This is a genomic window from Janibacter melonis (genome assembly GCF_020567375.1).
In the GTDB taxonomy this organism is placed as follows: domain Bacteria; phylum Actinomycetota; class Actinomycetes; order Actinomycetales; family Dermatophilaceae; genus Marihabitans; species Marihabitans melonis.
The window spans coordinates 915,529-972,154 of the sequence record NZ_JAJBZM010000002.1; the positions used below are offsets into that span (position 1 = coordinate 915,529).

A 56,626-nucleotide genomic window follows, 5' to 3' on the forward strand; every position below is an offset into this window, starting at 1 on the left:
CCGGCCGCCGGGCGCCCCCCCCCCCCCCCCCGCCCCCCCCCCCCCCCCCCCCCCCCCCCCCCCCCCCCCCCCCCCCCCCCCCCCCCCCCCCCCCCGCCGGGGTGGCGGTCTCGAGGCTCAGGCCTGGGCGGCCTTCGCACCTCGACCACCGAGGGGGCCCAGGCCGTGGCGGCCTTCGCACCTCGACCACCGAGGGGGCCCAGGCCGTGGCGGCCTTCGCACCTCGACCACCAGCAGGCCGGAGCCCGTCAGAGGCCGCTGATCTCGAAGCACTCCCGCACGAGGGGCTCGATCTCGCCCTCGAAGCCGCGCTGGCCGTAGGTCCAGATGGCGGCGCGGACGGCGCCGAGGGCGGTGAAGACGGCGACGGCGGGGGCGATGTCGTCGGCCGGGTCCACCCCTTCGCGCGCGTAGGCCGCGTCCGCGAGCGCCCGGGCGGTCTGCGCGCCCGCGCCGAGCACCGCGACGGAGATCGAGGGCGACTCGCGCGCGACGACGGCCCGCATCCGCCACATCTGCGGCTCGCGGGTCGCGGTCGCCATCCGCTCGACGAGCACCGCTCGAAGGCTGTCGCGCAACGGCTCGTCCTGGGGTCGCTCCCGCAGGGCCTGCGCCAGTGCTGCCGGCAGGTCGGGATCCACGCCCGAGAGGGCGTCGTCCTTCGTCGCGAAGTAGTTGAAGAAGGTCCGGGGCGACACGCCCGCCCGCTCGGCGACCCGTTCGACGGTCGCCGCCGCCACCCCTTCGTCATGGGCGATCTCCAGGGCGGCGCGGTGCAGCGCGGCCCGGGTCACCCGCTTGCGCTCGGCCCGGCGTCCACGCTCTGGCTCGCTCATGGCGGCCATTGTGCTGGAGACGGCTGAGGGAGGGGGACCCGCCTACTTTGCAGTGACTGCAAGTTTGTTATATGCTTGCTGCATGCAAGGAACCTCGCAGGGCGCTCTCCACGACGCACTGACCCGCGCGTTCCGCCAGCTCACCGCCACCTTCACCACCCGGTCCGAGGTCGACCCGCAGGCCCTGCGGCGCCCCGACTACGCCCTCCTCGCCGCCGTCGAGCGCCACGGCTCGGTCCGGCCCAGCGATCTCGCCGCCGCCGACGGGCACGACCTGTCGACGGTCAGCCGGCGGGTCGCCTCGCTCGAAGGACGCGGCTGGGTGGTGCGAGAGCGCGACCCCGACGACGGCCGGGCCTGCCGCGTCGCCCTCACCGACGAGGGCACGACCCGGCTGACGACCGAGCGCGCGGCGCGCGCCGCGATCGTCACCGAGGTCCTCGTCTCCTGGAGCGAGGACGACGTGCGGACCCTGACCGACCTGCTCGAGCGGATGAGCGACGACGTGGCCGCCTCCCGCCCCCTGACCACCCATCTCGAAAGGAGCTCCGCGTGAGCGCGAGCGTCACCACCCCGGCCGCGGGCACCACGACGGCCACCAGCGACCCGGCGTCCGCCGGCGCCGCTCCCTACCGGCTGAGCCCCGAGCACCGACGCGTCTTCGTCGGCCTCATGCTCGGCATGCTCGTCGCCTCCGTCAGCCAGACGATCGTCGGCCCCGCGATGCCGCGCATCGTCGCCGAGCTCGGCGGCATCGACCACTACAGCTGGGTCGCGACCGCGGCCATGCTCGTCTCCGCGTGCACCGTCCCCGTCGTCGGCAAGCTCTCCGACATCTTCGGGCGCCGCGGCTTCTACCTCGCCGGCATCATCGTCTTCATCGTCGGCTCGCTCATCTGCGGCTTCTCCCAGAACTTCTGGATGCTCGTCGCCGGTCGTGCCGTCCAGGGCCTCGGCATGGGCACGCTCATGCCGCTGTCGCAGACGATCATCGGCGACATCATCCCGCCGCGTCAGCGCGGCAAGTACCAGGGCCTCATGGGTGCCGTCTTCGGCGTCACCTCGGTCGCCGGCCCCCTCGCGGGCGGTGTCATCACCGACCACCTGGGCTGGCGCTACCTCTTCTTCGTCGCCGTGCCGATCGGCCTCGTCGCCTTCTTCGTCATCGGCCGCTTCCTCCACCTCGAGCACACCGCTCGCGAGGTGACCATCGACTACGCCGGCATCGCCACCCTCACCGTCGCGCTCACCTCGCTGCTCCTCGCCACCTCCCTCGGCGGCACGAGCTGGGCCTGGGGCTCGGCGGAGTCCATCGGCCTCTACGCCCTCGGCGTCGTCGCCCTGCTCTCCTTCATCGCCATCGAGCGCCGCGCGGTCGAGCCGGTCATCCCCCTTCGCCTCTTCTCGAGCAAGGTCTTCTCGATGGCCAACATCGCGGCCTTCGGGGTCTCGATGGTGATGTTCGGCGCGATCATCTACATCCCGGTCTTCGCCCAGGGCGTCATCGGCGTCGACGCGACGAACTCCGGTCTCATCCTCATGCCGCTCATGGTCGGCTTCATCGGGCTCGGCATCATCACCGGCCAGCTCATCACCCGTACGGGGCGCTACCTGCCCTTCATGATCACCGGCGTGCTCGTCATGGCGCTCGGCATCTTCCTGCTCACCCGGCTCGACCACACCGCGACCCAGACGCAGCTCACCGTCGCGATGACGGTCCTCGGCCTCGGGCTCGGTATGGCGATGCAGCAGTACGCCCTCGTCGTGCAGAACGACGTGCCGCGCCGCGACCTCGGCGTCGCGACGGCGACCGTGCAGTTCTTCCGCAACGTCGGCTCGACCGTCGGCATCGCGGTCTTCGGCACGATCATGACCAGCGGCCTGGCCGACCGCATCGCCGGCCACCTCCCGGCGGGCGCCCAGCAGCAGATGGGCGACGGCGGGGTCTCGATCGGCTCGGTCCTCGACCCCTCGGCGCTGTCGAAGCTGCCCCCGGTCGTCGCCGACGCGGTCCGCCAGGGCCTGGCCGAGAGCCTGCACAACGTCTTCCTCATCGGTCTGCCGATCCTCGCCGTCGTGCTCGTCGCGACCGCGCTCATCCCGGCCAAGCCGCTGCGCGAGACGCTCGACCACCCCTCCGAGGCGGTCTCCGACCGCGCGGAGTGAGCGATCCGCGTCACCCGGTGCCGTCATCCCTTCGCGAAGGGGTGGCGGCACCGTCGCGTGCGGCGACCGCTCGTCGCGGAATAGTTGAACGATAAATCGTTGTTGGTAGGGTCGTCAGCGACCACCCGTCACCAGGAGAGCGCCATGCCAGCCATCACCGTCGACGACATCTTCACCCTGCCCCGCTTGACGCAGCCCGCGCCCGACGCGGTGGTCCGCCCGGTCCACACCGTCTCGACCGCCCCGAAGGGGTTCGAGGGCGAGGGCTTCCCCGTCCGGCGGGCCTTCGCCGGTGTGCCGATGGAGCGGCTCGACCCCTTCATCCACATGGACCAGATGGGTGAGGTCGAGTACGCGCCGCTCGAGCCCCGCGGCACGAGCTGGCACCCGCACCGGGGCTTCGAGACCGTCACCTACATCATCGACGGCTCCTTCGACCACGAGGACACCCACGGCGGCGGCGGCACGATCACCGACGGCGACACCCAGTGGATGACCGCCGGCTCGGGGCTGCTGCACATCGAGGCCCCGCCGGAGCAGCTCGTCATGAGCGGCGGGCTCTTCCACGGCATCCAGCTGTGGGTCAACCTGCCCGGCGCGATGAAGATGTCCGACCCTCGCTACCAGGACATCCGCTCCGGCGAGGTCGGCCTGCTCTCGAGCCAGGACGGCGGCGCGCTGCTGCGCGTCATCGCCGGTGACGTCGACGGGCACTCCGGCCCGGGCATCACGCACACCCCGATCTCGCTCGTCCACGCCACCGTGGCGCCGGGCGCGCGGGTCCAGCTGCCGTGGCAGCGCGACTTCAACGCGCTCGTCTACGTGCTCTCGGGCCGTGGTGTCGTCGGCGAGGAGCGCCGGCCGGTCCGCGAGGGACAGCTCGCGGTCTTCGGTGCGGGCGACGTCATCGAGGTCGCGGCCGACGACCGGCAGGACTCGCGCACCCCGCAGCTCGAGGTGCTCGTGCTCGGCGGTCGTCCGATCCGGGAGCCCGTCGCGGCCTACGGCCCCTTCGTCATGAACACCAAGGACGAGCTCGTCACCGCCTTCGAGGACTTCCAGGCGGGCCGGCTCGGCGTGCTGCCGAAGACCCCGCGGGTGCGCCCGGCGCTCGAGGTCGTCGCCGACCAGCCGGGTCACCACGTGCTCTGAGCCTGCCCGTGGCAGAGTCGCAGCGTGCGACTGACCCTGCTCGACCGACGCCGCACGGTGCGTGTCGTCCTCGGGCTGTGCCTGCTCGCGCTCTTCGTCCTCGGGGCCCTCGGCCAGCGGATCATGCCGGCATGGGGGAGCAGCTGCCCCGACGGCGGTGAGTGCGACCCGGCGGCGCTGCGCTCGCTCGTCGTCAGCGCCTGGGCCCTGCACGCGCTGAGCGTCGTCGGGCTCGTGGCGGGAATGCTCGCCGTCGGGCGGACCCGCCCCGAGAGCCCGCACGGCGACGGCATCCCCGACGAGCACGCGGCCCCGCCGTGGCGGCACGCGCTGCTCGCGGCGGGCTTCGTCGGGGTGACCAACGCGATCACCGCCGCGGCCCTCGGCGTCGCCGTGATCTTCGGCGGTCTCATGGTCGGGGCGGTCGTCGCCGCGTGGTGGGTCGGGCTCACCGTCTTCCTCGACGCGCTCGACCGCCTCGCCCGACCCCAGTCCGAGCGACGCGGCTCGTGGTGGCGCGCCCTCGCCGTCTCGACCCTCACCGTCGCGATGCTCTGGGTCGTGCCGGTGCTCGTCGTCGGCGTCGAGAGCAAGGGGTGGAGCGAGGCCTTCCTGCTCGCCGACCTCCTCGTCGCCGGGGTCACCGGTGTCGCGACCCTCGGCACCCGCCTCGTGCCTGGTGGGCGCCGCGAGGACGAGCACCCCCACCGGGGTCGTCTGCTCTCGGCCACGCTCGCCGGCAGCCTGCTCCTGCCGCTCGGCATGGCCCTCTACGTCGACCTCGGCGGGTCGACGTGGCACCGGGCCGGTGAGATCGTCGGCGACCTGCTCAACCCCTACCCCGCCTCGGTCGTCGCGGCCGACGACGAGGCGGCCACCCCGTCGCCGCCTCGGACCACGTCGCCGTGCACCGTCGCGGACCTCACCGTGACCGCCGTGCCGGGCGACCCCACCCTCGGGGGCCGCTCGGCGGTGCTGCGGGCGAGCAGCACCTCCGACGCGCCGTGCGTGCTCGGCGGCTACCCCGACCTGCGGCTCGCCGACGACGACGGCCCGATCCCGCTGTGGACGACGCCTGCCGACTACACGGTCACGGGGGAGCCGGCCGAGGTCGAGGCGATCACCCTCGCGCCCGGCGAGAGCGCCTCGGTCACCGTGTGGTGGCGGGCCCGCCCGCCCGGTGACGTCGAGGACGGGGCCCGGGTGCTCCGGGTCGACCTCGGCGACGACGCGTCGGTCCGCGGGGTGCAGACCGTCGAGGTCGACGGCCCGCCCGGCCTCACCGAGGGTCTGGCCGCCGGCTCCCGCGTGCGCATCGAGCCGTGGTCGACCGGCGACCAGCTCCCGCTGCCCTGAGCCGGCGACCTGGGCGGCGGGGGAGCCCGCAGACGGGCCCGACGGGGGAGCCCCGCAGACGGGCCCGACGGGGGAGCTCCCCCCGGCCGGCCCGACGCGAGTCGGCCCGCGCGTCCGCCCTACTCCGTCGCGAGCGCCTGGGCCGGCGACACCCGGGCGGCACGACGGGCCGGCAGCACCGAGGCGACGAGCGCGGCGGCGACGGCTGCCGCGGCGACCCCGCCGAGCAGGCCCCACGGGACGACGACCCGCAGGTCGATGAGCTGGCCGACGACCGAGCCCGCCCCGGCGACGCCGTAGCCGATGCCCAGGGCGGTGCCGAGCACGATGCCGACGAGCGCGAGGAGGACCGCCTCGAGGGCGAGCATCGCCCGCAGCTGGCCCCGGGTCGTCCCGAGCGCCCGGAGCAGCGCCGACTCGCGCGTGCGCTCGAGGACTGACAGCGACAGCGTGTTGGCGATGCCCACGAGTGCGATGAGCACCGACACGGCGAGCAGCGAGAGGACGACGGAGAGCACGACGTCGAGGACGCGGTCCATCTCCTCGCGCTGGATCGCCGACCCGCCGACCTCGACCCCGCGGTCGACGGTGACGGCCTGCAGGCCCTCGACGGTGCGCTGGGCGTCCTCGTCGGAGAGCCCGAGGAGCAGGGCGCGCGGGGCGGCCCCGGCGTCGACGCGCCGGAGGTCGGCCGCGGTGAGGGCCCACGGCCAGCCGAGCGAGTCGCGCACCTGGACGGTGGCGGTGAGCTGCCCGTCCGGACCGCGAAGGGTGACCCGGTCGCCGTCGACGAGCCGCAGGCCCCGGGCGGTCTCCTCCGACACCTGGACGCCCCCGTCGCGCAGCCCGGCGAAGGCTGCGGGGTCGCGCACGACCGCCGTCGCGTCGTCGTCGACGCCCGCGACGACCTGGTCGCGGCGGGCCCTCCCGCCGACGACGACGTCGAGCTCGGAGCCCGGCACGCTCGCGACGGTGGTCACGCCGTCGACCTGGGCGACCCGCTCGCTCACCCCGGCGGGCACCGCGCCGTCCGGCGCGGTGACGACCGCGTCGACGGAGTACTGCTCGTCGAGGGCGGCGGAGACGCTGGCCTGCGCGGTCCGCGCGCCGACCGCGGTCGTCGTCACGAGCGTGACCCCGACGAGCAGCGCCGCGGTCGTCGCGGCCGCCCGGCGCGGGTTGGCCACGGCGTTGCCGGCGGCCAGGCGGCCGGGGGCCCCGAGCAGGCGGGCCGGCACGGCCCCGACGACCCGGGCCACCGCCGGCACGAGCAGGCTGCCGGCCATCAGGACGCCGACGAAGGAGAGCATCCCGCCTGCCAGCCCCGCCGGCAGCGAGCCCGCGCTCCCGCCGACGACGAGCAGCGCGCCGCCGACGACGACGAGGACGGCGCCGATGCCGCAGCGCACGAGCCCCCGACGGCTGCGGGCGACGACGGCGGGCACCGGGCGCAGCGCCTCGAGCGGGGCGACCGCGCTCGCGGCGACGACCGGGCGCACCGCCGCGGCGAGCACGACGAGCACACCGGCGACGAAGGGGACGACCACGGCAGTCGGCGCGACGGAGAAGGTGAGCGCCGGCACCGAGTCGGGCAGCAGCGACGCGGCGGCGACGAGCCCCCGGCACGCGGCGATGCCCAGAGCCGTCCCGACGGCCGAGAAGACGACACCCGTGACGAGCGCCTCGAGCAGCGCGCCCCGCACGACCTGGCCGCGAGACCCGCCGACCGCCCGCAGCAGCGCCGTCTCACGGGTGCGCCGTGCCAGGAGGATGGCGAAGGTGTTGCCGATGACGAGCGCGCTGACGAAGAGCGCGACGAGAGCGAAGCCCATGAGCAGGGCGGTGAAGACGTCGGTGCCCCCGGTCAGCCGGGACGCGACCTCGTCGGCGTGCTCGGTGCCGCTGCGCACCTCGGTGCTTGCCGGGCCGCCGACCGCCTCGCGGACCCGGTCGGTCAGCTGGGTGTCGCTCACCCCCTTCGCCGCCTGCGCGACGACCTCGGTGTAGCCGCCGGCCCCGGTCCACCGGGTGACGGCGTCGTGGGTGCCGAAGACGGCGGGGGTGCCGCCCGCCCACCGCGGGTCGCGGCCGGCGTCGACGACACCGACGACGCGGGCGCTCGCCGGGCGTTGCGCGTCGGGCGGCGTCAGGCGGATCGTGTCGCCGACGTCGAGACCTCGAGCGGTGGCGACCGAGCGCGAGAGGGCGATCTCCGAGGTGCCTCGCGGGAGTCGTCCCCGCTCGACCCGCGCCTGGCTGTCGGAGGTCGGCGCGGTGCTGACGACGAGGTAGGAGCTCGCGCTCCCGCCTGCGAGCCTGGCGTACGCCGTCAGCTCGCCGGTGGCGCGCTCGACGCCCTCGGTGCCGCGGACCTCGTCGAGGACGGACGCGTCGAGGCCGTCGGCCTCGTCGGTCGACACGACCGTGTCGACGTGGGTGTAGTAGCCGGCGACGAGGCCGCGCACGGAGGCGCCCATCGTCTGGCCGAGCGCGAGGCTGGTGGCGACGAAGGCGATGCCGAGGACGACGGCGACACCGGGGGCGACGAGCCGGCGGCTCTGGGTGCGCAGCGAGGCGAGGGTCAGCTCGAGCACCGCGATCACGCCCCGAGCTGCCGCATGGCGGCGATGACGGAGTCCTCGGTGGGGGCGTCGACGTCGTCGACGAGCCGCCCGTCGGCCAGCAGCACGACCCGGTCGGCGTAGGCGGCGGCCCGCGGGTCGTGGGTCACCATGACGACGCTCTGCCCGAGCTCGCGCACCGAGGTGCGCAGGAAGGCGAGCAGCTCGGCCGAGGAGGCGGAGTCGAGGGCGCCCGTCGGCTCGTCCGCGAAGAGCACGTCGGGCCGGGTGACGAGCGCGCGCGCCGTGGCGACCCGCTGCTGCTGCCCGCCGGAGAGCTCGGCCGGCCGGTGGTGCAGCCGGTCGGTGATGCCCAGCACGCCCGTCACGTGGTCGAACCACGCCTCGTCGACGCGGGTGCCGGCGAGGCTGAGCGGCAGCAGGACGTTCTGCCGCGCGGTGAGCATCGGCAGGAGGTTGAAGGACTGGAAGACGAAGCCGATCCGCTCGCGGCGCAGGATCGTCAGCGCACGGTCGCCCAGGCTCGTCGTCTCGGTGCCGCCGATGACGACCTGCCCGCTCGTCGGGCGCTCGAGCCCCGCGAGGCAGTGCATGAGCGTCGACTTGCCCGACCCCGACGGGCCCATGATCGCCGTGAAGCGACCGGCCTCGAGGTCGACGTCGACGCCGTCGAGCGCGGTGACGGCGGAGGGGCCGCTGCCGAAGACCTTCGTCAGGGAGCGGGCCTGCGCGGCCGGCTGCCCGGAGCTCGGGTGGAGCTGCGCGGCGGGCGGCGCGAAGGGGTGACGGTCGGTGGGGAGGGGTGCTGAGGTCATGCCTCGAAGACTTCCGTCGCGACCCCCGTCACGTCGTCGGCCCGCGGGCCGACCCGACCGGCCGGACGGCTACGACCCTGGTCGTACCGCGACGAGGCCGGTGTCGTACGCGAGGAGCACCATCTGCACCCGGTCGCGCAGCGCGAGCTTGTGCAGGATGCGCCCGATGTGGGTCTTGACCGTGGCCTCGGCGACGTACAGCTCGGCGCTGATCTCGGCGTTGCTGCGCCCCTCGGCCACCGCCCGCATCACCTCCACCTCGCGAGGGGTGAGGGCCGCCAGGCGCGGGTGGTCAGCCCCGGTGGGCTCGCTCGGCTGCGCGGGCGAGGGCGCGACCGGCCCGGCCCCGTCGCGGGTGAGGTGCTCGACGAGCCGGCGGGTCGTGCTCGGCGCGATGACCGCGTCGCCGCCGTGCACCGCGTGGATCGCGGCGAGCAGGTCGGCGGGCCCGGCGTCCTTGAGCAGGAAGCCCGAGGCCCCCGCGCGCAGCGCGGCGTACGCGTACTCGTCGAGGTCGAAGGTCGTGAGCACGACGACCTTCGGCCCGTCGGGGTCGCGGCGCAGCAGCTCCTCGGTCGCGGCGACGCCGTCCATGCGCGGCATGCGGATGTCCATGAGGACGACGTCTGCGCTCACCGCGCCGAGGACCTCAAGGGCGTGCTGGCCGTCCTCGGCCTCGCCCACGACGACCATGTCGGGCTGGGCGTCGAGCACCATCCGGAAGCCGGCCCGCACGAGCGCCTGGTCGTCGACGAGGACGACGCGGATGGGGTGATGGTCGGTGCGTGAAGTCACGGCTGGTCCTCTCGGGTCGGTCCCGGGTCCTCGGGCAGGTGGGCGGTGACGAGGTAGCCGCCGCCGGCGCGCGGGCCCGCGGTGAGGTGCCCGCCGAGGGCGCTCGCCCGCTCGCGCATGCCGACGACGCCGTACCCCTGGCCGTCGTCCGTGGCCGCCGCGCCGCGCCCGTCGTCCTCGACGGTGACGCACAGGCCGTCGTCACGGCGCACCCGCACGCTCGCGATCGCGCCGGGGCCGGCGTGCTTGATGACGTTGGTCAGCGCCTCCTGGACGATCCGCAGCGCCGCGAGCCCGACGTCCCGGCTCACCCCGTCGAGGTCGTCGCTCACGAGCTCGACGGGCAGGCCGGAGGAGCGGACGCGGTGCACGAGGGCCGGCAGGTCGGCGACCGACTCGGTCGGCGCGTAGCCGTCGAGCTCGTCGGCGCGCAGCACCCCGACGAGCCGCCGGGTCTCGGCGAGGGCCTCACGAGCGGTGGCCGCGATGGTCTCGAGGGTCTGGGTGGCCTGCTCGCGGTCCCACTGCGGAGAGCTCGTCGCGGCGTAGGCGCCGCCGTCGGCCTGGACGACGACGACGGCGAGCGAGTGGGCGACGACGTCGTGCATCTCGCGGGCGATCCGCGTGCGCTCGTCCTGCGCGGCGATCCGCACCCGCTGGTCGCGGTCGCGACGCAGGGCGAGGTTCTGCTCGTGGAGCCGCTCGAGCAGCTCGCGCCGGCGCCGGGTGAGGTCACCCCACGCCCAGCACAGAGATGCGACGGCGCTGAAGAAGATCGCGTTGATGACCTGGGGCACCGCCGACAGCTCGGGGTCCCACCAGTCGGCGACCCCGAGACCGCCGGAGAACACGCAGACCACGAGCACGGCGAGACGTGCGGGGCGGCTGCCGGACCAGGCGGCCACGGCGTACGCGGCGAAGGGGGCGGCGACGTTGCTCGGCAGGGGCCCGTCGGTGAGCGGCAGCTGGGCCAGGTGGGCGAGCACGACGACCGCGGCCGCGACCTCCGGGCGGGTGCGGCGCCACCACAGGGGCACGACCTGGAGCAGGGTGACGACGAGGACGAGCCCGGCCGGCACGCCCGGTCCGTCGACCTCGGGACCGACGGCGGCGAGCGTCGCCGGCAGCACGCCGAGCAGGAGCAGCGGGCCGACGACGAGGGCGTCGACGACACGGGGGTGGCGGGCCAGCGGGCCGCCGAGAGCGGGGGTGTCCATCGCGGCGAGCCTAGGCACACCTCGTGCCCTACGCGTCAGACCACGGTCTGACCAGCGCATACGATGGCCCGGCACCCGCCGCGACGACAGGAGACACCGTGAGCGAGCCCGCACAGGACGACGCCCGAGAGCTGCTCAACGAGTTCGGCGCGCAGCCCGGCGACGGCCACGCCCGCACGATCCGCGCCCAGTGGGACCGCGACATCCTGCCCCCGATCCGGGCGGCCCTCATGGAGGACCTCCAGGCGCGTGGGATGTCCGAGGAGATCATCGACGAGGCCGAGATCGTCGTCACCGAGCTCGTCACCAACGCCCTGCGCCACGGCAGCCCGCTGCCCGACCGCTGCGTGCGCGTGCACTGGAAGGTGCGCGGCGAGGTGTGCGAGGTCGAGGTGAGCGACGGCGGCGGTCACACCGCGCCCAAGCCCGTCCCCCCGGCCCTGTGGGCGACCTCGGGACGCGGCCTGCGCATCGTGCGCAGCCTCGCCCACGAGTGGGGCGTCTCCGAGGACGAGAAGCGGATCACCGTGTGGGCATCGCTCGGCGGGCCCTCGCGCCGTCGGGTCGGGAGCTGACCCACCGCGCCCTGACCTAGGCTGCACGCCATGGGCAAGGCATCACGACGCAAGAAGACCGACGGCGGCCGGGTCAAGGTCGCCCCCGCCCCGTACGTGGCTCGACCCTTCGCGGGTCTGCCGGGCGAGACCGACTGGGTGGCGGCGCACGAGATCGTCCCCGCGGCGACGGCGACGCTGACGCTGCGCGCGGACGCCGTGCCCGAGGGTGCGCCGACGACGGCGACCCTCGCCTCGGTCCTGCCCCTCGCGTGGTCGGGCCTGCACCGCGCCGACGGCACCGTGCTCGTCGCCAGCCAGTCCGGCTCGAGCAGCGGTGACGCCAGCCGCGACCTCGCCGCCGCCCTGCTCGCCACCCTCGCAGCCGAGCCCGGCAGCCCGGTGCCGCGCGCCGAGCGCGCGACCGAGGCGACCCCGCGCCTGCAGGACCTGCTCGACCTCGACGCCCCCTTCGGGCTCGAGGTCCACGAGGGCTTCGACTTCTGGGTCGGCGAGGGCGAGCTCGACCAGGAGGGACAGGAGTCCCTCGACCGGGCCAACGAGAGCGTCGTCCCGACCGTCGCGATGAGCTCGGCCCCCTCCGCCTACTGGTGCCGCATCGGCGAGCGGACCTACGTGCGCTGGGTCCTCGGCGACGACGAGGACGCGGCGACCGACGCCCTCGCCCGTCTGTCCGCGGCCGGCCGCTCCGAGCTCGGCGAGGGCAACAAGCTGCTCGGCGCCTTCCGTGCCGGCGGGCTCCTCGTGCCGGTGTGGGAGGTCCCCGCCGACTCCGAGCCCGCGACCCACGAGGACGCCCTCGCCGCAATGCGCGAGCGCTACGAGGCCGCCCTGCGCGACGAGCCGCTGAGCGCCGACGAGCGCCGCGCCCGCTCCGGGCTGCTGTCGCGCCAGGTCACCCTGCGCTGATCATGAGCGCGCTGGCGGCGGTCGTCCCGGCCAAGGACGAGGCGGAGCGCATCGGCGCCACCGTCGCCGCGCTGCGCGCCCTGCCCGAGGTCGAGCTCGTCGTCGTCGTCGACGACGGCTCGAGCGACGACACCGCGGCGGCCGCCGCCGACGCCGGCGCGCTCGTCGTGCGCCACCCGACCAACCTCGGCAAGGCCGCGGCGATGACGACCGGCGCCGCCCGGGTCGCCGAGGAGGAGACGCGTCGGGGCGGCCCACCCTGGGTGCTGCTCTTCGCCGATGCCGACCTCGAGGGGTCGGCCGCGCACCTCGGCCCGCTCGCCGAGCCGGTCCTCGCCGGGGTCGCCGACCTCGCCGTCGCCAACATCCCGCGGGCCGCGAGCTCTCAGGGCGGGGGACGGGTCGTGCGCCTGGCCCGCGGGCAGATCGAGACGATGACCGGACGGCGGGTCGAGCAGCCGCTCAACGGCATGCGCGTGATGACGCGTGAGGCCTTCGGCTGGGCGAGCCCCCTCGCCGCCGGGTGGGGCGTCGAGGCCGCGATGCTCGTCGACGTCCTGCGCGCCGGGGGCCGGGTCGTCGAGGTGCCCGTGCCGCTCACCCACCGGGCGACCGGGACCGACCTCGCCGGTCAGGTGCACCGCGCCCGTCAGATGCGCGACGTCTCGCGAGCCCTGCTCGAGCGGCGCTTCCGTGGCGGCTGACGCACCCGACGCGCTGCCGACCGGTCCTCACCGAGCCGGGCGCGACCCCCTTCGCCTCAGTCTGCTCGCTGGCTCGCTCCTGTGCCTGCTCCTCGTCGGCCTCGCCCACCCCTCGGTCGCCGCCCCGCCGCTCGGCCCGGCGGGCTGGGTGCCGCACCTGCCCGACCTGCCGCTGGGTGGGTGGGTCGTCGTCGCGCTGCAGGTCGCGGGCTACGCGCTCGGCGCGGCCGCGCTGCTGCGCGGCCTGCGGGTCCCCTCCCGGCTCGACATCCCCTGGGCCGCCTGGGCGATCGTCGGCAGCCTCGTCCTGCTCACCGTGCCCTACGGCACCGCCGACCACACGAACTACGCCGCCTACGGGCACATCCTCGTCGAGGGGGGCGACCCGTGGGTGACGACCCCGCAGGACTTCGGGCCGGACCGGATCACCTCTGCCGTGCAGCCGCCGTGGGAGGACACCCCGAGCGTCTACGGGCCGGTCGCGACCGGGCTCATGGGGCTGTCGGCCCTCGTCGGCGGTGAGCTGCCGCGCCAGGTCGTCTGGGTGTGGCAGGTCCTCGTCGTCGCCGCCTGGCTGCTCGGCCGCGCGCTGCTCCTGCGGCTCACCGGCGACCGCGAGAGCGTCGACACGTGGTGGACCGGCAACGTCCTCGTCCTCGGCGCGGGGGTGCTCGGCGCGCACGTCGACCTCCTCGCGACGACCGCGCTCGTCGGGGCGCTGCTCGCGACCCGCGTCCGGGGGGTGCCCGGTGCCCTCCTCGCGGGGGCGCTCGCCGGCGTCGCGGCCTCGACGAAGATCACCGCCGGCGTCGTCGTGCTCGTCCTCGCCTGGCTCTACCTCCGCCGAGATATGGAGATCAGCTCTGCGGAGAAGCTCCGGGCAGCGGATCCCCATACCTCGGCGAAGGGGGTGAGGGCCGTGGCGAAGGGGGTGGGGGGCTCGGCGAAGGGGGCGGCGGCGCGGGTCGTCGCGGTCGTCCTCGCCGGCCTGGCGGTCGCCGTGCCCCTCCACCTGTGGGCGGGGCCCAACGTCTTCGGGCAGCTGCTCACCGCGAGCGACGGGGTGAGCTACGCGAGCCCGTGGCGCGCCGTCTACACGGTCCTCGACCTCGGTGTCGCCGAGCCGAGCGCGCGGGCCTGGGCCGCTCGGGCGTCGGCCGTGCTGTGCGTCGTGCTCGCCGTCGTCCTGTGGCGCCGGCTGCCCGGCACGGACAGCGGTCCCCAACGGCTGCTCGTCGTGCTCGTCACGGCCTACGCGCTCGGCGCGGCCTACGTGCTGCCCTGGTACGCCCTGCCGATGTGGGCGGCCCTCGCGTGGTGGGTCGCCGACGGCGGGCGGGCCCCGCGGCTGCTCACGGCCCTCGTCGTGCAGGGCGCGGTCGTCGCGATCGGCTACGTGCCGGGGCGGGTGCGCATCCCCGAGGACATGGCGACCGTGACACTCGCGTGGCGGATGGTCGTCGTGCCGCTCGTCACGGCGATCGTGTGGCTGCTCGTCCTGCGGCCGGCTCGGCGGCCAGGGCGAGGACGACGAGGCTCGGCACGAGGATGATCGAGGCGACGGCCGGGATCCCCGTGCCCGAGTCGTTGAGCAGGAAGCCGGCGGTGAGCGCGACGACGAGCGCGACGAGGCCCGGGCGCAGGGCCGGGTGCTCCTCGAGCGGGCCGGCGAGCGGACGCGCGAGACGGCTGCCCGGACGGGCGAGCGCCCAGATGACGAGGACGAGGCCGACCGGCACGAGCAGGGCCGCGCGCTCGGGGCCGAGGAGCATCTCGAGATTCATCACGAGCTTGCGCTCGACGACCTCCCACGCGTCACCGGTGAGCACGCGCCCGAAGAAGCGTCCGAGGTGGCTGCGCTCGTCCTCGGGCCGCAGGTAGTCCAGGCCCGCGACGGCGAGGAAGCCGCCGACCGTCACGACACCGATGAGCAGCAGGCGCAGCAGCGTGACGCGGGCGCCGGAGACGGCGAGGACGAGGTAGCCGACCGCGGGCACGACCGCGAGGGTGCCGCCGCCGTCGGCCCCGACGAAGGGGGCCGCCACGAGGACGAGCAGGACGAGCCCGAGCACGGCGGCCAGGGCGGTCGCGGCCCGGCGTCGGCCGGCGCGCAGGAGCGGGTCGAGCAGCGCGGTCACCGCGAGCAGGGCGCCCGTGACGAAGAGGGCGAAGGGGACGTTGCCGAAGCCGTAGAAGCGGCCGCCGTCCCAGGGGTGGAGGCCGAGGACGCCGAGGAGGATCGACGCGCCGTCGCGCAGCAGGAGGTCGGCGGTGAGCAGGAGCGCGGTGACGCCGCCGACGACGCCGACGGCGGTGAGGCCACGGCGGGTGCTGCCGGCCGTGACCGCGAGGGCCAGGGCGGTGAGCAGGCCGGCGCCCAGCGCCGTCCAGCCGGCGAGGGCGAGGACGGGGTGGTCGCCCGACCACCACGGGGCGAGCGTCGCCGCGTAGGTCGCGGCCGGCACGCTCGCGAGGACGAGGGCGGCGGTGCGCAGGACGTGCACGAGCGGGCGGCGGGCCGGGCGGCGACGCAGCAGCGTCCAGGCCAGGGCGCCGAGGACGCTCGCCACGACGACGACGGCGGCCAGGCCGCGGAAGAAGGGCGGGATGCTCGCGTCGGCCACCTCGAGCTGGCCGGCGACGTCGGCCTGGTCTGCGAGGCGCTCGGCGGCACCGCCGCGGTCGTCGCGGACGAGGGAGAGGGGGCGACCTGCGAGCGGGGCGACGGGCTCGGCGCCGACGCGCTCGAGGAGGTCGGCGGTGAGGTCGGGCAGCTGGACGACGCCGGTGCGCCGGGTGGTGGGCGAGCTGAGCGCGCCGGGCTCGACGCCCGCCGCGCTGCGGGGGTCGCCGCCGCCGGAGTAGACGAGGGCCCGCAGCGCGGGCCCGGTGCCCGAGTCGCCGAGACCGGCGACGACGACGAGGGTCTCCTCGGGCAGGCCCGAGACCGCCTCCTGCACCGCCTTGTCGACGTCGCGCACCTGGGCCTGCCGCGCCGCGTCGCGCTCGCCGTCGACCTGGCCGACGTCGACGAGACGCACCGCGCACCCGCCGGAGCCGTCACCGACCTCGCCGCGGCCGTCCGCCGCGGCGATGCTCGCGCCCGCCCCGCCGGAGGCCTCCACGCACGTGCCCGCGGCGCGCAGCGAGTCCGCGAGGACGCCGAGGGTGGCGTCGGTCTTGCGCTCGCGGACGAGGTCGACGGCGTCGCCCCAGCCCTCGACCGCGCCCGTGCCGGTCAGCCCCACCTCGGGGCAGACGGGCGCGGCCTCCGGGTCGGTGAGGTCCGGGCTGCCCGGGCGGGGGAAGGCCACCCGGCCGCCGGCGCCGAGGCTGAGCCAGCCGTCGACGCCGCACGTCTGCAGGTACCCGCCACGCACGACGAGGTCGGCGGTGGCCCCCTTCGTCGCGAGCGACCACAGGGTCGGCGTCTCCTGCGGCGAGAGGTCGCGCAGGCTCAGCCCCGGGGCGCCGAGGACGACGACCGCCGGCTGGTTCGGGTCGGGGGCCGTGAGCGCCGTGGTACCCGTCGCCGATGCCGCCGGGACCGCGCCGAGGACAGCGGCGCACGCGGCGACGAGGGCGAGGAGGAGTCGGGTCACCGGGCCATTGTGGCGGGCCGAGCCTGGACGTCCTCTGAGGCCACGGGCGGCAGGAGAGCACCCACCCACGTCTGCGACCATGACCCGGTGACCCGACGGACCCCGACGACGACCCACTGGGTGCTCGCGGCTCTCGTCTTCGTCGCGCTCGCCGCCTGGCCGATCACGAAGTTCATGTTCCTCTTCCCGCAGGACCAGTGGCAGGTCGACATCCAGGTCTACCGCGAGGCGGGCATCTCCGTGCTCCAGGGCCGGCCGATCTACGAGCAGATGACCGACCCGCCGCAGCTGCTGCCCTTCACCTACCCGCCGGTCGCGGCGCTGCTCTCGGTACCGCTGGCCTTCGTCCCCTTCGCCGTCGCCGCCTGGTCGTGGACGATCCTGCAGCTCGCCGCCGACCTCGCCATCGCGTGGGTCGCCTGGTACCACCTGCGCGACCGGGCCGGGGCGTGGGCGCCGGTGCTCGTCGCCGCGGTGGCCGGGGCCTTCTTGTGGACCCAGCCGGTCGGCGACGGCATCCGCTTCGCGCAGATCAACGCCTTCCTCGTCCTCGCGATCCTGCTCGACCTCAAGCGGCCCAGGACGCGCCTGCTGCGCGCGGTCCCGCCCGGGGTGCTCGTCGGGCTCGCCATGGCGATCAAGCTGACGCCCGGCGTCTTCGTCATCCACTACCTCGTGTGCCGCCGCTGGCGCGAGGCCGCGACCGCGATCATCACCGCGACGCTCGTCTCCGTCGGGGCATGGATGATCCTGCCGCCGGCCTCCTTCGCCTTCTGGGGCGGGGCGCTGTCCGACCCCACGCGGCTCGGCCCCAACGACGGCTCGGCCAACCAGGCCTTCCGGGCGCTGCTGCTGCGCCGCGGCCTCGACGGCAGCGAGCTGCTCCTCGCCTGGGCGCCGTACCTCCTCGTCGTCGGCGTCGTCGTCTTCTGGCTTGGCCGTCGCGCCTACCAGCAGGGCGACTGGCTCATGGAGGCCGCGGTCATCGGGCTCGCAGGCTTCCTGCTCTCGCCGGTCTCGTGGGTGCACCACCTGCACTGGCTCATGGTGATCGTGCCGGCGATCCTCGGCGCCGCGGCCTGGCGCGACCGCCCGCGCGTCGTCGCGGCCGCGATCCCCTTCGCGTGGTTCGTGTGCACGATGCCCTTCTGGGGCGTGCTGTGGAAGCGGGAGGGGCGCGAGCCGGCCGTCGTCGGCGACGTCCTCGTCGAGGGCAACGTCATCGGCTCGCTCGTGATCCTCGGGCTCCTCGCCTGGGCGATCCACCGCACCGACGCCCTCGAGCCCCGCTCGCAGTCCGCGACGCCCGGTCGTCGCGGGCCCGCGACGACCGGGGCTCGCGGACCACGAGCGGGCGTCGGCGCAGACCGGGCCGAGGGCTAGGGTCGCAGCCGTGCTCCTCTCCGTCGTCGCGCTCGTCGTCGCGGTCCTCGCCGTGCTGCTCGCGCTCGGCCTGGCCCGTCAGCTCGGCGTCCTGCGCCGACGCCTCGCCAACGTCGAGCGCAGCTCCCCGATCGGCGACGCCGACGCCCGTCGTCTGCGCGCCGAGGTCGACGCCGCGCTGAGCCGGGTCGCGGTCGTGCGCTACGACGCCTTCGGCGACATGGGCGGGCGGCTCTCCTTCTCCGCCGCGCTCCTCGACGGGCAGGGCGACGGCCTCGTCCTCACCTCGATCCACGGCCGCGGCGAGTCGCGGACCTACGCGAAGGGGGTCACCGGCGGCGAGTCCGAGACGACCCTCACCCCCGAGGAGCGCCAGGCCGTCGCCGCTGCGCGGGCCGGGTCGCCGACCGCCTGAGCGGCGCCGTCGTCCACCGTCATGCCGAGGAGCGGGACCGCGTGGCCGCCGCCGGCGCCTCTGGGCGAGACTGGCGCTGACCGGCAGGACCGCTAGGAGGACACGTGACGCGCTTCGGCTACCTCGGGCCCGAGGGCACCTTCACCCAGATGGCGCTGCTGTCGTGGCGACCCGCGACGAGCGCCGAGCACGTCCCCTTCGGGTCCGTCGACGCCGCCCTCACCGCGGTGCGCGAGCGCGAGATCGACGCGGCCGTCGTGCCCATCGAGAACTCCGTCGAAGGGGGAGTGAGCGCCACCCTCGACGCGCTCGCCTCGGGTGCGCCGCTGAGCGTCACCGGCGAGGTCCTCGTGCCGATCACCTTCGTCATCGCCGCCCGTGAGGGCGTCGAGCTCGCCGACGTGCGCGCCATCGGCACGCACTCGCACGCGTGGGCTCAGGTGCGCGGGTGGGCCCAGCAGCACGCCCCCGAGGCGGGCTACGTCGCGACCCTGTCGACCGCGTCGGCCGCCGCCGACCTCGCGGCGGGGGGCGCCCCCTTCGACGCCGCCGTGTGCGCCCCCGTGGCCGCTCACAACCACGGCCTGCAGGTGCTCGCCCACGACATCGGCGACCTGTCCTCGGCGGTGACGCGCTTCGTCGTCGTCTCGCGTCCCGAGTGGCTGCCGACGCCGACCGGCTTCGACAAGACGACGGTCGTGCTCTACCAGCGCAGCGACCGCGCGGGTGGTCTGCTCGAGCTGCTCGAGCAGCTCGCCGCCCGCGGGATCAACATGACCCGGCTCGAGTCGCGCCCGACGAAGGAGTCGATGGGGTCGTACTGCTTCTCCATCGACCTCGAGGGGCACGTCGCGGACGCCCGTGTCGGCGAGGCGCTCATGAGCCTGCACCGCGTGTGCGCCGAGGTCCGCTTCGTCGGCTCCTACCCGGCGGCGAACGGCCAGGCGGTCTCCGTCGACCCGCTGACCTCCGACACCGCCTTCGCCGAGGCGTCGAGCTGGCTGGAGTCGCTGCGCCACCCCGGTCGGTGAGGCGGGCCTGGGCGCTCGTCGCCCTCGTGGCGGCAGGGCTCGCGGTGCTCACGCTGCTCGCGGCGGCGGCCGCCGACCTGCTCGACGGGCACCCAGCCGCCCGGGTGGTCCTCGTGCTCGCCAACGCCGGGTCGGTGTGGGCCGGTCAGGCGGTGCTCGCCGGCTGGCTCGTGCGGCGCCCGTGGGCTGCCGCCCTGGCGGGCCCGCTCGTCGGGCTGCTCTCGCTGGTGACCTACTACGTGCTCGGGGCGCTCACGGGGCTCACCCCGTGGTCCGGCCTCGCCGACAACCTCGGGTGGCTCGTCGCCGCGGCGCTCGCCGGGGTGCCGCTCGGGCTCGTCGGCGCGCTCGCCCGGCGCCGTGACGGCCTCGGCGCGCTCGCCCGGCTCGTCGTGCCCGCCGGGGTGGTCCTCGAGCCGCTCGCGCGGGGGTGGCTCGGCCACGGTGAGCTCGGGGGCGGGCCCCGCGGCGTGGCAGGCCTGGTGCTGGTCGTCGCCGGTCTCGCCGGCGGCGCCCTCGTGGTTCGAAGAAGGATCGTCACCTCGAGGTGACGATCCTTCTTCGACCGGACCTGCGCCGGACGGCGGGGGATCGGCGACGATGACGCCATGACCGCTGCCCACCGCCCGCTCGACGGCGTCCGTGTCGTCTCCCTCGCCGTCAACCTCCCCGGCCCGCTCGCCGCTGCCCGGCTGACCTCGATGGGCGCCGCGGTGACGAAGGTCGAGCCCCCGACGGGCGACCCCCTCGGCCTCGTCGCGCCCACCTGGTACACCGAGCTCGTCGGTGGCCAGGAGGTCGTCCGGCTCGACCTCAAGGACCCTGCTGACCGGGCGGCCCTCGAGGACCGGCTCGCCGGTGTCGACGTCCTGCTCACCTCGATGCGCCCCTCGGCGCTGGAGCGGCTCGGCCTGCCCGAGAGCGTCGAGCGCCACGGCCTGCTCCTCGTCGAGGTCGTCGGCTACGACGGGGACCGCGCCGAGGAGGCCGGGCACGACCTCACCTACCAGGCCTCGCGCGGCATGGTCGCGCCGCCCACGATGCCCCTCGTGCCGATGGTCGACGTGCTGGGCTCCGAGCGAGCGGTGTCGGCGACGCTCGCCGGGCTGCGGGTGCGCGCGAGCCTCGGCGGGGCCGTGCGCGAGCGGGTCGTGCTCGACGAGGTCGCCGACGCCGCCGCGGCCTCGCTGCGCCACGGGCTCACCGGCCCGGGCGCCGTCCTCGGCGGCGCGCTGCCGGGGTACGCGATCTACGCGACCTCGGACGGGCACGTCGCGGTGGGGGCGATCGAGCCCCACTTCGCCGCCCGTCTCGCCGAGCACGTCGGCTCGACGAGGGCGGAGCTCGAGACGGCCTTCGCGTCGCGGCCGAGCGCCCACTGGGAGCAGCTCGGCCGCGAGCACGACGTACCGGTCGTCGTCGTGCGCGACCCTGGCTCGGCCTAGAGCGTCGCGAGCCGCACGTTCGGGATGTCGCTGTAGTGCCGGCGCACGCTCACCTTGCGCTCGAGGTCCTCGATGACCCGCGGCACGAAGTCGATGCCGTAGAGCTGCTCGCACGAGCCGAAGCCCCCGGGGCTGAAGACGTTGACCTCCATGAGCTTGTCGCCGACGATGTCGAGCCCGACGAGCGTCATGCCGTCGGCGATGAGCTTGGGCCGCACGGCCTCGACCATCTCGAGCATGTCGTCGGTGATCTTCACCTTCTGCGCCTTGCCGCCGGTCGACATGTTCGAGCGCAGGTCGTCGCTCTGGCTCACCCGACGGAAGGCAGCGACCTGTCCGTCGACCTCGAGCGGACGGCCGTTCATGACGAACATCCGGATGTCGCCGTCCTTGGCCTCGGGCAGGTACTCCTGGGTGACGACGTAGCCGTCGCGCGAGATCGCCTCGATGATCTGGCTGAGGTTCGGCGACTCCTTGCTGTTGACGAGGAAGACCCCGCTGCCGCCGGAGCCCTGCAGCGGCTTGAGCACCGCGCGCCCCCCGAGGTCGGCGACGAACTGCTCGATCATCTCCTCGTCGCGGCAGATGAGGGTGCGCGGTCGCACGATCTCGGGGAAGTGCTGGAAGTAGGCCTTGCTCAGCGCGTTGGCCAGCGACGTCGGGTCGTTGACGACGAGCACGCCGGCGGCGGCGAAGAGCTGCCCGAAGGCGACGCCCGCGTTGCCGGCCCACGGGTTCTCCTCCGCGTCGTCGGCGGGGTCGAAGCGCAGCATGACGACGTCGAACTCGTCGACCCGCAGGCGCTGCTCGACGTCGGGCTTCTGCACGTCGGCGAGGTAGCGCTCGAGCGACTTGTAGCTCTTGGAGGACGCGGTGCGCGCCCGCGCGGACAGCGAGCCGTCCGCCTCGTAGGCGAAGTCCCCGATCCCCATGTGGTACGCCTCGTGGCCCATCCGGTGGGCGGTCATCGCGAGGCGGGTCGTCGTGTAGACGGACTTCTCGGTCGCGACGTCGTTGACGACGAAGCCGATCTTCATGGGGTCTCCTTCGACGGGGGGTCGGTCGGGTCCGCGGACGGGGGTGGGCCCGCGGGCGTGCAGATGGCGGCGACGTCGTCGGCCTGGTCGGCGGCGTCGGTCAGACGGTCCGCGGCGGCGGGGTCGGCGAGCCACCGCGGCATGATGCGCGGCGGCCCGAGGACGCCGTCCTCGGCCAGTGAGCGCACGAGCGGCAGGTCGTCGAGCGAGAACTTGCCGAGCCACAGGTGCTCGAGCGACCCGCCGTCGCGCAGGTGCGCGAGCAGGTCGACGAGACCGCGCAGGTAGATCGCGTCCTTCGTCAGCCCGCCGCAGCGGTAGGCACGCATCGTCGTCGTGAAGGCGCTGGCCTCCGGGAAGCCCTCGTCGACGAGCCCGCGCCAGGCGTCGACGAAGCTCGCGCCGCTGCTCATCCGGTGCACGGTGACGACGCGGGCGGCGAGCTGGCGCAGCCGGAAGGGGGTGAGCCCGCCGCAGCCGATCTCGGCGAGCACGGCCAGCCCCTCCTGGGTCTCGTCATACCCGGCGAGACCGGTGCCGAGCACCTGGACCGGCTGCGCCGAGCCGTTGACCTGGGTGACGAGGTGCGTGCCCACCTCGTGCTGGATGAGCGCGTCGGCGCGGGCGCGCTGCACCGCCGAGTCCGGGTCGACGAGCAGGGTGTTGCCGCTCACCATGATCCCGTTGACCTCGTCACGGATCTCGGCGTGCATGTCGACCTCGGGGTCGAGCTGCGCGTAGTGGTCGATCTCGGCCTGGGCGAGCTCGAGGAACTCCTGCGCGGTGAGGGACTCCCCCTTCGCCTCGGGCCGCGGGACGGCCTCGAGGACGTGCTCGGCCTGGGCACGAAGGGAGGGCGAGGCCGACCCGTAGAGCTCGGTGCTCAGGGCGCGGAAGTCCTCGCTGTCACGGGCCCGCAGCATGTCGAGCTGGAGCCCCAGCTCGCGCTGCTTGGCGCGCAGCAGGGTCGCCAGGGTCGGGTCCTCGACGGAGGAGACGACGACGTTGTCGACGACCTGGCGCAGCACCTCGGGGTCGGCCTCGAGCTCGCGGTAGACGAAGACCGGGTCGTGCACGCGACCGGCGACGAAGTCGGCCTTGATCTCGTCGGAGTTCACCGGGGTGATGTCGAGCAGGAAGCGCATCGAGCCCGACATCTGCGCCAGGGCGTGGTCGACGGCGAGGTCGGCGACCGAGACCCGGCGCAGCGCGGGCGCGTCCTCGCTCACAGCTCGGTGCCCCGCCCGGTGATCCGGTCGAGCGCGGCGAGCACCGGCTCGTAGGTGTCGGCGAGCGCCGCGGCGATGCGGCTCACGGCCTCGTCGTCGGGCTGGCCGCTCCACTCGTCCATGTAGGTCTTCTTCATCTCGATGGCCAGGACGATGCCGGTGTCGGGGTAGCGCGAGTGGACCCACTGGGCCAGGCCGCGGCCGACGAACTTGACGTTCTCGCGCACGTCGCGCTGCTCGCGCGGGCCGTGGATGGTCGTCCACGACGTCGAGAAGGAGTCGATGAAGGCGTCGACGACCCGCCCCCAGCGCTCGCGGTCCAGCGAGCCGGTCCCGACGTTGACCTCGGGGTTGTCGTCGGGGTCGGCCGGCGGTGCGCCGGAGCCGTCCCGGCGGTGGTTGTAGGAGTGCACGTCGTAGACGACGAAGGGGCCGCGGGCGGAGATCTCGTCGAGGTGGGTGGCCAGGGTGGAGTAGAAGTCGTCGTAGACCTCGAGCGAGCGCTGCGCGATCGCGTCGTCGAGCGGGTGCTCGCGCCAGACCTCGAGGCCCCAGCAGTCGTCCGGCTCACGGTAGACGGCCTCCTCGCGCACGCGGTTGAGGTCGACCTCGAAGCGGGAGCGGTGGGCGACGACCCGCGCGGGCAGGTGGGCGATGAAGCGGTCCGTGCACGGGTCCTCCTCGCGCAGACGCACCTCCTCGTCGAGGACCATCTCCTGCGCGACCTCGGGCCGCAGGTCGTGCCCGGCGTGGACCGCCGTCGCGACGAGCTGACCACCGAGGTCACCGAGGACGCTGAAGGCGGGCGTGTGCTCTGCCTGATCCGTCATGCCCCTGGTCTACCGGACATGGCCCGCTCAGCCCGCGTCGTCGTCCAGTCAATCCGAGCCGGTTCGAGGCGTCAGTCGCGAAGACGCAGGACTCGCCGCCCGAAGGCTGCCGTCTCGGCGAGGCACTCGCGGGCCTCGGGCGAGGCGGTGTCGTTCTGGAAGGCGTGCCACATGCCCTCCCACAGCGCGAGCTCGACGTCGCCGCCGCTCGCGCGCAGGCTGCGCTGCAGCCGCACCGCGTCGGAGAGGAAGAGGTCCCGCGTGCCGGACGTGAGCAGCGTCGGCGGCACGGGCGGCTCGCCCCACACCTGGTGCACCGGCGAGACGAAGGGGTCGTCGGCGCCGGTCCGCCCGCGGTAGGCGCGCGCGAAGCGCTCCTGCTGGCCCGACCACCGCACGTAGGCGTCGCGCCCCTCGTTGCCGCTGTAGGAGTCGCCGTGACCGGCGAGATCGGCGAAGGGGGTCGCGGCGAGCACCCCGACCGGTTGCGGGCTGCCGGCGGCGCGCAGCCGGGCCAGGACGCCGAGGGCGAGGTTGGCCCCGGCGGACAGCCCGGCGAGCAGGACCCGCGGGCCCCACTGCGCGACGTGGGCCTCGTAGGCGGCGACGCACGCGTCGAGCCCGGCGGGGAAGGGGTGCTCCGGGGCGAGCGGGTACTCGACGGAGACGACGGGCACCTCGAGGTCGTGCGCGAGCTGCACCGCCGAGCCGTCGAGCGCCGAGCCCCAGCAGAAGCCCCCGCCGTGGACCCAGAAGACCCACGGCTCGTCCTCACCGGCGTCCCGGGCCCGCTCCGGGCCGGCTGGGGTCATGACGAGCGAGCGGACAGTGGAGCCCCCGCTCGGCACGGCGACCTGCGAGGCGGTGACGTCGACCCCGAGCCGACGCGCGATCGCCGTCACCGCCTCCTGGCGCTCGCGGGCGCCGCGGCGGCGCAGCACGGCGGTGACGCGCGGGGTGAGCGGCCACCGGTGCGGGGTGCTGTCGGCGCGGTGCGCCACCTCGGCGGCCTCCGGCGAGATCGTCATCGGCAGCGGCAGGTCGCGGCGGCGCAGCATGCTCACGATCCTCGCAGCCCGGGCCGGCGGTGGCTCTCCACCCAGGCGTCGACCTCGGTCCAGCGCTCGTCGAGCCAGGTGGCGACCTCGTCGGGGTCGCGCGGCACGTCGCCCGCCGGGTAGGTCGTCGTGCGCACGACGAGACCCTCGGTGGGGCCGAAGGGGATGCCCCGCCAGATGTCGCCCGGCGAGTCGAAGAGCTCGAGCCCGGTGTGCGCGACGACGACGACGTCCGCGTCGGGTCGGGCCTCGAGGATGGCCTGCACCCCGCGCTGGCGGGGCGGGAGCACCCAGCGCCAGCGGGCCGCCTGCTCGGCGCGCTCGTGCTCGCCCTCGGCGCGCAGCGCCTCGACCCCGGCCTGCTGACGGTGCATCGTCCAGTTGCGTCCCTCGGGGAAGATGAGCAGGGCGTCCCGGGGGGCCAGGCCGCGGGCGAGGTCGGCCACCCCCTTCGTCCGGTCGTCGCCGGCCCCGGAGCGCGACGGCACGAAGTACGCGCGCAGCCGGCGCAGGACGAGCGCCAGGCCCGGGTCCCACAGCAGGCCCGCGGCGAGGACGACACGGGGCACCCGGCGGGCCTTCGCCGCGATGATCCACGCGAGGGCGAGGGAGTCGGCGGGGCCGGCGTGCCGCGAGAGGACGACCGCCGGGCGGGTGGGGTCGCCGAGGTCGATCTCGCCGTCGGCGACGACGTGGAAGGAGACGACGCGCTGCGCGGTGCGGAAGAAGTTCTCCAGCGCGTGCGCGACGAGCTGCTCGTGATGGGCGATCCAGTCCTCGCCCCGGTCGACGGGAGAGCGCACCCGCAGCCACATGCACTGCACGAGGATGCTCACGTCCTCCCACATGAAGTACACGGCGAGGAAGACGACGCGCGCCAGACGCATGCGACGGTCGAGCGGCCACAGCAGCACGCCGAGGGCGATGAGCGGCAGCGCGGCCACCGTGACGAGGACGGCGAGCGGAGGGTAGACGAAGCGCAGGACGACCTGCAGCCAGTACGGCGGGGGACCGATCTTCATGCGTGCAGGGCGAGGTGGTCGGCCGTCGCCTCGTAGGCGGCGGTGATGCGGTCGGACACCCGCTCGCCACGTCCGACGCTCAGGGTCGCCAGGGCGGGGGAGCGCTCGACCCCGCTGGGCAGCACGTGCAGCTCGACGTCCTCGGGGACCGTCGCGATCTCCTCGACGAAGCGGTGCCGGCGGGCGATCTCGAAGGCGACCATGCCGACGTCCCACGGGGTCGCCGGCACGCTGAGGGGCTGCTCGACCCGGCCGACGTGGAGCACGAAGATCCGGTCCGCGCCGAGCTCGAGCGCCCGGCCGACGGGGATCGAGTGGACGAGGCCGCCGTCGAGGTAGTGCAGCCCGCCGATCTCGACCGGCGCGAAGAGCCCGGGCACCGCGCAGCTCGCGGCGACCGCGGGGGCGATCTCGCCGGCGGTGAACCAGTGCGAGCGGGCCGACTCGATCTCGGCGGCGACGCACTGGAAGGGCACGGGCAGGTCCTCGATGAGCTCGGTCTCGAGGTACTGCGTGACGAGACGCGGGATCGTGCCCGGCGACATGACGTGGGTGCCGCTGCGGGCCAGGCGGGCGGCCTGGCGCACGGGCGACTCGCGCAGCGCGCCCGAGCGCACGACGTCGACCCACAGCTCCTCGAGCCGGGCGACGGTCGCGCTGCTGGGGTCGGCGGCGACGAAGGCGCCGTTGATCGAGCCGATGCTCGACCCGACGACGAGATCGGGGGTGATGCCGTGCTCGAGCAGCGCGCGCAGCATGCCGACCTCGGTCGCGCCGAGCACGCCGCCACCTCCGAGGACGAAGGCGGTGGTCATCGGGCCTCCTGGGGACGGGGCGGACGGGGGTGGACGCGGGGGTCGGGGCGGTCCTGACGGATGACGTCGACGGCGACGTCGAGCGTGCTGCCGCGGCCCTCGGTGAAGATCACGCCCTTGAGCGGCGAGACGTCGCGGAAGTCGCGGCCCCACCCGGTGACGACGTACCGGCTGTCGGCGAAGTGGTCGTTCGTCGGGTCGAGGTCGACCCAGCCGCCGTCGGGGGTCATCGCCGAGACCCACGCGTGGGTGGCGTCCGAGCCGGCGAGCTTGGTCTTGCCCGGCGGGGGCATCGTCTCGATGTAGCCCGAGACGTACCGCGCGGGGATGCCGACGACCCGCAGGCAGCCGACGGCGAGGTGGGCGAAGTCCTGGCACACCCCTTCGCGCTGGGCGAGGAGCTCGGGCAGGGTCGTCTTGACGCTCGTCGTCCCCTTCGCGTACCGGAAGTCGCGGTAGATCTGCGAGTACAGCGCGACGAGGGCCTGGCCGAGCGGGCGGTCCTCGGGCAGGACCTGCCGGGCGTAGGTCTCCACCTCGTCGGTGAGGTCGACGAGCTGGCTGGGCAGGACGTACTGGGTCGCCTCGACGAGGTCGAGGGTCGGGGGCGAAGGGGGATCCCCCACCCCCTCCTCGGTCGTGTGCTCCCGGATCCCGCCCGCGGCGATGATCTCGGCCGCCTCGCCGACGCTCCACCCGTCGAGCCGGGCGAGGTCCGGGGCGGGCCACTCGACCTCGACGACCGAGCGCTTGAGCACCGACAGCGTCGTGTGGGGGGTGCGCACCTCGTAGAAGTGGCTGAGGTTGCCGAAGTGGTCGACGTGCTCGGAGAGGACGTGGGGCTCGGGGGTGATCTCGACGGTGTGCTCGAGGACGCGCTGGTGCGCGGTCTCGCGCGGGGCGAGCATGGCCCGGCCGAAGGAGTCGGTGACGTACTCGGCGTACTGGTACTCCGTGCGGTGGGTCACCTCGTAGGGCCGGCGCGAGTGGTGCTCGGGGTCCGGCACGGGGTGGGGGACGGTGCTCACCAGGCCACCCCGTCGGTCCACGAGACGGTCTGGACGGTGTGCTGCGTGGCCTTGCGCACGAAGTAGCGCTCGACGACGCGGTCGTGCTCGGCGCGTAGCGCCGCGTCGAGGCGGTCGAGCTCGGAGACGAGTCCCGCCCGGTCGTCGCGCATGAGCTGGGGCAGGTCGAGACCGGCGATGTGCTCGGCGAGGGCTCGGGTGGCCTCGACGACGGCGTCGTCGCCGACGAGGTCGAGGGCCTCGGTGAGCCGCTCGACCTGGAAGACGACGGAGCGCGGGTTGATGCGGTCGCGCAGGAGCAGGTCGAGCGCGGACTCGGTCGCCGACAGCGGCCCCAGCCCGGCGGCGAGGCGGCGGCGGTAGGTGATGACGGACTCGGCGGCGGTGAGGGCGGACTCGCTGACCGCGCCCTCGACGAGCGGGGTGCGCACGACGGCGAGGGTGCGGCGCAGCAGACGGATCGTCTGCTGGGCGCGCTCCATCCGCTTGCCGGCCTCGGTGAAGGCCCAGGCCGGGTCGCGCACGGTGGACTCGACGGAGATCCCGGAGAGCGCGAGGAAGGCCTCGATGCTCTCCATGAGGATCTCCTGCAGGTCGTCCTCGGGCCGGACGTGCGCGAGCGTGTGCTCGAGGCGGCTCATGACGAGCCAGGTGTCCTGCGAGAGCTGCTCGCGCACGGCCTGGGCGGCGACGACCGCGCGCCGCGCGCTGCAGCTCACCGAGCCCGACAGGCGGGGGTCGAGGACGAGGTCGCGCAGGTGGGGCAGGGGGTCGACGAGGCGCTCGTCGCTGCCCGCGCCGACGAAGCCGGGGCGGGTCGAGGTGATCTCGGTGACCGCCCGGAGCACGGCGACCATCGCCGCGTGACCGGTCGTGCCGGGACGCTGGGCGTGGTCGTCGACGAGGTTGTCGGCGACCCGCAGCACGCGGGCCGCGCACTCGGCGCGCTCGGCGTAGCGGCCGAGCCAGTAGAGGTCGGAGGCGACGCGCGGCGCCGGGGCGACGAAGGCCTCGGCGTGGTCGACGGCCGGGCTGGGCACGAGCTCGGGCAGCACCCCGTCGTCGCGGGTGACGGAGGGGATGTCGCCGGCGAGCACCCACACGTCCTTGCTCGGCGCGCCGCGGCCCGAGGAGACGTCGGCGGAGTCGCGCTCGACGCTCAGCCGGCCCAGGCCGCCGGGCATGACGAGGTAGTCCTCGTCGTCGGCGACGGCGAAGGTCCGCAGCACGACGTTGCGCGGGTCGAGCCCCTGCGGCGTGACGACCGGCGCGCTCGACATCGACACCGGGTCCTGCGCGGTCCAGCGCCAGGGCTCGTCCTCGATGCGCGCGGCGAGGGCCTCGCGCTGGGCCTGGTCGAGGTCCCACCCGCGGATCGCGTCGCTGCCGGCGAAGCGGTGGATGGGGCGGATGACGAGGCTCGAGAGATGGGCGAGCACGTGCTGGCGGTGCGTGTCCTCGCCGGCCCACCAGGTGCGCGGCGAGTGCAGGATCTGCTCCTCGCCGAGGACACGTCGGCACACCGTCGGCAGGTAGGGGATGAGCGCGGGGTTCTCGAGCAGGCCCGCGCTCAGCGGGTTGACGACGGAGACGTTGCCGAGCCGGGCGGCCTCGACCATGCCGGGCAGGCCGAGCCGGGACTCGGGGCGCAGCTCGAGCTGGTCGCACCAGTCCGCGTCGACGCGGCGGATGACGACGTCGACCGGGGCCAGCCCGCTCGTCGTGCGCATCCAGATCCGGCCGTCGCGCGAGACGAGGTCCTCGGACTCGACGAGGGGGAAGCCGAGGAGCATGGCCTGGAAGGCCTGGTCGAAGGCGGTCTCGGACAGGGTGCCCGGGCTGAGGATGACGACGCGGGGGCTGTCCTGCGTGCGCGGCGCCACCTGGCGGACCGCGCGCTGGACGCCGTAGAAGAAGCCGCGCAGCCGCGACAGGTCGCTCGCCCGGTGCAGGTCGGGCATGACGCGGGCGACGATGCGTCGGTTGGCCATCGCGTACCCGGCGCCGCTCGGGGCCTGCGCGCGGTCGGCGAAGACGCGCCACGTGCCCTCGCGGTCCCGGGCGAGGTCGGTCGCCGGCAGCACGAGCTGGTGCGACCCGGGCAGCGTGATGCCCTCGGCCTGCGGCAGCCAGCCCCCGTGCCCGTAGACCACCTGGCCGGGGATCGTGCCGTCGCGCACGAGCCGCTGCTCGCCGGTGAGGTCGGTGAGCACGGCGTCGAGCAGATGGGCACGCTGGCGCACGCCGCGCTCGAGCTGGGCCCACTCCTCGGTGCCGATGACGAGCGGCAGCGGGTCGACGGTCCACGGGGCCCCGGTCTGCGGCGTCCCCGACGGTGGTGGTGCGGCTCCCTGCTCCTGGCCCCGGGTGCCGTAGGTGATGCCGTCGTCGGCGACGAAGCGCTCGGTCTCGCGCTGCCGGGCGAGCAGGCCGGGCAGCCCGAGCCGCTCGATCGTCGCGACGAGCGCGTCGGTGTGGGGTCGGGTGCCGTCGACCGTGAGGGTCTCGTCGACGCCGTCGAGATGCTCCTCGACCCGCCGACGGTAGGCGTCGAGGACCTGGGTGCCGTCGGCCGTGGGGCCAGGATCGGCGACGGCGGTCATGCGGCGACCTTACGCGGACGGCGCGGTGAGGTGACGCTCAGCGGTGGGACCCCCCCTTCGGCACCCGGACGTCGAGCCAGACGAGGCGGTGGTCGCAGGTAGGAAGGGGTAGGCACCTTCGCCCGGGGACTCGAGCCCGACGACCCTCGAGGACCACGTGGCGCCCCCCGTCCCCCCGGTGGGACGCCACGTGGCCGGCTTCGGGGTCAGCGCAGGGAGACCGTCACGCCGTCCGAGAACATCGAGTCGTGCAGCTCGATCGAGGCGGGCGTCGCGCCCTCGGGCATGTCGAAGACCATCGTCCCGGTGGCGGTGTTGCCCGGGTTGACGTCGGTGAGCCACACGTCGGAGTTGCCCTCGATCGAGATCGCGGCCGAGCTGTTGGCCTCGAAGGTGCGCCCCTGGGTGTCGATGATCTTCTGCTCGGAGTCGAACATCGTCTGGGCCTCCTCGCCGATGTTCGTCACCGAGATCTCGACGAGGACGAACTGGCCCTGCGCCTTCTCCTGGAGGAAGTCGTCGCCGACCGAGGCGACACCGGGCTCGACGCTCTTGACGACGAACTCGAACTTCCCGTCCCGGGCGGCGTCGCCGATGCCGGGGCCGGAGGCCTTCGTCGCCGCGGCCTTCTTCTTCGAGCCCTTCGTCGGGGTCGTCGAGCGGCCGTCGGTCGGTCGTGAGGTGCTCGACCCCGCCTCGGTGGTCGGGGAGGTCGAGCCGCCCTCGGCGAGGACCGCGGCGCCGCCGCCGCAGCAGGCGAGCAGGAGGGCGCCGCTGGCGAGGACGGCGGTCAGGCCCTTGTGGCGCGAGACCCAGCCGCGCTGCGGCGGCGGGGCCGGGGCGTAGGTCGGCTGCCACTGCGGTTGCGAGGGGTCGTGGGGCTGGGTCATGGGGTGCCTCCTGGCGGTCCGGGGTGATGGCCTCATCGGATCGCGAAGGGGGAGCCCGCCACCTCCACCGAGCGGCTCGACAGGGGTCCGCCGATCGGGGGAGGGCGGCTGTCGCCGGGGCGCCCTACTCTCACGCCATGACCGTCGCCGCCGCCCCGGACCGCCGCGCTCGCGCGTGGTGGTCGGCGTCGGCGCGCTCCGCAGCAGCTCTCGCCGGGTGGTGGCTGCTGGGGATCCTCACGCTGGCGATGGCCCTGCTCACCACCGACGCACGTCGCGCGCCCGGTCTCCCGACGACGCACGACACGCCGGCGACCCCGCTGGGCATGCTGAGCTTCTTCGTCGGTCTGGCGCTGCTCGTGCTCCTCGTGTGGCGGGTGCGCCTGGCCCTGCCGCTCGCGGTGGGAGGGTCGCTCTTCGCGGCGATCGCCCCCTTCGACCCGTTGGTGGCGCTCGTCGCCGGTCTGCATGTCGTGCGCCGTCAGCGGACCGCCGTCGCGGTGCCGGTGGCGGCTCTCGTCACCGTCTGCACCGTCGTGGTCACGTGGCGTGACCTGCAGGGCCGCAACAGCTATGAGTCGGCCTGGCGGGGGCTCGTCGTCGACACGACGACGGCCGAGGCCGCGGTGGACCGAGGTGCGGCGCCGTGGTGGGTCCCGGTGACGATCGGGCTCGTCGTGAGCGCGATCTTCCTCGGGGCCGGTGCCGTGCGCCGGGTGCTCGAGCGTAGCGCCGGCGAGGTGACGCATCAGCGCGCCGTCGCCGCGGACCTCGGCGACCGGCTCGCCGCGCAGGACGAGCGCGAGCGGATCGCCCGCGAGGTCCACGACGTCATCGGCCACCGGCTCTCCGTCGTGTCCCTGCACGCGGCCGCCCTCGAGGCCCACGCGCCCGACGGCGAGCTCGGGCGCTCGGCGAGCCTCGTGCGCGAGGCTGCCGGCCGCACCGCGGAGGACCTGCGCTCGCTCGTGTCGGTGCTGCGCGACGGCACATCCGACATCACCTCGCAGGTGCCGGGCATCGCCGACGTGGAGGGACTCGTCGACGACGCCGTCGCGCACGGCATGACCGTCGTCGCGACGATCAGCCTGCACGACGGCGACCACCTCGACGTGCAGACCAGCCAGACCTCCTACCGCGTCGTGCAGGAGATGCTCACCAACGCCCGGCGGCACGCCCCGACCCACGGGGTGCGTCTCGTCGTGCGGGCCCGCAGCGCCGACGGCGTGCTGCTCGAGGCGGCCAACCACGTCCCGCAGGGGCGCGAGGTGCACCCCGGCGCCGGGCTCACCGGCATGCGCGAGCGGGTCGAGCTGCTGGGCGGCGAGCTGCGGCTGCTCGTCGAGGAGGACGTCCTGCGCGTCGTCGTGCACCTGCCGTGGCGGTGGCAGTCATGACGGTGCCGGTCAGCCCGGTCCGGGTGCTCCTGTGCGACGACGACCCCCTCGTGCGCTCCGGCCTGCGCCTCATCCTCGCCGCAGCCCCCGACATCGACGTCGTCGCCGAGGCGGGGTCGGGCGAGGAGGCCGTCGAGCTGTCCCTGGCGCACTACCCCGACGTCGTCCTCATGGACCTGCGGATGCCGGGCATCGGCGGCATCGAGGCGACCCGGCGCCTGCGCGCCCTCGCCCGGCCCCCTCGGGTGCTCGTCCTGACCACCTTCGACGTCGACGAGGTGCCGGTGCGGGCGCTCGTCGCCGGGGCCGACGGCTTCCTGCTCAAGACCGCGTCCGAGCAGATCGCCGGCGCCATCCGCGCCGTCGCATCGGGCGACGGCGCCTTCTCGCCCGAGACCTCGCGGCGGCTCACAGCCCACATCCGGGCCGGCGGCGCACCGCGCCAGGCCGAGGCCCGCCGGCTCGTCGCCGAGCTGAGCCCGCGAGAGCGCGAGGTCGTCCGTCTCGTCGGCGACGGCCGCTCCAACCCCGAGATCGCGCGAGCGCTCTTCATCGGCGAGGCGACGGTCAAGACCCACCTCGCCGCCGCGCAGGTCAAGCTCGGCGTCACCGGGCGGACCCAGGTCGCCGTGCTCGCGGAGCGGGCGGGTCTGCTCCCGCCCTGATGCCCGAATCCGCCGACCGCTCTGCCGACGTGGTGGCTGGCGGAGGGCTGGGCGGCAGCACGATTGCAAAGATATGTTTGCAGAGATGTCTATGTGGTTGTACCGTCGTCCTGTGCCCAGCTCGACGACCCCGGACCCGACCCAGCTCAAGGCCCTGACCCACCCCCTTCGCCTGCGGCTCCTCGCCCTGCTGCGCTCGGACGGCCCGGCGACCGCGACCAGCCTCGCGACCCGGCTGGGCATCAACACCGGCGCGACGAGCTATCACCTGCGCCAGCTCGCCGAGCACGGCTTCATCGCCGAGGACGAGCAGCGGGGGAGCGGGCGCGACCGCTGGTGGCGGGCCGCGGCGGCGTGGACGAGCGTGCAGGAGAGCCCCGAGGCCGACGAGGCCGAGCGCGACACCCACGACGCCTTCTGGCAGGCCGCGCTCACCCAGCAGGTCCGGGTCCTCCAGGACGCGATCGCCGCGCGGTCGGCGCTGTCGCCGCAGTGGCGGCAGCTGACGACGAGCAGCGACGTCGCCGTCTGGGCGACGCCGGAGCAGGCGCAGGAGGTCTCGCGGCGCGTGCACGAGCTCTTCGAGCACCTCGCGACCCTCCCGCTCGTCGGCGACGAGCGCCCCCCGGGCACCCGTCCGCTCGGCGTCCAGGTGCACAGCTACGTCGTGCCCGACCACGACCACCCCGCGCCGGAGGACGTCGAGCCCGACGGGGAGCAGGACCTGCGATGAGCCCCACCCGCGTCTACTACGTGCTGACCTTCACCCGGTGGTTCCCCACCGGCTTCGTCGTCGGGCTCTTCGTCCTCTGGGCGCTCGACCTCGGTCTCGGCACGGCGCAGGCGATGAGCGCGCTGGCGGCCATCGGGCTCGTCGTCGCCCTCCTCGAGCTGCCGACGAGCGGCTTCACCGACGTCTTCGGGCGTCGCCCCGTCTACGTCGCCGCCGCGGTCGTGCAGATCGCCGCCGCCGCGGCCTACCTCACGGCGAGCTCGTGGGGCACCTACCTCCTTGCCGGCGCCCTCATGGGCGTCTTCCGCGCGCTGGAGTCGGGCCCGCTCGAGGCGTGGTTCGTCGACGCCGTCCACGAGCGCACGCCCGGTGCCGACGTCGACCAGCCGCTCGCCCGTGCGGGCTCGATCATCGGCGCGAGCATGGCGGCGAGCTCGCTGCTGTCCGGCGGCCTCGTCGCGTGGCACCCGATGGAGGGCCGGTCCGCGCTCGAGCTGCCGATGGCGCTCTTCGCGGTCCTCACCGTCGGGCACCTCGTCGCCGTCCTCGCCCTCATGCGCGAGGTCCCGCACCTGCACACCGACGCCGCCACCCCGGATCTGGCCGAGGCCGTCGAGCAGACCTCCGCCGGGCCGCTCGGTCGGGCCCTGGCCTCGGCGAAGGCCGCTCCGGCCGTCGTCGTCAGCGGTCTGCGCCTCGTCGCGACGAGCGCGGTGCTGCGCGGTCTCGTCCTCGCGAGCGGTCTCACCTCGGTCGTCATGGTGGTGCAGGAGACCTTCATGCCGATCCGGCTCGCGGAGCTCGTCGGCGGCCTCGACACGGCAGGCGCGCTCATGGGCCCGGTCGCGGCCGTCGGGTGGGGTGCCTTCTCGCTGGGTGCCGTCGCTGCGGGGCGGGTCTCGCGCCGCATCGGCGTCGCCCGCACGGCGCTGCTCGGCCGGGCTGCCCACTGCGTCGGCGCTCTCGTCATGGGCGTCGTCCTCGGACCGGTCGCCCTCGTCGCCGCCTACCTGCTCACCTACGGCGTCTTCGGCAGCGGCGTCATGCACCGTGCCCTGCTGCACCGCGAGGCGAGCGCCAGCAACCGGGCGACCGTCCTGTCGATCGACTCGATGGTCTCCTTCTTCGCCTTCGCCGTCGTCTCCCCGTCGCTGGGGCTGCTCGCCGAGCGCACCTCGACCCAGGCCGCGGTCGTCACCGCTGCCCTCGTCGGGCTCGCCGCCCTCGTCGGCTACCTGCCCGCCCTCCGGGCGGAGCGCGTCCGGGGCGATTCGTCACCGGCCGCCGCGGCCGCATAGACTGGTTGCAACGGCCCGCCCAGTTCTGCTGCGGACCACCGCACCTGATCGCTCATCTGACGCCGATCGGTGCCGGCACCACGACGGTGCCCCGGAGAGACCTCCTGGACCTGCCTCGCAGGGCCGACGTCTGTTCGCCGATGCGCCGCGGCACCCTGCCGCGCCGGGCAGGACGACCACCACCACAGATGTGGAGCACCACCCGTATGACTCAGCCTGCACAGGCCCAGGGCTTCGCCGACCTCGGCGTGCCCACCCCCTTCGTCACCGTCCTCGCCGACCGCGGGATCACGGTGCCGACCCCCATCCAGGCCGCGACGCTGCCCGACTCGCTCGCGGGTCGCGACGTCCTCGGCCGTGGCCGGACCGGCTCCGGCAAGACCTTCGCCTTCCTCCTGCCGCTCGTCACCCGGCTCACCGAGGAGCCGCGCCGCCCGGCCTCGCGCCGCCCCCGCGCGCTGATCCTCGCCCCCACCCGTGAGCTCGTCTCGCAGATCGAGGAGTCCTTCCTCGACCTGACGAAGGGGACGAAGCTCACCAGCCGCACCGTCTTCGGCGGCGTCGGCCAGGGCCCGCAGGTCGAGGCCATGCGTCGCGGCGTCGACGTCGTCATCGCCTGCCCCGGTCGTCTCGAGGACCTCATGGGCCAGGGTCACGTCAGCCTCGACGACATCGAGGTGACGATCCTCGACGAGGCCGACCACATGGCCGACCTCGGCTTCCTGCCCGGCGTGAAGCGGATCCTCGACAAGACCCCGCGCGACGGCCAGCGCATGCTCTTCAGCGCCACCCTCGACGCGGGCGTCGACGTCCTCGTCAAGCGCTACCTCCAGCAGCCGGTCACGCACGAGGCCGACTCGGCGCAGTCGCCGGTCCTCACGATGGAGCACCACGTGCTCGCTGTGAGCCCCGACACCCACCTGCCCGTGCTCGTCGACCTCGTCGCCGCACCCGGCCGCACGGTCGTCTTCACCCGCACCAAGCACCGGGCGAAGAAGATCGCCCGCCAGCTCAACGCCGAGGGCGTGCCCGCGGTCGAGCTCCACGGCAACCTCAGCCAGGGCGCCCGCACGCGGACGATGACGGCCTTCCACTCCGGCACGGCGAGCACCCTCGTCGCGACCGACATCGCCGCCCGCGGCATTCACGTCGACGACGTCTCGCTCGTCGTGCACGCCGACCCGCCGGTCGAGCACAAGGCGTACCTGCACCGCTCGGGCCGCACCGCCCGCGCCGGCAGCAAGGGCACCGTCATCACGCTCATGACCCCCGACCAGCGCCGCGACGTCCGCGACCTCATGCGCAAGGCCGGCATCACCGCGACGACCCACCAGGTCTCCGCCGGGCACCCCGTCCTGTCCGAGCTCGCCCCCGGCGAGCGCAGCTACCCCGGCGGCTTCGTCGCCGAGGTGCCCGCCTCGGGCGGCGCGAAGGGGGGCCGCTCCGGTGGTCGCTCCACGGGCTCGGCCTCGGGTGGTGGCCGCTCCGGCGGTCGTCCCGCCGGCGGTCGCTCCGGTGGTGGCCGCGGTGGCCAGACCTCGGGTCGCTCCGGTGGCCAGGGCTCCGGCCGCTCAGGCGGTCAGGGTGGCGGTCGCCCCGGCGGCAGCCGTGGCCCGCGCTCGGCGTCCTCCGCCGGCGGCAGCGTCACCCGATTCTCGACGAGCACCCGCGCCGGCAGCCGCTGACGCACCCGCTCCTGACGAAGGCCCCCGCACCGATCCGGTGCCGGGGCCTTCGTCGTGCGGTGCGGCGCCCAAGGATCCGAGGGCCCGAGCCTGAGCGCGAATCGCCGCTACGCCGATGACGCAGCGGCGATCCGCGCTCACCGACGTGGAGCTCTTCGGCGCTGAGGCGGGGTTAGCTGTCGCCTTACCTTCACCTAGACGTGTGATCACGTGCATACGACTCCTGGCTTCACTAGCGTGACGACCAGGCCGGCAGATCGGCACGCGTGAACGATCAGGGTGGAGGAACTGTGGCGACGAACGGCATCTACTGCCTCGAAGGTGAGTGGGACGCTGACCTGCGCAAGAGACAGAGTGTCCAGCCTGTGCTCCAGATGCTCGAGAGCCTGGGGATGATCAAGTTCATCCACCGTGACGTCGCGACGAGAGAGGAGCTCGAGCACTACCTCGCGCGATGGGAGCGCAGCACCTACGACGACTACCAGGTGCTGTACCTCGCGACTCACGGAGACCGGTCGACCATCTCGTGGTCGTCGCACAACTCGATGACGTTGGACGGGCTCGCTGACGCCCTCGGCGACACAGCCCAGGGGTGCTACGTCTACCTCGGTGGTTGCAGCGTGCTGGCGTCCGAGGAGGACGCCTCGCGGTTCGTCCGCAAGACCGGTGCGGCCGCACTCTGCGGGTACCGCAAGGACGTGGACTGGATCGAGGGCGCGGCATTCGAGCTCATCATGCTCGACGCGCTGGCCAACCACACGGGTCGTCCCAAGACGCTCTTCATATCACTGATGAAGCGCCATTCCCAGCTCGCTGCCCTGTACGAATTTGTGCTCGTCACGAAGGCAGAGGTCTTCTCCAGCAAGAAGTGAGCGCGAATCGCCGCTACGCCGATGACGTAGCGGCGATCCGCGCTCACCGACTGGTCGGGAACCGGGGCGAAGGGGGGTCAGGGGGCCCAGGGCCTCAGCAGCTGCGCCATCGGGTCGCCGAGCGCCATCTGGAGCAGCGGCCCGAAGGTGATGCGCTGCACGCCGGCGGCCTTGAGCTCCTCGAAGGAGCCCGACATCGACCCGTCGACGGGGTGGGCCGTGACGTTGAGCGGGGTGCTCACGGCGTCGAGCATCGCGCGCAGCGCGGCGACGTCGGGCAGGCGTACGGGGTAGAGGCTGCGCGCCCCGGCCTGCTCGCAGGCCTGCATGCGGGTGATCGCCTCGGCGAGCGGGTCGGCGAACTTCTCGGTGCCGTGCACGAGAGCGTCGGTGCGCGCGTTGATGACGAGCTCGACCCCGGCGGCGTCGGCAGCCTGGCGCAGCGCGCCGATGTAGTCCGCGTGCTCCGCGACCTCGCGGACCCGTCCCCCTTCGCCGTGCACCGTGTCCTCGACGTTGATGCCGACGGCGCCCGCCTCGAGGACCCGTTCGACGAGCTCTGCCGCGGGGGTGCCGTACCCGGACTCGACGTCGGCGGTCACGGGCAGGTCGACGCTCGCGCAGATCCGCGAGATGCCGTCGAGCGCGTCGTCGAGGGTCATGCCCTCCCCGTCCTGCTGCCCACGGCTGTCGGCGAGCGGGTGGCTGCCGATGCTCAGCCCGAGGAAGCCGGCGTCAGCGGCCGCACGGGCGCTCCACGCGTCCCACACGGTCGGCAGGACGAGGGTCTCGCCCGTGTGGTGGAGTCGGAGCAGCTCGCTGGCCTTGGTCTGGATGTCGCTCATGCCACGACGATGGCAGACCGGACGGGCGAAGGGGGCGCGTCGGCGCCCCCTTCGTCCAGGGTTCACCCGCCCGTCGGCCGGCCCTAGAAGATCGGCTTGCCGCCGGTGACGCCGAGGACCGTGCCTGAGACGTAGGACGCCTCGTCGGAGGCGAGGAAGACGTAGGCCGCGGCGACCTCGACGGGATGACCGGCACGGCCGAGCGGGGTGTCGGCGCCAAAGCCCTCGACCTTGTCCGCAGCCATCGTCGCAGGGATGAGCGGGGTCCAGATGGGCCCGGGCGCGACGGCGTTGACGCGGGTGCCGGCGGGGCCCAGCTCGGCGGCGAGGTTGACGACGAGGTTGTTGAGGGCGGCCTTCGTCGCCGCGTAGTCGAGCAGGTGGCTCGAGGGCTCCATCGCCTGGATCGACGTCGTGACGATGACCGACCCGCCGGCGAGCTCTTCGGCGAGCTCGCGCACGAGCCAGAAGGGTCCGAAGACGTTGGTCTCGAAGGTGCGCACCACCTGGTCCGCGGGGAAGTCCGCCAGCTCGTCGTGGGTCATCTGGTACGCGGCGTTGCACACGAGCACGTCGACGCCCCCGAGCTGCTCGACGGCGTCGCGGGCGACCTGCACGTTGGCCTCGTGCGTGCGCAGGTCGGCGGGCAGGAGCACGCAGCGGCGCCCCTCGGCCTCGACGAGCGCCTTCGTCTGCTCGGCGTCGGCCTGCTCCTGGGGCAGGTGCGCGACGGCGACGTCGGCGCCCTCCTTGGCGAAGGTCACGGCGACCGCCCGGCCGATCCCGGAGTCGCCCCCGGTGATCAGGGCGCGGCGCCCGGTGAGGCGCTCGCGGCCGGTCCACGTGCTCTCGCCGTGGTCGGCCGGCGGGTCGAGCTCGGCCGTGGTGCCCGGCCAGTCCTGGGTCTGCGGGGGGATGGCGGACAGGTCTGCTCGATCGGGGCTCATCGACCCTGTCTACCGGCGCCGCCCGGGGCGGGTCGTCACCCGAGGGGGTGCGATCTCCCGCTGGGCCCTCCCCGCGCGGCTAGCGTCGGGAGGACCCGTGACGAAGGAGGAACCCCATGGCCAAGGACTCGAGCGCGAAGGGCGACCCCGGCCCATCCGTGAAGGACCCGGAGGTCTACGAGGCCCTGCGCGACGACGGCGCGAGCAAGGAGAAGGCAGCCCGGATCGCCAACGCCGCGGCCAAGAGCTCTCGCTCGCAGGTCGGGCGCAAGGGCGGTCACGGCGAGGACTACGACGAGCGCACGAAGGACGAGCTCATGGAGCGCGCCCGTGAGCTCGACATCGAGGGTCGCTCGTCGATGACGAAGGACGAGCTGATCGACGCGCTGCGCAACCACTGAGCGCCGGGGTGGCCCGAGCGCCTCAGCCGAAGACGGTCACCGTCTGCCGGCTGATGGCGACGAGCGTGCCGTCGGGCCGCCACACGTGCGCGTGGGTGTGCCCGTAGCCGTGCCCGGCGTGGTCGGTGCGCACCTCGTAGGCCCAGTAGGCGTCGGGCTCGGCGGTGACGTCCTCGACGAGCTCGAGGGTCCACGTGAGGCTGCTCGCCGGGCGCGGCTGCGCGAGCATCTGGATGACGGCCGGCGGCCACGCGTCGACGAGCGAGACGAAGTGCTCCTCGCCGAAGGTCGGGGTCGGCTCGCGGAAGCGCATCCAGCCGAGCATGTGAGAGGTCGACGCCGTCGTGTACGGCATGCCGCCGTCGGCCAGGCGCAGGTCGACATGGGCGAAGAAGTCCGGGGTCACCCCCGGGACGTGGGGCAGCGCGGTCGTCTCGTCCGGCGATGGCAGGACCGGGTAGGCGGCAGAGGGGGCGACGGAGACCGTCGAGGCCCGCTCCGCGCCGAGGCTCGCGAGCAGGACGGCGACGACCGCGCCGTCCTGGCGCATCGTCACCTGCCCCTGCGTGACGCTCGAGCCGGCCCGCAGGACGCTGACGTCGAGGTCGGCTGGGCCGGCCGTCGCCGGAGCGACGAAGGAGACGGTCAGGGAGCGAAGGGGGAGCCCCTGCGAGGCCCCCTCGAGGCGGCCGCGCAGCGCCGCGAGCATCACCCCGGCGACGACCCCGCCGTAGGTCGCCCGACCCTGTCCCCAGCCGGCCGCGAGGCGACCGGACCCGGCTCTCGCGGAGTCGAGCATCGACTGCAGATCACCATCGTGCGTCATGCGGCAGATCCTGCCATCAGGCGCAGGTCCGCCTCTCCACGAGGGGGTGGACAGGCAGATCCCCGAAGATCCAGGAGGAAAACCGACCAAGATCCCCTGACCTGCACCGACGTGACAAACCTTTGTCCAGGGTTGGGCTTGCCAACCTTCCTACACTGGTCGTGTGACTCAAGGAATTCGCATCGGAGAGCTGGCCCGCAGGACGGGTCTGTCCCCTGATGTCCTGCGCGTGTGGGAGCGCCGCTTCAAGCTCTTCACCCCCGATCGGACCCCTGGCGGGTACCGCCTGTACACGCCCACCGACGAACGCCTTGCCCGCGACGTCATCGCGCTCAAGGAGCAGGGCATCGGTCTGGCGGCCGCCGTCAAGCAGGCCCGGTCGGCCTTCGAGCCCGGGGCGCCCATCCCGACGAACGAAGAGCTGGCCAAGGACATCGACGACGCGGTGTGCGCCCTCGACCAGGTCGCCGTCGTCGCCGCCGTGCGCCGCGCGACCCACCTGCTCGGGGTCGAGGCCGCCATCGTCGACGTCTTCCTGCCCTACCTCGTCGTCCTCGGGCACCAGTGGGAGACGGGTCAGGTCTCCGTGGCGCACGAGCACTTCGCGAGCCACACGATCCGCAAGCACGTCGGAGCCCTCGGTCTCGACCTCGCCTCGGCCGGTCGGCGCGTCGGCATCGTCGCCTGCCCGCCCGGTGAGCGCCACGACATCGCGGCGCTCATGACCGCCGTCGTGCTCTCCCGCCGGGGCTGGTCGGTGCGCTTCCTCGGCGCCGACACCCCGCTCGCCGCGATCGACACCGTCGCCACCCGGGTGCGGGCCGACGCGGTCGTGCTCGGCGGGACCCGGCGCGAGGTCTTCGAGCCCCTCACCCCGCTCGTGCGCCGGCTGTCCGGCTCGACCCAGGTCGCGATCGGCGGCTCGGGCGCGTCCGAGGAGCTCGCCGCGAGCATCGGCGCGACCCTGCTGCCCTCGGACCCCGTGCAGGCCGTCCTGCACCTCGACGCGCTCGTCGTCGAGCCCTCGCGCTCGGCCTGACCGCTCCTCGGCGCAGGCCCCTGGCACGCCCCGGCGGGGAGTCCTCCCCGACCGGATCCTGGGCCGGCACGGCTCGTCGCCTGGCCCCTCGGGCATGCCGGATGGTTGGCTGACGGCCATGACGACCCCTCCGCCCCCCGGCACCCCTCCGCACGACCCCTCTGGCAGCACCGGCCCCGGCTACGGCCCGCCGAGCGGGCCCCCGTCGGGCCCCGGCTACGGCGGCCCCGCGGGCCCGGGCTACAGCAGCCCCAGCCCCTACCCCGGTGGGCCCGGTGGCGGGGGCTACGGCCCCCCGAGCGGCCCGGGCGGGTACATGTCCGCCCCGCCGCCCACCGGCGGCTACCGCACGAGCCAGCTCGAGCCGGTCGAGGCGATCAAGTACGGCTGGGCCGCCTTCACCCGCAACATCGGACCGTTCTTGCTGATGACCGTCGTGGTCCTCCTGCTCGGGGGCGGCTTCAGCATCCTCGGGTCCTACCTCGACGGCAGCTTCGACCTCGACGCCTCGAGCACCAACGCGAACGCCGCCTTCGAGCTCCAGCCGTGGGGGATGCTCCTCAGCCTCGTCGGCAGCATCCTCGCCTCGATCCTGTCGCTCGGCATGCTGCGCATGGCCTTCGACGTCCTCGACGGTCGCAAGGCCGAGCTCGGTCGCATGTTCACCGGGTACAACGTCGGCGTCGGTGTCCTCACCGGCATCGTCGTCAGCCTCGTGACATCCGTCGGCCTGCTCTTCTGCATCCTGCCCGGGCTGGCCTTCTCGTTCTTCATGCTCTTCGCCAGCTCGCGGGTCGTCGACAGCGGCGCCGGCGTCGGCCAGGCGATCTCCGGCAGCTTCACCCTCGTCAAGGACAACGCCGGCCCGGTCTTCCTGTGGTTCCTGCTGCTGATCCTGCTCGTCATCGCGTCCGTGTGCACCTGCGGCCTGGGCTTCTTCGTCACCGTGCCGCTCTTCACCATCAGCACGGCGTACGTCTACCGCGTCATCACCGGCGGGCAGGTCGCCCAGCCGGTCTGACCCGCTACTGCGCCAGCCCTGCGGCCCCGGCGACCCAGTCCCACATCCGGGCTCGGTCGGCCGGGGTCGTGGCATGTCGGCCGAGGTAGGCCGTCGGCCGCGGGCGCCGGTCGTGCCACAGACCGCCGCCGACCCGCCGGGGTCGGGTCGCGACGAGCCACACGCTCGTGTCGGCCCCCTCCTGCGCCGAGCGCAGCACCGGGCGCGTCACCCGCTCGAAGCGGGGCAGCGAGGCGGTGATGCCCGGCGTCGACGCCCAGCCCGGGTGGGTCGCGTAGACCGCGACGCCGTGGGCGCCCCACCGCTCCTGCAGCGCGCCGAGGATCTCGACCTGGGTGCGCTTGGAGCGCGCGTAGGCCGTGGCCCCGGCGTACTCGCCCCGCAGGTACTCCGGGTCGTCGACGGGCAGGTCCTGGGTGTACATGCCGCCCGACGTCACGAGGACGACGCGCGCGTCGTCGGTGAGCGCCGGCAGCAGCAGGTCCGTGAGCAGCACGGGCCCGAGCACGTGCAGCGCCATCGTCTGCTCGTGCCCCTGCTCGCTCTCGGTGCGCTCGGGCGGCAGGGCCCCCGCGTTGTGCACGAGCCCGCGCAGCGCGACCCCCGCCTCGAGCAGCCGCCCGGCGAGGTCGCGGACGTCGTCGAGGTCGGAGAGGTCGCACCGCCAGGTCGTCAGCCGGGCGAGCCCGGCGTCGACGCCGCGGGCGACGTCCTCCCCCTTCGCCTCGTCGCGGACGACGAGATGCACGTGCGCGCCGAGGTCGTGGAGCATCTGCACGCACGCCTCGCCCAGGCCCGACGAGGCTCCGGTGACGACGACGTGCGTCCCGACGAGCGCGCCGGACGGGCTGTCCGGCGGCCACCCCGGCAGCCGCCGACGGGCCGCGAGGCCCAGGCGGGTGTACCCGCCCACGACCGAGAGGTCGAGGGCCGAGTCGATCGCTGCCGAGACGGGGTGCGTCATGCGCTGGCCTCCTGGAGGTCGTCGGTCGAGACGCGCTGGTCGACGCGCTCGATGCTCAGCTGGTGCACGTCGAGATAGCTCGCCTCGAAGCCCGCGCGGCTGTAGCACAGGTAGAAGTGCCACATCCGACGGAAGGTCTCGTCAAGGCCGAGGTCGAGCGACGGCCATGCCCGCTCGAAGCGGTCGTCCCACATCCGCAGGGTCTGCGCGTACGACGGGCCCATCGCGAGGTCCTCGGCGACCCGCAGGCCCGACGGGGCCATCGCGCGGTCCATCGCCTCGAGCGAGGGGATGAGCCCGCCCGGGAAGATGTACTTGTGCACCCACGTGTACGTGTCTCGCGTCGCGAGCATGCGGTGGTCGGGCATGGTGATCGCCTGGATCGCGGCGCGACCGCCGGGGCGCAGCACGCGCTCGATCGTCGCGAAGTACTCGCCGAGGTAGTCCAGGCCGACCGCCTCGATCATCTCCACCGAGACGACGGCGTCGTAGGTGCCCTCGACGAGGCGGTAGTCGCGCACGAGGATCTCGACCTGGTCGGACAGCCCGGCCTCGGCGACCCGCCGGGTGGCGAGGTCGGCCTGCTCGGTCGACAGGGTCACCGTCGTCACGTGGGCGCCACGGCGAGCCGCCCGCAGGGCCAGCTCGCCCCAGCCGGTGCCGATCTCGAGCAGCTGGGTGCCCGGGCCGACGCGGGCCTCGTCGAGCAGCCGGTCGAACTTCGCCGCCTGGGCGTCGGCGAGCTCAGCCTCGCCCGGGTCCGGGGTCGTGAAGAGGGCCGACGAGTACGCCATCGACGGGTCGAGGAAGGAGGCGAAGAGGTCGTTGGACAGGTCGTAGTGGCGCGAGATGTTCGACTGCGTGTTCTCGACGCTGTTGACCTCGGTGCTCGGGTGGCGGGCGACGTAGGCGGCCCGCAGCCGCTGCCAGCTCGCCGGCACGATGTCCTCGACGCGCTCGGCGAAGGCGGTGAGCACGGCCGTGAGGTCGTCGGCCTCCCAGTCGCCGGCCATGTAGGCCTCCCCGAAGCCGATGAGCCCGTGGGTCCCCACCCGGCGGGCGAGGTCGTCGAGACGGCGCACCTGCAGCAGCGGCAGGTCGGTGCGCCCGGCCTTGCCGCCGAGCACGGTGCCGTCGGGCAGCGCGACCCGCACGTCGAGCGAGCGGGCGACCGAGCGGATGAGGCCGGTGGTGACGCGGGCCGCGACCGCCGCGCGGGGGCCGGTCGGCACCGTGGCGACGTCGGGCCAGCGCACGGGGTCGACCCCGCCGCGTCCGAGGACGCCGGGCTGCGCCGGGTGCTCCGGGCGCTGCTGGACCGGCAGGCGGCGGGCCCACAGCGCGATGCCCTGCTGGCGGATCCGGGCCGCCACGGCGAGCGGCTCGGCCGGCTGACGCCGGGCGATGCGGCGCACGGTGGCCAGCGTCGCGGGCGTGCCGCGGCCGCGCATCGTGGCGACGAAGGGGGCCTCGTCGTCGCGGTCGAGGCGCACGGCGACGTGCACCTCGTCGCCGGGCTCGGGGACGTGGAGCCGGTAGGTGCCCGAGACGTCGTTGAAGGGAGACACGTAGAGCTCCTTGTCGACGGTGGCGTCACCGCGCTCGTCGGGGTGGACGACGTAGGCGTGGCGGTCGCCGTAGGTGTTGTGCACCTCGACGACGACGCAGGCCAGCTCGCGGTCCGCGCGGTAGCACCAATAGACGGTGATGGGGTTGAAGACGTAGCCGAGGACCCGGGCGCTCGTCAGCATGAGCACCTGCCCGCCGTCGAGGTCGATGCCGTGCTCGGCGAGGAGGTGGTCGAGGTTCTCGCGGATCGAGCGCTCCGGGTCGCCGATGTGGTCGCGGGCCTCGAAGCGGGCGAGCGCCCCGTGGTCGGGCAGGTGGTCGAGGTCGACGAGCCACGAGTAGGAGCGGGTCGAGAAGCGATGGCGAAGGGGGGAGCGCCGCGAGTGCTCGACCGTCGTGCGGTAGATCAGCGGGAGCACCGGGTGCGCCGGCGCGGGCTCCGTCCGCGGCGTCTCGTCCCACGTGGCGCCGAGACGCTCGGCGGCCCGCAGGCCGGACAGCGCACCGTCCTCGTGGAAGCCCCACCCGTGGTACGCGCCGGCGAAGACCACCCGGTCGGTGCCGATGGTGCCCAGCCGCTGCTGCGCGTCGACCGATGCGGCGGTGTAGAGCGGGTGCTCGTAGTCCATCGTCGCGATGACCTTGTCGGGGTCGACGAGGTCGGCGCCGCCGAGGGTGCACAGCAGCCGCGTGTCGCCGGTGCGCAGGCGCTGCAGCCGGGTGAGGTCGTAGGTGACGACGACCTCGCCGGGGCGCTCGGAGTCCGGGACGAGGTAGTTCCAGGACGCCCGCGCCCGCGGGGTGCGGGGCAGCACCGACTCGTCGGTGTGCAGCTGGGCGAGGTTGCGCGAGTAGGGGATCGCGCCGAGGACCTCGCGCTGGGCGTCGGTCGGCTCGGCGAGGAGCGACAGCGCGGCCGGCGCGTGGGTCGCCACGACGACGGCGTCGACGTGGTCGGTGCGGCCGTCGGCGAGGGTGATCGTCACCCCGTCCTCGCCCTCGCGCACGGAGGCGACCGGGCTGGAGAGGTGGACCTCGTCGAGCCGCGCCGCGACGCGCTCGACGTAGGTGCGCGAGCCGCCGGAGACGGTGCGCCAGGCGGGGCTGCCGAGGACGCCGAGCATCCCGTGGTGGGAGAGGAAGGTGAAGAGGGAGCGCGCCGGGTAGGCCTCGGCGTCGGCCGGGTCGCAGGACCACACGGCGGCGACGAGCGGGGTGAGGAACCAGCGCCGCAGGTCGGCCGAGAAGCCCTGCGCCGCGACGAACTCGCCCAGGCTCGGGCCGGTGCCGCCGTCCTCCGGTGCGTCGAGGAGCTCGCGGGCGGCTGCGTGGAAGCGGGGGATCTCGGCGAGCATCCGCAGGTAGCGCGGTCGGGCGAGCATCCGCGCGGAGGGGACGATGCCGCTCGCACCCTGGCCGCCGGCGTACTCGATGCCGTCGGAGTCGGCGCGCACGGACATGCTCATGTCGGACTGCTGCGCCTCGACGCCGAGCTCGTCGAAGAGGCGCAGCAGGGTCGGGTAGGTGCGGTCGTTGTGCACGATGAAGCCGGTGTCGACCGGCACGGTGCGACCGTCGACCTCGACGTCCTGGGTGTGCGCGTGACCGCCGAGACGGTCGTCGGCCTCGTAGAGGACGACGGAGTCGGTGCGCGACAGGACGTGTGCGGCGACGAGCCCGGAGACCCCGCTGCCGACGACCGCGACGCGACGGCGTGCGCTCACAGGGAGCCCACCGCATCGGAGAGGGTGCGCTCGGTCTGGTCGGCGAGACGGCCGAAGAGCGCGGACATCACCGGGGTCGCGATCTTCAGCGGGCCCGACAAGGTGAGCTCGGCGTCGTAGACGACCGTGCTGCCCGCACCGTGCTCGCGCACGTCGATGCGGTCGTGCAGGGTCGTCGAGCCGTTGCGCCCGGTGAGCTCGACGTGCGGGAAGTCGGCCCGCTCGAGGGTGTACATCACCTCGACCTCGCGCCCGCCGAAGCGGGAGACGTTGCGGTAGACCGAGCCGGGGCTCCCGTCGCCCTCGACGAGCTCGCACGACACGGTGCCGTGGTCCCACTCGGTGGCGTTGGTGAAGTCGGCCAGGTACGCGTGCACCCGGTGGGTCGGGGTGTCGGTGTGGATCTCGCGATGTGCACGAGGCATGGGGATGCTCCCTTCGATCGACGGACAGAGGACCAACTGACGGTCGGTCGTGTCCATGCCGTGTCCAACCTGTCGACCCGGGTGCGATGACGCTCCGTCGAGCAGGAAGGTACCCCCACCCGACGGATCCCGCCGGGAGATGCCCGTGTCGACCTGCATACCCCCGGTTCGGAGCGCTGCCCGGTGCGGTTTGGTCGTGCCCGCCAGGGGTGCGAAGGGGGCAGCACGCCGCACGCCCCCGTCGGGCGACGGGGGCGTGCGGGACGTGCAGGTGGGTGGCGCTAGCCGAAGAGGACGACGGCCGCGATCGTCGAGACGACGAGGCCGGCCATCACGGGCAGGAAGCACATCCGGGCCAGCTCGAGGACGTTGACCCGGGCGAAGCCGGCGACCGCGATGAGCGAGGACCACGCGACGAGCGTGCCGCCGCCGGACCAGATGTTGCCCATCTGGCCGACCGCCGCGAGGGTCTCGGGCGAGACCCCGACGACGGGACCGAGGCTGCCGGCGAAGGCGCCGGTGAGGGGCAGCCCGGAGAAGCCCGAGCCGTCGAGGCCGGCGATGAGACCGATGAGCAGGATGCCGAAGGCGGTGACGAAGCCGTTCTCGGGGATGTGCTGCTGGAGGTTGAGCACGACGTCGAAGAGCAGGTTCGGCCCGGTGACGCTCCCGTCGGCGGCCGGAGCCACCCCGAGGATGGTCCCGGAGAAGTCGCCGTTGCCGATGAAGAAGAAGCCGGCGATCGGCAGGACGACACCCATCGCCTTGAAGGCGAAGACGAGGCCGTCGGTGACGTGCTCGGCCGAGCGCTCGAGGAAGGTCGAGCGCCCCTCGGCGAAGGTCGCGAAGAAGATCGTCATCGCCGCGATGCCGCCGACGAGGGCAGCCGCGTCGCCACCCTTGAGGCTGTCCTCGCTGCCGCCCTGCGACAGGCTGTAGACGAGGTAGGCGATGAGCGCGGCGTAGGCCACCGGCACGAAGACGGCGAAGAAGACCGAGGTGCGGCGCTTGACGCCGGGCACCCCCGCGACCTCCTCGTCGGGCTCGACGGGCGCGTCGAGCACCCCGACCGAGCCGACCCCTTCGGGTCGACCTCCGCCGAGCTCGGTCTCGCGCAGCGCGACGCCGTGACCGGTCGTCGGCGCGTCGACGACCTCGGTGTTCTTCGCGATCGCCTCGCTGTCGGTGAGCTCCCACTCGGTGAGCAGCTCCTGGCTCGCCGGGCGCATCTTGCGGATCTCGAGCAGGTAGCCCATGACGAGAGCGATCCCGCCGGTGATGAGCGAGAGCACGAGCGCGCGGTTGGCGATGACGTCGGCGTTCGCGTTGGCCGCCGTCGCCGACAGGCCCGGCGCGACGCGGATGACGTAGTCGCTCGACAGGGCCATGCCCTGACCGGCGACCGCGATGGCGAAGCCGGCGGCGAGGGGCCGCAGGCCCGCACGGATGGCGACCGGCACGAGGACTGCGCCGATGAGCGGGACCGCCGGCGTCGGCCAGAAGAAGAGCGAGATGAGGTAGGTCGCGACCGCGATCGTCCAGAAGGACAGGTGCGCGTTGCGCATGACCGGGCGGAAGGGCGTGACCATGAGCTTGTCGGACCCGAGCGACTGCAGCGCCCCGAGCATCGCGGTGACGAGCGCGATGATGAGGAAGATGTTGAAGAGCTCCTTCGCCGCCACGAGGCTGGCGTTGAAGATCGCGGCGAGCGCGTCGGGCAGCGAGCCGGTGAAGGCGAGCGCCGTGAGCATCGTGAAGAAGACGGCGGGGACGATGATGTTCTTGCGGGCCAGCATCGTCGCGAGGATGGCGACGATGCCGACGACGTACACCCAGTGGGCGAGGGTTATGTCGATCATGCGGGGAGTGCTCCTGACCAGGGAGGGGCGGTGCTGCTAATAGCCGGCAAGCCTGCCGAGACGTCGTCCGGGTGGTCTACGTCAGGGATGCACAGGCAAGCGCGTGAATTACTGTGCAGGTGTCCTCTTACGGCGATGTTTCGGCGAGAGGATCGTGAGCGTGAACTCCGCTGACGCGGGTCCGCAGGGGAGCGAAGGGAGCACCGTGCCGAGCAGTGACGTGCCGGGCCGCCGGTCGGCCCTCCTCGCCGTCGGCGCCCTCCTCCTCGTGACGATCATCGGCACGATGTCGAACAACATCGTCAACGTCCCCCTCCGTCAGGTCGCGGCGGACTTCGACGAGCCCGTCGCCTACGCGGTGCTGTGCGTCAGCGCCTTCAGCCTCATGCTGGCCATCACCCTGCCCCTCACCGGCTGGCTCGGTGACCGCTTCGGGCGCAAGCGGGTGCTCGTCGCCTTCCTCGCCCTCATGTGCGCCTCGCAGCTGGCCGCCGCGCTCGCGCCGAACCTGCCCTTCCTCATCGGCACCCGGGCGCTGCAGGGGCTGGGCTGCTCCGCGATCCCGCCGCTCGTCATGGGCATCCTCATCGTCGTCTACCCCCAGCAGCGCGGCCGCCTCATGGGGGCCTGGGCCGCCGCGAACGGCGTCGGCCAGGCGCTCGGACCGCCGGTCGGGGGGATCGTCGCGGACGCCTTCGGGTGGCGGGCGATCTTCGTGCTCGTCGCCGTGCTCACCGGCATCGCCCTGGCGGTCATCTCCGCCGCCGTGCCGCGGGTCGAGCCGCGCGAGGCGCCCTTCCACGTCCCCGGGGCCGTGCTGCTCACCGGCGGTGCCGGCCTCGTCCTGCTCGGGGCGACGCTGCTCAGCCAGCCCGTCGTCGACCGCCGCGTCGACGTCGCGCTCGTCGTCCTCGGCGTCCTCCTCCTCGCAGGCTTCGTCAGGGTCTCCTACGGCAATCCGCGGGCGCTCATCCCCCTTCGCCTCATCGGGGAGGTGCGCTTCTTCCGCAGCTGCTTCGCCGCCTTCGCCCAGATGTTCATGCTCGGTACGAGCCTCGTCGCCGCACCGCTCGTGCTCACCGGTCCGATGGGGCTCAGCCTGAGCCAGGCGGGGGTCATCTTCTTCGCGCTGCCCGTGATGATGGCCGTCTCGGCGCCGCTCGTCGGACGGGTCGCCGAGCGGTGGTCGCCACGCGGCGTGCTGCGCCTGGGGCTGCTCGGGGTCGTCCTCGTCGCGCTCGCCAGCGCCGTCGTCGTGAGCGCCGAGGTGCCGCCGCTCGTGCCGCTCGTGCTCTGCCTGCTCCTCGCGGGCGTCGCGATGGCGATGGTCCAGACGCCGGCGGCCACCGGGGCGACGCGCTCGCCCGCGGGAGCGATCGGATCCGGGCTGGGTCTTTTCAACCTCACCCGCTTCGCGGGCTCGACGGCCGGCGCGGCCTGGGTGGCGATGATCGCGCCGTCGGGGCGGATGGGCGTGATCTTCGTCGGGGCCGCGGTCGTCGGGCTCGTCGCGCTGGGCGTGACCTTCGCCGGGCGCACCCCGGCGCACGAGCCCGACGTCGTCGCCGTCGCGGCCTGAGTCAGCCCGACTCGACGGAGTCGCCGACGGCGTCAGCGGTGCGCGCGAGCAGGTCGAGCTTGAGGGCGAGCCACACGGCGAACTGCGTCTCGGGGTCGCGCAGGTCCTGGGCGACGGCCTTCGAGGCCCGCTCGAGCTTGTAGAGCATCGTGTTGCGGTGGACCTGGAGGTCGCGGGCGGCCTGGGTGAGGTTGCCGCCGGCCTCGATGTAGGTCTCCACGGCCTCGTCGAGGTCCCCGCTCGCCTCACGAAGGGGGGAGACGAGCTCGTGCGCGTAGGCCCGGCCGCGCGGGTCGAGGGCGAGGTCGAGCAGGGTGGCGTAGACCCTCATGTCGGTGAAGCCGGCCGGCTCGCCGACCCCGAGCTGGGCGGCGAGGGCGAGGGCGATGCGCGCCTCGCGATAGCTCTCGTTGATGCGCATCGCCCCGTCGACGGGGCGGCCGTAGGTGACGAGGATGGCCCGGTCGGTCTCGGGCTGGAGACGCCGGTGCAGGGCGGTGGCGTAGCCCGCGAGCTCGCTCGTGCCGTTGTCGTGTCCGGAGCGCCGGGCGGGGGCCACCTCGCGCACGACGGCGATGACGTCGCCGACGACGGCGGACAGGGCGGCCCGCTCCTCGGCGCCGCGCAGGCGCAGGGCCTCACGGGCCATGTTGGCCAGGCGCTGGGGCGAGTCGTTGTCGGCGATGAGGCCGCGGGCCTGGAGCACGACGACGCCGTAGCGGCGGTCGACGGGGAAGCGGCGGTGCGCCGCTCGGGCGGAGAGGTCGGCGGAGTTCGAGAAGCGGCCGTGGAGCAGGGCGTGGACGAAGTTGCCGCGGGCGCGCTCCTCGGCGCGCTCGACGCTGCGGGTGCGCAGCATCTCGGTGGCGACGATGCCGACGGCCTGCTGGAGAGCGATGGTGCGCGTCGCGACGTCGTGCCCGGCGGGCTGCGGGTCGTCGTCGACGAGGACCAGCCAGCCCTCCGAGCGCTCGGCGACGCTCACCTCGGCGCTGAGGACGTGCACGGGGATCCCCTTCGCCTCGGCCTGCTGCTCGTGGACGAGGTGGTGGTCACTGCTCAGGGGGGCGGGCCGCCCCGGGTGCGCCGTGACCTGCCGGGCGATCGAGCCCGCGGTCGTCGAGTCGAGCCAGGGCTCCTGGTCGCGGGCTACGGCGTGCAGCGAGCTCGTCGCGTCGAGGAAGGCGACGGCGCAGCCCGTGAGGCGCTCGAGCTGCTGGCAGATCGCCTCGACGCCGCTGCCGCGGTGCAGGTGCACGGCGAGGGTCTCGTGGACGCGGGTGGCGTAGCGCAGGACGTGGCTCTCGTGGGCGAGCGCGAGCTGGGCGACGAGCCGCACGACGGCGTCGACCGACGCGCCGGCGCGGAAGCCGACGACCGGCAGCGGCGAGCCGGGGCCGGCGGCTCGCCAGCGCTCCTCGTCGGGCTCGCGGACGAGGACGGCGACCGCGCCGCGACGGGCCAGCGGGTCGAGGTGCGCGGGGGAGAGGTCGCGGTCGTCGCCGACGACGACGGTGCGGTGCAGGTCGCTCTCGTTGGCGAGCACCTCGAGCGCGGGCCGGGCCCAGTCGACGACCGCGTCGTCCGGCCCGTCGAGGATCGGGCAGGCCGAGCGCAGCAGCGGCTCGGCGAGGACGGAGCGCAGCGTGACCTGCTCGGCGGCGCCGTCGACGGGGGTCTCCCTCATCTGTGCAGTGTAGCCAGGCAGACCCGGCGAAGGTCATGCATTGTGACCATTGAGGACGGCTCGCGAGTAGGCCAGGCTCGAGGGGTCAGACCCCCCCCATCGCAGCGAAGGACTCTCATGCACCGCATCTACCGGATCACCCTCGACGACGCGTTGCCCGTGCTCGAGGCGGCCCGCGCCAAGGCGGACGAGATCGGGGTCAAGCAGACGCTGTGCGTCGTCGACGAGAGCGCGAACGTCATCGCCCTGCACCGCATCCCCGGCGCCCGGCTCACCGGCGTCGACATCTCCATCGCCAAGGCCTTCACCGCCGCCGGCCACGAGCGCCCGACGCACAAGTTCAACGAGGGCCCCGACGGCCCCGCCCTGCCCGGCAACGAGGCCTTCGGCATCAGCCACATGCTCCCGGGCAAGTTCGCCATCTTCGTCGGCGGCTTCCCGCTCGAGTTCGACGGCCAGATCGTCGGCGCCATCGGCGTCTCCGGCGGCAACGGCGAGCAGGACAAGGCCGTCGGCGCAGCGGCGATCGAGGCCTTCGCGCGGCACATGGAGCAGAATCCTCCGGCGTGAGCGCGACCACCGGTGACCGACCCGCCCCTGCCCCCGCCCACCGAGCGAGCCCCCGTCCGCTCGGCGAGTGGAAGCAGGAGATCCTGCGGGTCTACAACCAGGTGAACAAGGAGGTGGCCGGCCTCGGCGTGACCCGTCAGCGGGTGCACGTCGAGGACGACCACCTCCTCGTCGTCGCGACGCACCACCGCCTGCCGGCGCTGGCGACGATCACGGCCGCCGACCCCTCGCTCGGCCGTCGCGCCGACGTCGCCGTCATCGACGCGGGCAAGGCCCTGCTGCGGGCCCGGCTCGTCGACGAGCTCGGCATCGGGGTCCTGTCCGTCCTCAAGGACTACGACCCCGTGGCCGAGGTCGCCGCCACCGTCGTCCTGCTCGCCGCCCCGCTGCCGGTGACCGGCCGCGGCGCCTCCCGGGGGCCCGACGACACCGTTGTCGGCACGCCCCCCATGTGCTAGACATCGCCTACCTCGCCCCGTGACCGCCGTCAGGCCGGCCACCGGGCTGGTCGGAGCATCACCACGAACGGCCGGAAGACCTTCGCCCGAAGACGCTTCCCCGCCCTCGCCGGTGGCGGGCCCCACGGGTCCGCGTGCTGCCGCGTGCACCCGCACGTGACGCTCACCCGCGCAGGAAGGCCGAGATCGTGGACCACCACCGCACCCCCGCCCCGTCGCCCCGAGGCGGCCCCCGATGACCGAGCACGCCCACTGGGTCTACGTCGCAGGCGTCGTCCTGCTCCTCGTCCTCATGGCCGCCCGGCGCTCCGTCGTCGTGCCCGCCGTCCTCGCGACCGCGCTGACGGCGTGGGCCTTCACCGGGTCCCCCTTCGCCGCCGTCGCCGCGCCCTTCAACGCCCTCACCGTCGCGACGACCGAGCTGCTCAACATCTTCCTCGTCCTCGCGGTCGTCGGCGCGATGACCGGCGCGCTGCGGGGGATGCACGTCGACACCCTCATGCTCGAGCCGCTCACACGGGTCATGCGCAACGGGCACCTCGCCTTCGCCGTGCTCTTCGTCGCCTCGTACGTCATGTCGCTCGTCCTGTGGCCGACGCCCACCCTGGCCATCCTCGCCGCCGTGCTCGTGCCGGCTGCCATCGCCGCCGGTCTCACGCGGCTCGGCGCGGCGATCGCCGTCGCGCTCTCGGGGCAGGGCATGGCCCTCGCCTCCGACTACGTGATGGGGGTCGCGCCGGACATCACGGCGAGCGGGGCGGACCTCGACGCCGGGGTCATCGCCGACCGGGCCCTCCTGCTCTCCTGGGTGGTCGGGGCCGTGGCGGTCGCGCTCGCCTACCTCGTCACCGAGCGTGGCCGGCTCGTCGCCCCCGCGACGACGCGTCGGCTCAGCGAGCCCGCTGAGATCGCCGGCGCGGTCTCCGCGGGTCTCACCCGGCGCGAGACGCACCCGGAGACCGCCCTGCCGCAGCTCGGCGGCAGCGCCGAGGACGCCCCGGAGGTCCGCGAGACGTCACCGCGCCGGCGCCGCGCGGTCGCCGTGCTCGTGCCCCTCGCCTTCGCGGCGATGGTCCTCGTCCTCGTGCTCTCGCGCTTCACCGACCTCTTCCCGGCGGTCCCCGACCTGTCCGGCGCGGCGCTCGTCGCCGGGGTCGGCCTGGGCGTCCTCGTCCTCGTCTGCGCCGTGAGCGCCCACTCGCCGCTCGAGGCGGTCTCCGAGCACCTCGTCGACGGCCTCGTCTTCGCCTTCCGGGCGATGGGCGCGATCCTGCCGGTCGCGGGCTTCGTCCTCATGGGCGTCGGGGACTTCTCCGGCCGGGTGATGTCCCTGCCCGACGGGGTCGAGACCCCGGCCTTCCTCTTCGACGTCATCCGCTCGATGCAGGAGCACGTGCCCTCCGTCGGCGTCGCCACCTGCCTGGCGCTCATGGTCGCGGGGATGCTCATCGGCCTCGACGGCTCGGGGTGGGCGGGTCTGCCGCTCATCGGGTCGCTGTCGGCCGCGCTCGGGCCGGAGTCGGGCATGGACCCCGAGACCCTCGCCGCGATCGGTCAGAACGCCGCGTCGTGGACAGGCGGCGGCACGCTCGTCGTGTGGTCCTCGCTCGTCGCCGTGGCCGGGGTGACGGGTGTGCCCGTCGCCGAGCTCGTGCGCCGTCTCTTCGTCCCTGTCGTCTCCGGTCTCGTGTGCGCCACCCTGCTCGCGTCCGTCGTCCTGTGAGGAGCACCATGACCACCCCTTCCGTGACCACGACCACCACGACCGAGCCGCTCGCGCTCGTCGTCGTCGACATGCAGCGGGCCTTCCTCGACGCGTCGGTCGGCTTCCGCTTCGCCCCCGCCGCGCTCGACGTCGTCGAGCCGGTCAACGCGCTGGCCCGCCGGGTGCGCGCGGCGGGCCTGCCCGTCGTCTGGGTCCTCACCACGAGTCGGCCGGGCACCGAGGACTGGCCGAGCCTGCGCCGGCTGCTCGGCGACGAGGCGATGGACCGTCGCACCGGCGTGCTCGAGGAGGGCTCGTACGGGCATGCGTTGTGGCCGCAGATGGACGTCGCGCCACAGGACGCCGTCGTACGCAAGTACCGCTACAGCGCGATGGCCGAGCCGGGCGGCGAGCTCGAGGGCTTCCTGCGCGCCCGGGGCATCCGTCGGGTCGCGGTCGTCGGCACCCAGACCGACGTGTGCTGCGACGCGACGGCGCGCGACGCGATGATGGCCGGGATCGACGTCGTCCTCGTCGAGGACTGCCTGGCCGCCGAGACGCCCGAGCGGCACGAGGCAGCGCTCGTCAGCCTGGCGGCAGCCTTCGCCGAGGTCGTCACCTCCGACGAGCTCGGCGAGCAGCTGGCCCGGTCGGCTGCGCCCGGAGCAGAGCGGTGAGCTCGACCTCGACCGGGGCGTCGCCGGGCAGGCTCGCGACGCCGACGGCGGAGCGGGCGCACAGCCCCCGCTCGCCGAGGTGCTCGACGATCGCGTCCGTCGCGGCGTCGGCGACGGCGCTGTGCTCGGTATACCCGGGCACGGCGTTGACGTAGACCGTCATCCGCAGCAGGCCGGCGACCGCG

At 74.1% G+C, this 56,626-nt stretch carries 51 protein-coding genes (1 of these 51 cut by a window edge); 27 read left to right on the plus strand and 24 right to left on the minus strand.

Features of this window, described 5'->3' with window-relative positions; genetic code table 11:
• Nucleotides 1-248 precede the first annotated feature (248 nt).
• Nucleotides 249-836: a TetR/AcrR family transcriptional regulator gene (locus LIV55_RS10600; RefSeq protein WP_068272405.1), complete on the minus strand. Its 588-nt coding sequence runs from the start codon at nt 834-836 to the stop codon at nt 249-251.
• Nucleotides 837-918: 82 nt separating this feature from the next.
• Here LIV55_RS10600 and LIV55_RS10605 point away from each other — a divergent pair, with 82 nt between their 5' ends.
• From LIV55_RS10605 to LIV55_RS10620, 4 genes are all read left to right on the plus strand, one after another.
• Nucleotides 919-1,392: a MarR family winged helix-turn-helix transcriptional regulator gene (locus LIV55_RS10605; protein ID WP_163562455.1), complete on the plus strand. Its 474-nt coding sequence runs from the start codon at nt 919-921 to the stop codon at nt 1,390-1,392.
• Entirely contained in the window at nt 1,389-3,002 is a 1,614-nt protein-coding gene (locus LIV55_RS10610; protein WP_308012907.1) for an MDR family MFS transporter, read from the plus strand. The genes LIV55_RS10605 and LIV55_RS10610 overlap by 4 nt, the downstream gene beginning before the upstream one ends.
• Nucleotides 3,003-3,146: 144 nt before the next feature.
• Entirely contained in the window at nt 3,147-4,154 is a 1,008-nt protein-coding gene (locus tag LIV55_RS10615; RefSeq protein WP_229300162.1) for a pirin family protein, read from the plus strand.
• Nucleotides 4,155-4,178: 24 nt separating this feature from the next.
• Complete coding sequence (locus LIV55_RS10620) at nt 4,179-5,510, plus strand: DUF4232 domain-containing protein (protein ID WP_123092634.1); 1,332 nt, start codon at nt 4,179-4,181, stop codon at nt 5,508-5,510.
• Between the two features lie 119 nt (nt 5,511-5,629).
• Here LIV55_RS10620 and LIV55_RS10625 read toward each other — a convergent pair whose 3' ends face one another.
• From LIV55_RS10625 to LIV55_RS10640, 4 genes are all read right to left on the minus strand, one after another.
• On the minus strand, nt 5,630-8,113 hold the full coding sequence (locus tag LIV55_RS10625; protein WP_229300163.1) for an FtsX-like permease family protein: 2,484 nt from the start codon (nt 8,111-8,113) through the stop codon (nt 5,630-5,632).
• The gene (locus LIV55_RS10630; protein ID WP_191564401.1) at nt 8,110-8,907 is read right to left on the minus strand and encodes an ABC transporter ATP-binding protein; all 798 of its coding nucleotides are present in this window, start codon (nt 8,905-8,907) and stop codon (nt 8,110-8,112) included. The genes LIV55_RS10625 and LIV55_RS10630 overlap by 4 nt, the downstream gene beginning before the upstream one ends.
• Nucleotides 8,908-8,976: 69 nt before the next feature.
• A complete protein-coding gene (locus LIV55_RS10635) occupies nt 8,977-9,624 on the minus strand; it encodes a response regulator (RefSeq protein WP_229300374.1) in 648 nt (215 codons plus the stop codon).
• Nucleotides 9,625-9,698: 74 nt separating this feature from the next.
• Nucleotides 9,699-10,919, minus strand: coding sequence for a sensor histidine kinase (locus LIV55_RS10640; RefSeq protein WP_229300164.1), 1,221 nt, complete (start codon nt 10,917-10,919; stop codon nt 9,699-9,701).
• A gap of 98 nt (nt 10,920-11,017) precedes the next feature.
• Between LIV55_RS10640 and LIV55_RS10645 the strand changes: the two genes are divergently transcribed.
• Genes LIV55_RS10645 through LIV55_RS10660 form a run of 4 tightly spaced genes read left to right on the plus strand, consistent with a single transcriptional unit; the run spans nt 11,018 to nt 14,659 of the window.
• The gene (locus LIV55_RS10645; RefSeq protein ID WP_083968346.1) at nt 11,018-11,494 is read left to right on the plus strand and encodes an ATP-binding protein; all 477 of its coding nucleotides are present in this window, start codon (nt 11,018-11,020) and stop codon (nt 11,492-11,494) included.
• A 30-nt stretch (nt 11,495-11,524) separates the two neighbouring features.
• Nucleotides 11,525-12,403, plus strand: coding sequence for a DUF5926 family protein (locus LIV55_RS10650; protein ID WP_229300165.1), 879 nt, complete (start codon nt 11,525-11,527; stop codon nt 12,401-12,403).
• A 2-nt stretch (nt 12,404-12,405) separates the two neighbouring features.
• Nucleotides 12,406-13,107 (plus strand): glycosyltransferase, encoded by a 702-nt coding sequence (locus tag LIV55_RS10655; RefSeq protein ID WP_123092629.1) that lies wholly within the window; start codon nt 12,406-12,408, stop codon nt 13,105-13,107.
• Complete coding sequence (locus tag LIV55_RS10660; RefSeq protein WP_229300166.1) at nt 13,097-14,659, plus strand: MptA/MptB family glycosyltransferase; 1,563 nt, start codon at nt 13,097-13,099, stop codon at nt 14,657-14,659. Before LIV55_RS10655 ends, LIV55_RS10660 begins: the two co-directional genes overlap by 11 nt.
• Here the strand turns inward: LIV55_RS10660 and LIV55_RS10665 are convergent.
• On the minus strand, nt 14,580-16,709 hold the full coding sequence (locus tag LIV55_RS10665; RefSeq protein WP_229300167.1) for a hypothetical protein: 2,130 nt from the start codon (nt 16,707-16,709) through the stop codon (nt 14,580-14,582). The two genes, LIV55_RS10660 and LIV55_RS10665, sit on opposite strands and share 80 nt — an antisense overlap.
• Before the next feature lie 87 nt (nt 16,710-16,796).
• On the opposite strand from LIV55_RS10665, the gene LIV55_RS10670 reads away from it, so the two are divergent.
• From LIV55_RS10670 to LIV55_RS10690, 5 genes are all read left to right on the plus strand, one after another.
• A complete protein-coding gene (locus LIV55_RS10670) occupies nt 16,797-18,092 on the plus strand; it encodes a glycosyltransferase 87 family protein (protein ID WP_229300168.1) in 1,296 nt (431 codons plus the stop codon).
• A gap of 10 nt (nt 18,093-18,102) precedes the next feature.
• Nucleotides 18,103-18,507, plus strand: coding sequence for a DUF4446 family protein (locus LIV55_RS10675; protein WP_229300169.1), 405 nt, complete (start codon nt 18,103-18,105; stop codon nt 18,505-18,507).
• Nucleotides 18,508-18,611: 104 nt separating this feature from the next.
• Nucleotides 18,612-19,538 (plus strand): prephenate dehydratase, encoded by a 927-nt coding sequence (gene pheA / locus LIV55_RS10680; RefSeq protein ID WP_123092625.1) that lies wholly within the window; start codon nt 18,612-18,614, stop codon nt 19,536-19,538.
• Nucleotides 19,535-20,089, plus strand: a complete 555-nt coding sequence (locus tag LIV55_RS10685; protein WP_229300170.1) for a DUF6518 family protein — start codon at nt 19,535-19,537, stop codon at nt 20,087-20,089. The genes pheA and LIV55_RS10685 overlap by 4 nt, the downstream gene beginning before the upstream one ends.
• A 57-nt stretch (nt 20,090-20,146) precedes the next feature.
• Nucleotides 20,147-20,983 (plus strand): CoA transferase, encoded by an 837-nt coding sequence (locus tag LIV55_RS10690; RefSeq protein WP_229300171.1) that lies wholly within the window; start codon nt 20,147-20,149, stop codon nt 20,981-20,983.
• Here LIV55_RS10690 and LIV55_RS10695 read toward each other — a convergent pair.
• From LIV55_RS10695 to LIV55_RS10735, 9 genes are all read right to left on the minus strand, one after another.
• Nucleotides 20,980-22,020: a glutathione synthetase gene (locus LIV55_RS10695; RefSeq protein WP_068271498.1), complete on the minus strand. Its 1,041-nt coding sequence runs from the start codon at nt 22,018-22,020 to the stop codon at nt 20,980-20,982. The genes LIV55_RS10690 and LIV55_RS10695 overlap by 4 nt on opposite strands.
• Complete coding sequence (locus tag LIV55_RS10700; RefSeq protein WP_229300172.1) at nt 22,017-23,249, minus strand: peptidase MATCAP family protein; 1,233 nt, start codon at nt 23,247-23,249, stop codon at nt 22,017-22,019. The genes LIV55_RS10695 and LIV55_RS10700 overlap by 4 nt, the downstream gene beginning before the upstream one ends.
• Nucleotides 23,246-24,079 carry an N-formylglutamate amidohydrolase gene (locus LIV55_RS10705; protein ID WP_123092622.1) on the minus strand — a complete coding sequence of 278 codons (834 nt, stop codon included), beginning with the start codon at nt 24,077-24,079 and terminating at the stop codon, nt 23,246-23,248. Before LIV55_RS10705 ends, LIV55_RS10700 begins: the two co-directional genes overlap by 4 nt.
• A 71-nt stretch (nt 24,080-24,150) precedes the next feature.
• The gene (locus tag LIV55_RS10710; protein WP_229300375.1) at nt 24,151-25,137 is read right to left on the minus strand and encodes an alpha/beta hydrolase; all 987 of its coding nucleotides are present in this window, start codon (nt 25,135-25,137) and stop codon (nt 24,151-24,153) included.
• 2 nt (nt 25,138-25,139) lie between these two features.
• On the minus strand, nt 25,140-26,159 hold the full coding sequence (locus tag LIV55_RS10715; RefSeq protein WP_068271505.1) for a 1-acyl-sn-glycerol-3-phosphate acyltransferase: 1,020 nt from the start codon (nt 26,157-26,159) through the stop codon (nt 25,140-25,142).
• The gene (locus LIV55_RS10720; protein WP_229300173.1) at nt 26,156-26,974 is read right to left on the minus strand and encodes a patatin-like phospholipase family protein; all 819 of its coding nucleotides are present in this window, start codon (nt 26,972-26,974) and stop codon (nt 26,156-26,158) included. Before LIV55_RS10720 ends, LIV55_RS10715 begins: the two co-directional genes overlap by 4 nt.
• Nucleotides 26,971-28,002 carry a transglutaminase family protein gene (locus LIV55_RS10725; RefSeq protein WP_229300174.1) on the minus strand — a complete coding sequence of 344 codons (1,032 nt, stop codon included), beginning with the start codon at nt 28,000-28,002 and terminating at the stop codon, nt 26,971-26,973. Before LIV55_RS10725 ends, LIV55_RS10720 begins: the two co-directional genes overlap by 4 nt.
• Nucleotides 27,999-30,605, minus strand: a complete 2,607-nt coding sequence (locus LIV55_RS10730; RefSeq protein WP_229300175.1) for a circularly permuted type 2 ATP-grasp protein — start codon at nt 30,603-30,605, stop codon at nt 27,999-28,001. The genes LIV55_RS10725 and LIV55_RS10730 overlap by 4 nt, the downstream gene beginning before the upstream one ends.
• Before the next feature lie 206 nt (nt 30,606-30,811).
• Nucleotides 30,812-31,495: a DUF4352 domain-containing protein gene (locus tag LIV55_RS10735; RefSeq protein WP_229300176.1), complete on the minus strand. Its 684-nt coding sequence runs from the start codon at nt 31,493-31,495 to the stop codon at nt 30,812-30,814.
• 137 nt (nt 31,496-31,632) lie between these two features.
• On the opposite strand from LIV55_RS10735, the gene LIV55_RS10740 reads away from it, so the two are divergent.
• The 6 genes from LIV55_RS10740 (at nt 31,633) to LIV55_RS10765 (ending at nt 38,145) form a co-directional block, all read left to right on the plus strand.
• The gene (locus LIV55_RS10740) at nt 31,633-32,892 is read left to right on the plus strand and encodes a sensor histidine kinase (protein WP_123092617.1); all 1,260 of its coding nucleotides are present in this window, start codon (nt 31,633-31,635) and stop codon (nt 32,890-32,892) included.
• On the plus strand, nt 32,889-33,557 hold the full coding sequence (locus tag LIV55_RS10745) for a response regulator (RefSeq protein WP_229300177.1): 669 nt from the start codon (nt 32,889-32,891) through the stop codon (nt 33,555-33,557). Before LIV55_RS10740 ends, LIV55_RS10745 begins: the two co-directional genes overlap by 4 nt.
• A gap of 112 nt (nt 33,558-33,669) precedes the next feature.
• Nucleotides 33,670-34,290 carry a winged helix-turn-helix domain-containing protein gene (locus LIV55_RS10750; RefSeq protein WP_224767027.1) on the plus strand — a complete coding sequence of 207 codons (621 nt, stop codon included), beginning with the start codon at nt 33,670-33,672 and terminating at the stop codon, nt 34,288-34,290.
• Nucleotides 34,287-35,588, plus strand: a complete 1,302-nt coding sequence (locus tag LIV55_RS10755) for an MFS transporter (RefSeq protein ID WP_229300178.1) — start codon at nt 34,287-34,289, stop codon at nt 35,586-35,588. The genes LIV55_RS10750 and LIV55_RS10755 overlap by 4 nt, the downstream gene beginning before the upstream one ends.
• A 206-nt stretch (nt 35,589-35,794) precedes the next feature.
• Nucleotides 35,795-37,273, plus strand: a complete 1,479-nt coding sequence (locus LIV55_RS10760) for a DEAD/DEAH box helicase (protein ID WP_229300179.1) — start codon at nt 35,795-35,797, stop codon at nt 37,271-37,273.
• 290 nt (nt 37,274-37,563) lie between these two features.
• The gene (locus LIV55_RS10765) at nt 37,564-38,145 is read left to right on the plus strand and encodes a DUF6642 family protein (protein WP_123092613.1); all 582 of its coding nucleotides are present in this window, start codon (nt 37,564-37,566) and stop codon (nt 38,143-38,145) included.
• Between the two features lie 77 nt (nt 38,146-38,222).
• On the opposite strand, the gene LIV55_RS10770 is transcribed toward LIV55_RS10765, so the two are convergent.
• Together LIV55_RS10770 and LIV55_RS10775 are read right to left on the minus strand one after the other, a co-directional pair.
• Nucleotides 38,223-38,990 (minus strand): isocitrate lyase/PEP mutase family protein, encoded by a 768-nt coding sequence (locus tag LIV55_RS10770; protein WP_229300181.1) that lies wholly within the window; start codon nt 38,988-38,990, stop codon nt 38,223-38,225.
• A gap of 83 nt (nt 38,991-39,073) precedes the next feature.
• Nucleotides 39,074-39,937, minus strand: a complete 864-nt coding sequence (locus tag LIV55_RS10775) for an SDR family oxidoreductase (protein ID WP_123092611.1) — start codon at nt 39,935-39,937, stop codon at nt 39,074-39,076.
• A gap of 116 nt (nt 39,938-40,053) precedes the next feature.
• On the opposite strand from LIV55_RS10775, the gene LIV55_RS10780 reads away from it, so the two are divergent.
• On the plus strand, nt 40,054-40,338 hold the full coding sequence (locus LIV55_RS10780; RefSeq protein WP_229300182.1) for a DUF7218 family protein: 285 nt from the start codon (nt 40,054-40,056) through the stop codon (nt 40,336-40,338).
• A gap of 22 nt (nt 40,339-40,360) precedes the next feature.
• Here the strand turns inward: LIV55_RS10780 and LIV55_RS10785 are convergent, their stop codons facing one another.
• A complete protein-coding gene (locus tag LIV55_RS10785; protein ID WP_229300183.1) occupies nt 40,361-41,164 on the minus strand; it encodes an acyl-CoA thioesterase in 804 nt (267 codons plus the stop codon).
• A gap of 163 nt (nt 41,165-41,327) precedes the next feature.
• Here LIV55_RS10785 and LIV55_RS10790 point away from each other — a divergent pair, with 163 nt between their 5' ends.
• Together LIV55_RS10790 and LIV55_RS10795 are read left to right on the plus strand one after the other, a co-directional pair.
• Nucleotides 41,328-42,203 (plus strand): MerR family transcriptional regulator, encoded by an 876-nt coding sequence (locus tag LIV55_RS10790; protein ID WP_191564813.1) that lies wholly within the window; start codon nt 41,328-41,330, stop codon nt 42,201-42,203.
• 118 nt (nt 42,204-42,321) lie between these two features.
• Nucleotides 42,322-43,224 carry a hypothetical protein gene (locus LIV55_RS10795; protein WP_229300184.1) on the plus strand — a complete coding sequence of 301 codons (903 nt, stop codon included), beginning with the start codon at nt 42,322-42,324 and terminating at the stop codon, nt 43,222-43,224.
• A 4-nt stretch (nt 43,225-43,228) separates the two neighbouring features.
• Here LIV55_RS10795 and LIV55_RS10800 read toward each other — a convergent pair whose 3' ends face one another.
• The 4 genes from LIV55_RS10800 to LIV55_RS10825 form a co-directional block, all read right to left on the minus strand.
• Nucleotides 43,229-44,188 carry an SDR family NAD(P)-dependent oxidoreductase gene (locus LIV55_RS10800; protein ID WP_191564941.1) on the minus strand — a complete coding sequence of 320 codons (960 nt, stop codon included), beginning with the start codon at nt 44,186-44,188 and terminating at the stop codon, nt 43,229-43,231.
• Complete coding sequence (locus tag LIV55_RS17220; protein ID WP_308012909.1) at nt 44,185-47,481, minus strand: DUF1365 family protein; 3,297 nt, start codon at nt 47,479-47,481, stop codon at nt 44,185-44,187. Before LIV55_RS17220 ends, LIV55_RS10800 begins: the two co-directional genes overlap by 4 nt.
• Nucleotides 47,478-47,906, minus strand: a complete 429-nt coding sequence (locus LIV55_RS10820; RefSeq protein ID WP_229300185.1) for an SRPBCC family protein — start codon at nt 47,904-47,906, stop codon at nt 47,478-47,480. Before LIV55_RS10820 ends, LIV55_RS17220 begins: the two co-directional genes overlap by 4 nt.
• 281 nt (nt 47,907-48,187) lie before the next feature.
• Complete coding sequence (locus LIV55_RS10825) at nt 48,188-49,765, minus strand: hypothetical protein (protein ID WP_191564939.1); 1,578 nt, start codon at nt 49,763-49,765, stop codon at nt 48,188-48,190.
• Between the two features lie 160 nt (nt 49,766-49,925).
• Here LIV55_RS10825 and LIV55_RS10830 point away from each other — a divergent pair, with 160 nt between their 5' ends.
• Nucleotides 49,926-51,344 (plus strand): MFS transporter, encoded by a 1,419-nt coding sequence (locus LIV55_RS10830; protein ID WP_229300186.1) that lies wholly within the window; start codon nt 49,926-49,928, stop codon nt 51,342-51,344.
• Nucleotide 51,345: 1 nt separating this feature from the next.
• Here LIV55_RS10830 and LIV55_RS10835 read toward each other — a convergent pair whose 3' ends face one another.
• Entirely contained in the window at nt 51,346-53,031 is a 1,686-nt protein-coding gene (locus tag LIV55_RS10835) for a PucR family transcriptional regulator (RefSeq protein WP_229300187.1), read from the minus strand.
• A 117-nt stretch (nt 53,032-53,148) separates the two neighbouring features.
• On the opposite strand from LIV55_RS10835, the gene LIV55_RS10840 reads away from it, so the two are divergent.
• The 4 genes from LIV55_RS10840 (at nt 53,149) to LIV55_RS10855 (ending at nt 56,441) form a co-directional block, all read left to right on the plus strand.
• Nucleotides 53,149-53,601: a GlcG/HbpS family heme-binding protein gene (locus tag LIV55_RS10840; protein WP_229300188.1), complete on the plus strand. Its 453-nt coding sequence runs from the start codon at nt 53,149-53,151 to the stop codon at nt 53,599-53,601.
• Complete coding sequence (locus LIV55_RS10845; protein WP_229300189.1) at nt 53,598-54,059, plus strand: Na-translocating system protein MpsC family protein; 462 nt, start codon at nt 53,598-53,600, stop codon at nt 54,057-54,059. Before LIV55_RS10840 ends, LIV55_RS10845 begins: the two co-directional genes overlap by 4 nt.
• Nucleotides 54,060-54,294: 235 nt before the next feature.
• A complete protein-coding gene (locus tag LIV55_RS10850; RefSeq protein ID WP_229300190.1) occupies nt 54,295-55,782 on the plus strand; it encodes a hypothetical protein in 1,488 nt (495 codons plus the stop codon).
• Between the two features lie 23 nt (nt 55,783-55,805).
• On the plus strand, nt 55,806-56,441 hold the full coding sequence (locus tag LIV55_RS10855; RefSeq protein WP_229300191.1) for a cysteine hydrolase family protein: 636 nt from the start codon (nt 55,806-55,808) through the stop codon (nt 56,439-56,441).
• Here the strand turns inward: LIV55_RS10855 and LIV55_RS10860 are convergent.
• Nucleotides 56,380-56,626, minus strand: partial view of a RidA family protein gene (locus LIV55_RS10860; protein ID WP_229300192.1) — the 3' portion only. It continues 227 nt past the right edge of the window; the window shows 247 of its 474 coding nt (coding positions 228-474); its start codon lies beyond the right edge, outside the window — the gene reads right to left on this strand; it ends in the stop codon at nt 56,380-56,382. The two genes, LIV55_RS10855 and LIV55_RS10860, sit on opposite strands and share 62 nt — an antisense overlap.

Excerpts from the sequence above, each read along its gene's own strand:
- LIV55_RS10710 (WP_229300375.1), bottom strand. The coding sequence starts at position 25,137 with ATGCTGCGCCGCCGCGACCTGCCGCTGCCGATGACGATCTCGCCGGAG.
- LIV55_RS10800 (WP_191564941.1), bottom strand. The coding sequence starts at position 44,188 with ATGACGCACCCCGTCTCGGCAGCGATCGACTCGGCCCTCGACCTCTCG.
- LIV55_RS10715 (WP_068271505.1), bottom strand. The coding sequence starts at position 26,159 with ATGAAGATCGGTCCCCCGCCGTACTGGCTGCAGGTCGTCCTGCGCTTC.
- LIV55_RS10785 (WP_229300183.1), bottom strand. The coding sequence starts at position 41,164 with ATGACGCACGATGGTGATCTGCAGTCGATGCTCGACTCCGCGAGAGCC.
- LIV55_RS10755 (WP_229300178.1), top strand. The coding sequence starts at position 34,287 with ATGAGCCCCACCCGCGTCTACTACGTGCTGACCTTCACCCGGTGGTTC.
- LIV55_RS10605 (WP_163562455.1), top strand. The coding sequence starts at position 919 with ATGCAAGGAACCTCGCAGGGCGCTCTCCACGACGCACTGACCCGCGCG.
- LIV55_RS10850 (WP_229300190.1), top strand. The coding sequence starts at position 54,295 with ATGACCGAGCACGCCCACTGGGTCTACGTCGCAGGCGTCGTCCTGCTC.
- LIV55_RS10760 (WP_229300179.1), top strand. The coding sequence starts at position 35,795 with ATGACTCAGCCTGCACAGGCCCAGGGCTTCGCCGACCTCGGCGTGCCC.
- LIV55_RS10640 (WP_229300164.1), bottom strand. The coding sequence starts at position 10,919 with ATGGACACCCCCGCTCTCGGCGGCCCGCTGGCCCGCCACCCCCGTGTC.
- LIV55_RS10635 (WP_229300374.1), bottom strand. The coding sequence starts at position 9,624 with ATGGTGCTCGACGCCCAGCCCGACATGGTCGTCGTGGGCGAGGCCGAG.
- LIV55_RS10775 (WP_123092611.1), bottom strand. The coding sequence starts at position 39,937 with ATGAGCCCCGATCGAGCAGACCTGTCCGCCATCCCCCCGCAGACCCAG.
- LIV55_RS10705 (WP_123092622.1), bottom strand. The coding sequence starts at position 24,079 with ATGACGGATCAGGCAGAGCACACGCCCGCCTTCAGCGTCCTCGGTGAC.
- LIV55_RS10740 (WP_123092617.1), top strand. The coding sequence starts at position 31,633 with ATGACCGTCGCCGCCGCCCCGGACCGCCGCGCTCGCGCGTGGTGGTCG.
- LIV55_RS10770 (WP_229300181.1), bottom strand. The coding sequence starts at position 38,990 with ATGAGCGACATCCAGACCAAGGCCAGCGAGCTGCTCCGACTCCACCAC.
- LIV55_RS10835 (WP_229300187.1), bottom strand. The coding sequence starts at position 53,031 with ATGAGGGAGACCCCCGTCGACGGCGCCGCCGAGCAGGTCACGCTGCGC.
- LIV55_RS10820 (WP_229300185.1), bottom strand. The coding sequence starts at position 47,906 with ATGCCTCGTGCACATCGCGAGATCCACACCGACACCCCGACCCACCGG.
- LIV55_RS10695 (WP_068271498.1), bottom strand. The coding sequence starts at position 22,020 with ATGAAGATCGGCTTCGTCGTCAACGACGTCGCGACCGAGAAGTCCGTC.
- LIV55_RS10630 (WP_191564401.1), bottom strand. The coding sequence starts at position 8,907 with ATGACCTCAGCACCCCTCCCCACCGACCGTCACCCCTTCGCGCCGCCC.
- LIV55_RS10735 (WP_229300176.1), bottom strand. The coding sequence starts at position 31,495 with ATGACCCAGCCCCACGACCCCTCGCAACCGCAGTGGCAGCCGACCTAC.
- LIV55_RS10825 (WP_191564939.1), bottom strand. The coding sequence starts at position 49,765 with ATGATCGACATAACCCTCGCCCACTGGGTGTACGTCGTCGGCATCGTC.
- LIV55_RS10650 (WP_229300165.1), top strand. The coding sequence starts at position 11,525 with ATGGGCAAGGCATCACGACGCAAGAAGACCGACGGCGGCCGGGTCAAG.
- LIV55_RS10840 (WP_229300188.1), top strand. The coding sequence starts at position 53,149 with ATGCACCGCATCTACCGGATCACCCTCGACGACGCGTTGCCCGTGCTC.
- LIV55_RS10780 (WP_229300182.1), top strand. The coding sequence starts at position 40,054 with ATGGCCAAGGACTCGAGCGCGAAGGGCGACCCCGGCCCATCCGTGAAG.
- LIV55_RS10600 (WP_068272405.1), bottom strand. The coding sequence starts at position 836 with ATGAGCGAGCCAGAGCGTGGACGCCGGGCCGAGCGCAAGCGGGTGACC.
- LIV55_RS10690 (WP_229300171.1), top strand. The coding sequence starts at position 20,147 with ATGACCGCTGCCCACCGCCCGCTCGACGGCGTCCGTGTCGTCTCCCTC.
- LIV55_RS10730 (WP_229300175.1), bottom strand. The coding sequence starts at position 30,605 with ATGACCGCCGTCGCCGATCCTGGCCCCACGGCCGACGGCACCCAGGTC.
- LIV55_RS10745 (WP_229300177.1), top strand. The coding sequence starts at position 32,889 with ATGACGGTGCCGGTCAGCCCGGTCCGGGTGCTCCTGTGCGACGACGAC.
- LIV55_RS10795 (WP_229300184.1), top strand. The coding sequence starts at position 42,322 with ATGACGACCCCTCCGCCCCCCGGCACCCCTCCGCACGACCCCTCTGGC.
- LIV55_RS10655 (WP_123092629.1), top strand. The coding sequence starts at position 12,406 with ATGAGCGCGCTGGCGGCGGTCGTCCCGGCCAAGGACGAGGCGGAGCGC.
- LIV55_RS10720 (WP_229300173.1), bottom strand. The coding sequence starts at position 26,974 with ATGACCACCGCCTTCGTCCTCGGAGGTGGCGGCGTGCTCGGCGCGACC.
- LIV55_RS10615 (WP_229300162.1), top strand. The coding sequence starts at position 3,147 with ATGCCAGCCATCACCGTCGACGACATCTTCACCCTGCCCCGCTTGACG.